General features: G+C 71.1%; 50 protein-coding genes, 9 tRNA genes, 2 pseudogenes and 1 riboswitch (2 of these 62 running past the window's edge). Of the genes and pseudogenes, 31 read left to right on the top strand and 30 right to left on the bottom strand.

The annotated features are described in order from the left end of the window. The 4 genes from AC07F0_RS33405 to AC07F0_RS33390 all read left to right on the top strand — a co-directional run. On the top strand, positions 1–1,214 hold the 3' portion of the coding sequence (locus AC07F0_RS33405; RefSeq protein WP_037667410.1) for an NsdA family TPR-like regulatory protein. It extends 208 nt beyond the left edge of the window; only the last 1,214 of its 1,422 coding nucleotides appear in the window; the start codon falls outside the window, past its left edge; it ends in the stop codon at positions 1,212–1,214. 32 nt (positions 1,215–1,246) lie between these two features. After that, positions 1,247–2,503 carry an L-2-hydroxyglutarate oxidase gene (gene lhgO / locus AC07F0_RS33400; RefSeq protein WP_436731559.1) on the top strand — a complete coding sequence of 419 codons (1,257 nt, stop codon included), beginning with the start codon at positions 1,247–1,249 and terminating at the stop codon, positions 2,501–2,503. A 647-nt stretch (positions 2,504–3,150) separates the two neighbouring features. Further along, entirely contained in the window at positions 3,151–3,984 is an 834-nt protein-coding gene (gene trmB / locus AC07F0_RS33395) for a tRNA (guanosine(46)-N7)-methyltransferase TrmB (RefSeq protein ID WP_478983683.1), read from the top strand. A gap of 70 nt (positions 3,985–4,054) precedes the next feature. Further along, positions 4,055–5,446, top strand: coding sequence for a PrsW family intramembrane metalloprotease (locus tag AC07F0_RS33390; protein WP_478983682.1), 1,392 nt, complete (start codon positions 4,055–4,057; stop codon positions 5,444–5,446). A gap of 33 nt (positions 5,447–5,479) precedes the next feature. On the opposite strand, the gene AC07F0_RS33385 is transcribed toward AC07F0_RS33390, so the two are convergent. The 4 genes from AC07F0_RS33385 to AC07F0_RS33370 form a co-directional block, all read right to left on the bottom strand. Beyond that, entirely contained in the window at positions 5,480–6,424 is a 945-nt protein-coding gene (locus AC07F0_RS33385) for an aldo/keto reductase (protein WP_478983680.1), read from the bottom strand. Between the two features lie 121 nt (positions 6,425–6,545). Then, on the bottom strand, positions 6,546–7,577 hold the full coding sequence (locus tag AC07F0_RS33380) for a M23 family metallopeptidase (protein WP_436731449.1): 1,032 nt from the start codon (positions 7,575–7,577) through the stop codon (positions 6,546–6,548). 11 nt (positions 7,578–7,588) lie between these two features. Beyond that, positions 7,589–7,745: riboswitch (cyclic di-AMP (ydaO/yuaA leader) on the bottom strand. Between the two features lie 288 nt (positions 7,746–8,033). Next, positions 8,034–8,107 (bottom strand) — tRNA-Met (locus AC07F0_RS33375). A 158-nt stretch (positions 8,108–8,265) separates the two neighbouring features. After that, positions 8,266–9,429 carry a dihydrofolate reductase family protein gene (locus AC07F0_RS33370; protein WP_478983679.1) on the bottom strand — a complete coding sequence of 388 codons (1,164 nt, stop codon included), beginning with the start codon at positions 9,427–9,429 and terminating at the stop codon, positions 8,266–8,268. A 111-nt stretch (positions 9,430–9,540) separates the two neighbouring features. Between AC07F0_RS33370 and AC07F0_RS33365 the strand changes: the two genes are divergently transcribed. The 3 genes and pseudogenes from AC07F0_RS33365 to AC07F0_RS33355 form a co-directional block, all read left to right on the top strand. Continuing rightward, positions 9,541–10,056: a MarR family winged helix-turn-helix transcriptional regulator gene (locus AC07F0_RS33365; RefSeq protein WP_478983678.1), complete on the top strand. Its 516-nt coding sequence runs from the start codon at positions 9,541–9,543 to the stop codon at positions 10,054–10,056. Between the two features lie 152 nt (positions 10,057–10,208). Beyond that, positions 10,209–10,850: a GTP cyclohydrolase II gene (locus AC07F0_RS33360; protein ID WP_306965690.1), complete on the top strand. Its 642-nt coding sequence runs from the start codon at positions 10,209–10,211 to the stop codon at positions 10,848–10,850. A gap of 117 nt (positions 10,851–10,967) precedes the next feature. Then, positions 10,968–11,456, top strand: a pseudogene (locus AC07F0_RS33355) (MarR family winged helix-turn-helix transcriptional regulator); the annotation flags it as partial. Positions 11,457–11,881: 425 nt separating this feature from the next. On the opposite strand, the gene AC07F0_RS33350 reads toward AC07F0_RS33355, so the two are convergent. From AC07F0_RS33350 to AC07F0_RS33330, 5 genes are all read right to left on the bottom strand, one after another. Next, a complete protein-coding gene (locus AC07F0_RS33350) occupies positions 11,882–12,958 on the bottom strand; it encodes a SpoIIE family protein phosphatase (protein WP_478983677.1) in 1,077 nt (358 codons plus the stop codon). Further along, positions 12,958–13,401 carry an anti-sigma regulatory factor gene (locus AC07F0_RS33345; RefSeq protein ID WP_478983697.1) on the bottom strand — a complete coding sequence of 148 codons (444 nt, stop codon included), beginning with the start codon at positions 13,399–13,401 and terminating at the stop codon, positions 12,958–12,960. The genes AC07F0_RS33350 and AC07F0_RS33345 overlap by 1 nt, the downstream gene beginning before the upstream one ends. Further along, positions 13,401–13,787: an STAS domain-containing protein gene (locus AC07F0_RS33340; protein ID WP_356928504.1), complete on the bottom strand. Its 387-nt coding sequence runs from the start codon at positions 13,785–13,787 to the stop codon at positions 13,401–13,403. Before AC07F0_RS33340 ends, AC07F0_RS33345 begins: the two co-directional genes overlap by 1 nt. Before the next feature lie 68 nt (positions 13,788–13,855). Then, entirely contained in the window at positions 13,856–14,761 is a 906-nt protein-coding gene (locus AC07F0_RS33335; RefSeq protein ID WP_478983676.1) for an STAS domain-containing protein, read from the bottom strand. Between the two features lie 104 nt (positions 14,762–14,865). Then, a complete protein-coding gene (locus tag AC07F0_RS33330) occupies positions 14,866–16,071 on the bottom strand; it encodes a PP2C family protein-serine/threonine phosphatase (protein WP_478983675.1) in 1,206 nt (401 codons plus the stop codon). 154 nt (positions 16,072–16,225) lie between these two features. Here AC07F0_RS33330 and AC07F0_RS33325 point away from each other — a divergent pair, with 154 nt between their 5' ends. Together AC07F0_RS33325 and AC07F0_RS33320 are read left to right on the top strand one after the other, a co-directional pair. Continuing rightward, positions 16,226–16,726, top strand: coding sequence for a MarR family transcriptional regulator (locus AC07F0_RS33325; protein WP_478983674.1), 501 nt, complete (start codon positions 16,226–16,228; stop codon positions 16,724–16,726). Positions 16,727–17,064: 338 nt separating this feature from the next. Continuing rightward, on the top strand, positions 17,065–17,916 hold the full coding sequence (locus AC07F0_RS33320; RefSeq protein WP_478983696.1) for an RNA polymerase sigma factor SigF: 852 nt from the start codon (positions 17,065–17,067) through the stop codon (positions 17,914–17,916). Positions 17,917–18,139: 223 nt separating this feature from the next. Here AC07F0_RS33320 and AC07F0_RS33315 read toward each other — a convergent pair whose 3' ends face one another. Beyond that, complete coding sequence (locus AC07F0_RS33315; RefSeq protein WP_478983673.1) at positions 18,140–18,598, bottom strand: MarR family winged helix-turn-helix transcriptional regulator; 459 nt, start codon at positions 18,596–18,598, stop codon at positions 18,140–18,142. A gap of 375 nt (positions 18,599–18,973) precedes the next feature. On the opposite strand from AC07F0_RS33315, the gene AC07F0_RS33310 reads away from it, so the two are divergent. The 5 genes from AC07F0_RS33310 (at position 18,974) to AC07F0_RS33290 (ending at position 20,816) form a co-directional block, all read left to right on the top strand. Then, complete coding sequence (locus tag AC07F0_RS33310) at positions 18,974–19,120, top strand: hypothetical protein (RefSeq protein WP_478983672.1); 147 nt, start codon at positions 18,974–18,976, stop codon at positions 19,118–19,120. Between the two features lie 56 nt (positions 19,121–19,176). Continuing rightward, complete coding sequence (locus tag AC07F0_RS33305; protein WP_478983671.1) at positions 19,177–19,521, top strand: phosphatase PAP2 family protein; 345 nt, start codon at positions 19,177–19,179, stop codon at positions 19,519–19,521. A gap of 145 nt (positions 19,522–19,666) precedes the next feature. After that, positions 19,667–20,086, top strand: a complete 420-nt coding sequence (locus AC07F0_RS33300; protein ID WP_478983670.1) for a phage holin family protein — start codon at positions 19,667–19,669, stop codon at positions 20,084–20,086. Next, positions 20,083–20,553: a DUF3618 domain-containing protein gene (locus tag AC07F0_RS33295; RefSeq protein ID WP_478983669.1), complete on the top strand. Its 471-nt coding sequence runs from the start codon at positions 20,083–20,085 to the stop codon at positions 20,551–20,553. The genes AC07F0_RS33300 and AC07F0_RS33295 overlap by 4 nt, the downstream gene beginning before the upstream one ends. Next, entirely contained in the window at positions 20,550–20,816 is a 267-nt protein-coding gene (locus AC07F0_RS33290; protein ID WP_478983668.1) for a DUF4235 domain-containing protein, read from the top strand. Before AC07F0_RS33295 ends, AC07F0_RS33290 begins: the two co-directional genes overlap by 4 nt. A gap of 144 nt (positions 20,817–20,960) precedes the next feature. Here AC07F0_RS33290 and AC07F0_RS33285 read toward each other — a convergent pair. From AC07F0_RS33285 to AC07F0_RS33270, 4 genes are all read right to left on the bottom strand, one after another. Then, positions 20,961–21,033 (bottom strand) — tRNA-Lys (locus tag AC07F0_RS33285). A 157-nt stretch (positions 21,034–21,190) separates the two neighbouring features. Continuing rightward, on the bottom strand, positions 21,191–23,287 hold the full coding sequence (locus tag AC07F0_RS33280) for a DEAD/DEAH box helicase (protein WP_478983666.1): 2,097 nt from the start codon (positions 23,285–23,287) through the stop codon (positions 21,191–21,193). A 321-nt stretch (positions 23,288–23,608) separates the two neighbouring features. Then, positions 23,609–24,148 (bottom strand): hypothetical protein, encoded by a 540-nt coding sequence (locus AC07F0_RS33275; RefSeq protein ID WP_478983665.1) that lies wholly within the window; start codon positions 24,146–24,148, stop codon positions 23,609–23,611. An 87-nt stretch (positions 24,149–24,235) separates the two neighbouring features. After that, positions 24,236–24,586, bottom strand: a complete 351-nt coding sequence (locus AC07F0_RS33270) for a metallopeptidase family protein (protein WP_059420586.1) — start codon at positions 24,584–24,586, stop codon at positions 24,236–24,238. Between the two features lie 83 nt (positions 24,587–24,669). Here AC07F0_RS33270 and AC07F0_RS33265 point away from each other — a divergent pair, with 83 nt between their 5' ends. The 7 genes from AC07F0_RS33265 (at position 24,670) to AC07F0_RS33235 (ending at position 31,345) form a co-directional block, all read left to right on the top strand. Beyond that, entirely contained in the window at positions 24,670–26,253 is a 1,584-nt protein-coding gene (locus tag AC07F0_RS33265; RefSeq protein WP_478983664.1) for a metallophosphoesterase family protein, read from the top strand. Between the two features lie 80 nt (positions 26,254–26,333). Beyond that, positions 26,334–26,406: transfer RNA gene (locus AC07F0_RS33260), tRNA-Glu, on the top strand. A 37-nt stretch (positions 26,407–26,443) separates the two neighbouring features. Then, a tRNA-Asp gene (locus AC07F0_RS33255) sits at positions 26,444–26,518 on the top strand. Positions 26,519–26,542: 24 nt separating this feature from the next. Further along, positions 26,543–26,616 (top strand) — tRNA-Phe (locus AC07F0_RS33250). 135 nt (positions 26,617–26,751) lie between these two features. Continuing rightward, positions 26,752–30,720 (top strand): ATP-dependent RNA helicase HrpA, encoded by a 3,969-nt coding sequence (gene hrpA / locus AC07F0_RS33245; protein ID WP_478983662.1) that lies wholly within the window; start codon positions 26,752–26,754, stop codon positions 30,718–30,720. Between the two features lie 126 nt (positions 30,721–30,846). After that, positions 30,847–30,921 (top strand) — tRNA-Asp (locus tag AC07F0_RS33240). A gap of 202 nt (positions 30,922–31,123) precedes the next feature. Next, complete coding sequence (locus AC07F0_RS33235; RefSeq protein WP_478983661.1) at positions 31,124–31,345, top strand: DUF6274 family protein; 222 nt, start codon at positions 31,124–31,126, stop codon at positions 31,343–31,345. Between the two features lie 461 nt (positions 31,346–31,806). Here AC07F0_RS33235 and bldC read toward each other — a convergent pair whose 3' ends face one another. After that, positions 31,807–32,013, bottom strand: a complete 207-nt coding sequence (gene bldC, locus AC07F0_RS33230; RefSeq protein ID WP_003949541.1) for a developmental transcriptional regulator BldC — start codon at positions 32,011–32,013, stop codon at positions 31,807–31,809. Positions 32,014–32,621: 608 nt separating this feature from the next. After that, a complete protein-coding gene (locus AC07F0_RS33225; RefSeq protein ID WP_478983660.1) occupies positions 32,622–33,467 on the bottom strand; it encodes a DUF8083 family protein in 846 nt (281 codons plus the stop codon). 223 nt (positions 33,468–33,690) lie between these two features. Between AC07F0_RS33225 and AC07F0_RS33220 the strand changes: the two genes are divergently transcribed. Beyond that, entirely contained in the window at positions 33,691–34,794 is a 1,104-nt protein-coding gene (locus tag AC07F0_RS33220; RefSeq protein WP_478983659.1) for a Leu/Phe/Val dehydrogenase, read from the top strand. Positions 34,795–35,093: 299 nt separating this feature from the next. Then, positions 35,094–35,345 carry a DUF3073 domain-containing protein gene (locus tag AC07F0_RS33215; RefSeq protein ID WP_020277200.1) on the top strand — a complete coding sequence of 84 codons (252 nt, stop codon included), beginning with the start codon at positions 35,094–35,096 and terminating at the stop codon, positions 35,343–35,345. Positions 35,346–35,437: 92 nt separating this feature from the next. Here AC07F0_RS33215 and purM read toward each other — a convergent pair whose 3' ends face one another. The 9 genes and pseudogenes from purM to purS form a co-directional block, all read right to left on the bottom strand. After that, complete coding sequence (purM, locus tag AC07F0_RS33210) at positions 35,438–36,505, bottom strand: phosphoribosylformylglycinamidine cyclo-ligase (RefSeq protein ID WP_478983658.1); 1,068 nt, start codon at positions 36,503–36,505, stop codon at positions 35,438–35,440. Between the two features lie 45 nt (positions 36,506–36,550). Then, on the bottom strand, positions 36,551–38,080 hold the full coding sequence (purF, locus tag AC07F0_RS33205; protein WP_391087967.1) for an amidophosphoribosyltransferase: 1,530 nt from the start codon (positions 38,078–38,080) through the stop codon (positions 36,551–36,553). A 63-nt stretch (positions 38,081–38,143) separates the two neighbouring features. Further along, positions 38,144–38,923, bottom strand: coding sequence for an META domain-containing protein (locus AC07F0_RS33200; RefSeq protein WP_478983657.1), 780 nt, complete (start codon positions 38,921–38,923; stop codon positions 38,144–38,146). 37 nt (positions 38,924–38,960) lie between these two features. Next, positions 38,961–39,758: a maleylpyruvate isomerase family mycothiol-dependent enzyme gene (locus AC07F0_RS33195; RefSeq protein WP_478983656.1), complete on the bottom strand. Its 798-nt coding sequence runs from the start codon at positions 39,756–39,758 to the stop codon at positions 38,961–38,963. A gap of 10 nt (positions 39,759–39,768) precedes the next feature. Further along, positions 39,769–40,602, bottom strand: a pseudogene (locus AC07F0_RS33190) (M23 family metallopeptidase). A 36-nt stretch (positions 40,603–40,638) separates the two neighbouring features. Continuing rightward, on the bottom strand, positions 40,639–41,139 hold the full coding sequence (locus AC07F0_RS33185; RefSeq protein ID WP_478983655.1) for an ArsR/SmtB family transcription factor: 501 nt from the start codon (positions 41,137–41,139) through the stop codon (positions 40,639–40,641). 102 nt (positions 41,140–41,241) lie between these two features. Next, positions 41,242–43,500 (bottom strand): phosphoribosylformylglycinamidine synthase subunit PurL, encoded by a 2,259-nt coding sequence (gene purL / locus AC07F0_RS33180; RefSeq protein ID WP_478983654.1) that lies wholly within the window; start codon positions 43,498–43,500, stop codon positions 41,242–41,244. Then, a complete protein-coding gene (gene purQ / locus AC07F0_RS33175; RefSeq protein ID WP_020277208.1) occupies positions 43,497–44,177 on the bottom strand; it encodes a phosphoribosylformylglycinamidine synthase subunit PurQ in 681 nt (226 codons plus the stop codon). The genes purL and purQ overlap by 4 nt, the downstream gene beginning before the upstream one ends. After that, on the bottom strand, positions 44,174–44,437 hold the full coding sequence (purS, locus tag AC07F0_RS33170; RefSeq protein ID WP_010045045.1) for a phosphoribosylformylglycinamidine synthase subunit PurS: 264 nt from the start codon (positions 44,435–44,437) through the stop codon (positions 44,174–44,176). The genes purQ and purS overlap by 4 nt, the downstream gene beginning before the upstream one ends. A 324-nt stretch (positions 44,438–44,761) precedes the next feature. Here purS and AC07F0_RS33165 point away from each other — a divergent pair, with 324 nt between their 5' ends. From AC07F0_RS33165 to AC07F0_RS33130, 8 genes are all read left to right on the top strand, one after another. Beyond that, positions 44,762–45,079: a histone-like nucleoid-structuring protein Lsr2 gene (locus tag AC07F0_RS33165; protein WP_478983653.1), complete on the top strand. Its 318-nt coding sequence runs from the start codon at positions 44,762–44,764 to the stop codon at positions 45,077–45,079. Between the two features lie 134 nt (positions 45,080–45,213). Next, positions 45,214–45,285 (top strand) — tRNA-Gly (locus AC07F0_RS33160). Positions 45,286–45,367: 82 nt separating this feature from the next. Next, positions 45,368–45,440 (top strand) — tRNA-Gly (locus tag AC07F0_RS33155). A gap of 130 nt (positions 45,441–45,570) precedes the next feature. Beyond that, a complete protein-coding gene (locus tag AC07F0_RS33150) occupies positions 45,571–46,542 on the top strand; it encodes an ABC transporter ATP-binding protein (protein WP_478983652.1) in 972 nt (323 codons plus the stop codon). Continuing rightward, on the top strand, positions 46,539–47,342 hold the full coding sequence (locus AC07F0_RS33145; protein ID WP_478983651.1) for an ABC transporter permease: 804 nt from the start codon (positions 46,539–46,541) through the stop codon (positions 47,340–47,342). Before AC07F0_RS33150 ends, AC07F0_RS33145 begins: the two co-directional genes overlap by 4 nt. 22 nt (positions 47,343–47,364) lie before the next feature. Beyond that, positions 47,365–48,633, top strand: coding sequence for a sensor histidine kinase (locus AC07F0_RS33140; RefSeq protein WP_478983650.1), 1,269 nt, complete (start codon positions 47,365–47,367; stop codon positions 48,631–48,633). Next, entirely contained in the window at positions 48,630–49,250 is a 621-nt protein-coding gene (locus AC07F0_RS33135) for a response regulator (RefSeq protein ID WP_436728972.1), read from the top strand. Before AC07F0_RS33140 ends, AC07F0_RS33135 begins: the two co-directional genes overlap by 4 nt. 22 nt (positions 49,251–49,272) lie before the next feature. Beyond that, a tRNA-Gly gene (locus AC07F0_RS33130) sits at positions 49,273–49,348 on the top strand. A gap of 63 nt (positions 49,349–49,411) precedes the next feature. Here AC07F0_RS33130 and AC07F0_RS33125 read toward each other — a convergent pair. The 5 genes from AC07F0_RS33125 to AC07F0_RS33105 form a co-directional block, all read right to left on the bottom strand. Beyond that, on the bottom strand, positions 49,412–50,311 hold the full coding sequence (locus tag AC07F0_RS33125) for a phosphoribosylaminoimidazolesuccinocarboxamide synthase (RefSeq protein WP_478983649.1): 900 nt from the start codon (positions 50,309–50,311) through the stop codon (positions 49,412–49,414). 120 nt (positions 50,312–50,431) lie between these two features. Further along, positions 50,432–51,907: a N,N-dimethylformamidase beta subunit family domain-containing protein gene (locus tag AC07F0_RS33120; protein ID WP_478983648.1), complete on the bottom strand. Its 1,476-nt coding sequence runs from the start codon at positions 51,905–51,907 to the stop codon at positions 50,432–50,434. A gap of 204 nt (positions 51,908–52,111) precedes the next feature. Then, complete coding sequence (locus tag AC07F0_RS33115) at positions 52,112–53,983, bottom strand: M48 family metalloprotease (RefSeq protein WP_478983695.1); 1,872 nt, start codon at positions 53,981–53,983, stop codon at positions 52,112–52,114. Between the two features lie 418 nt (positions 53,984–54,401). Then, positions 54,402–55,652 carry a phosphoribosylamine--glycine ligase gene (gene purD, locus AC07F0_RS33110; RefSeq protein ID WP_478983647.1) on the bottom strand — a complete coding sequence of 417 codons (1,251 nt, stop codon included), beginning with the start codon at positions 55,650–55,652 and terminating at the stop codon, positions 54,402–54,404. Positions 55,653–55,851: 199 nt separating this feature from the next. Further along, positions 55,852–56,138, bottom strand: the final stretch of a protein-coding gene (locus AC07F0_RS33105) for a DNA polymerase III subunit gamma and tau (RefSeq protein WP_478983646.1). Its footprint extends 2,206 nt past the window's final position; only the last 287 of its 2,493 coding nucleotides appear in the window; its start codon lies off the right edge, out of view — the gene reads right to left on this strand; the stop codon is at positions 55,852–55,854.

Here is a 56,138-nt window from a genome sequence, read left to right as displayed (position 1 = left end):
TCGGTCAGAAGCTCGGCCGCCCGGTGCCGCTCCACGAGATCGGCCTGGCGGACGCGGACCCCGCGCCCGAAGTCGGCCTCGCCTTCCCGCGGGACGTCGGACAGGCGGTGAAGTCCGCGACGGAGCTGTACCGTCTCGACCTCGCGGGCCGCCGCGCCGGGGGCGGCATCTGGCAGTCGCTGGCCGGATCGTTCGCGGTGAGCGCGTACGCGACGCCCGCCTCACGATGGCTGATAACCCCGGCCGACAGTTCGGTCGCGCGAGACGTGGGCCCCGGCGAGGGCTCCGGCGCACCGCTCAAAGTCGGCCACAGCGATGTGCAGAAGCTGCGGGAGGCCGCCGAGGACGCGCGGCGCTGGGACTCCAAGTACGGCGGCGGCGACTGGCGTTCGTCGATGGTCCCCGAGTGCTTAAGGGTGGAGGCGGCTCCGCTGCTGCTCGGCTCCTACTCCGACGAGGTCGGCCGGGCCCTCTTCGGCGCCTCCGCCGAACTCACCCGGCTCGCGGGCTGGATGGCCTTCGACACGGGCCAGCAGGAAGCGGCCCAGCGCTACTACATCCAGGCCCTGCGCCTGGCCCGCGCGGCGGCGGACGTCCCCCTCGGGGGCTACGTCCTGGCCTCCATGTCCCTCCAGGCCACCTACCGCGGCTTCGGCGACGAGGGCGTGGACCTCGCCCAGGCCGCCCTCGAACGCAACCGCGGCCTGGCCACGGCCCGCACGATGAGCTTCTTCCGCCTCGTCGAGGCCCGGGCACACGCGCGTGCGGGTGACGCCCAGGCGGCCGGCGGCGCCCTGAAGGCGGCCGAGAGCTGGCTGGAGCGCGCCCGCCCCGGCGACAACGACCCGAGCTGGCTCGGCTTCTACTCCTACGACCGCTTCTGCGCCGACGCGGCCGAGTGCTACCGCGACCTCAAGGCACCCCGCCAGGTCCGCCGCTTCACGGAACAGGCCCTGTCGAAGCCCACCGAGGAGTTCGTCCGCTCGCACGGCCTGCGTCTGGTCGTCTCGGCGGTCGCCGAACTGGAGTCGGGAAACCTGGACGCGGCGTGCGAGCAGGGCGTGCGGGCGGTGGAGGTCGCCGGACGCATCTCCTCGGCCCGCACCACCGAGTACGTCAAGGACCTCCTGCACCGGCTGGAGCCGTACGGCGACGAGCCACGGGTGGTCGAGCTGCGTGAACGCGCACGGCCGCTGCTGATGGCTCCGGCGTAACCGGTCAGGCATGCCGCCGTCCCCGCGTTTGAATGCATTGTCAGTGGCGCAGTGCACTATCGAAGCGGGAGGTGGTGCGGGTGACGCGGGTGCCGGAGATCGCGTACGACTGTGACGTGCTGGTGATCGGCGGGGGGATCGTGGGCCTGTCGACGGCGTACGCGATCACACGCGCCGCACCGGGCACACGTGTCACGGTCCTGGAGAAGGAACCGGGCCCCGCCCGGCACCAGACGGGCCGCAACAGCGGCGTCATCCACAGCGGCATCTACTACCGCCCCGGCTCCCTCAAGGCGCGCTACGCGGTGAGAGGCGCGGCGGAGATGGTCAAGTTCTGCGCCGAGTACGGCATCCCGCACGCGGTCACCGGCAAGCTGATCGTCGCGACCGACCGCGCGGAGCTGCCCCGTCTGCACGCACTCGTGCAGCGCGGCCGGGAGAACGGCATTCCGGTCCGTGAACTGGGCGGATCCCAGATCGCGGAGTACGAGCCGGAGGTGCGGGGCCTCGCCGCGATACACGTCGGCACGACCGGCATCTGCGACTTCGTCGCGGTCGCCCGCCAGCTGGCCCACGGCTCGGGCGCGGAGATCCGCTACGGCACGCGGGTCGTGCGCGTCGACCGCCGCCCCGAGCGGGGCGTCGCCGTGCTCACGGCCAACGGGGACGTCGTGCGCGGACGGGTGCTGGTGAACTGCGCGGGCCTCCACAGCGACGAGATCGCCCGCCTGACCGGGGACGACCCGGACGTCCGGATCGTGCCGTTCCGGGGCGAGTACTACGAGCTGGCCCGGCCGGAGCTGGTGCGGGGCCTGGTGTATCCGGTCCCCGACCCTGCGTTCCCGTTCCTCGGGGTGCATCTCACGCGCGGGATCGACGGGGGTGTCCACATCGGGCCCAACGCGGTGCCGGCGCTGGCCCGCGAGGGGTACGGGTGGGGGACGGTCCGTGCGCGGGAGCTGGGGGCGACGCTGGCCTGGCCGGGCTCCTGGCGGATCGCCCGGCGGCACTGGCGGTACGGGGCGGGGGAGCTGCGGCGGTCGCTGTCCAAGGGGGCGTTCACGGAGGCGGTGCGGCGGTTGCTGCCCGGGGTGTCCGAGGACGACCTGGTGCCGACGGCGGCGGGGGTCCGGGCGCAGGCGGTACTGCGTGACGGCACGCTGGTGGACGACTTCCTGTTCCGCGAGGGCCCTCGCACGGTGCACGTGCTGAACGCGCCGTCTCCCGCGGCTACGGCGTCCTTGCCGATCGGCAGGGAGGTGGCACGCCGGGCACTGAGCGCGCTGTGAGGGTTTCGAGGTGCTCGGCGTCACCGCCGGGCCGGTTGTGGATGCCCGGCGTTCTCGCTGAGCCCGGGGCGTTGCGCAGCTCGGCACGGCGAGGTGCCGCTGCGCCCACCCGTGCCGCCCTGGCGGCATCTCCCAGGCCCTTAAGGCACTGGGGGAGGCACGGCTGCCCGCAGCGACGGCCGGCGGCAGCTGAGCCCCAGGGGGCCACGCAGCCCGGCGCTGCACGGTGCCCGCCGCACACACCCCGCCCAGCGGCACGAGCGCCCGCAGCTCAGCGGGAGCGACTGCCCGCAGCACGGCGGGAGCGGCGGGCTGGCCGCAGCCCGGCGATCTGCGGCTCAGCGGCACCGGCGGCCCGCAGCGCGGCGGCCTGCGGCAGCCAAACCACCACCCGCCCGCACCCGCCAGCACCCGCCGACGGCGAGAAGGGGACCTGCCGCGGGGCGTCCGCCCGCAGCGGCTGGCACGTCAACACGAGTCAGTCGATGTGGGGCCCCATCGCGCCGTTCCGAGGACGGACACCCCCGGCGCTGCCCCGACCCACCAGCCGGCCGCAGGCGCTACACGCACCCCACCGAGCAGCCACAGGCCGCCGCAGGCACACCATCCACCGGCGACCCCAGCGCGGCCGTAAAATCGGTCTCACTGTGTCTGACTCCGTGAATACCCCCGAAGCCCCCCGGCCGCCCGCCCCCGGTGCCTCCATCCGGCACAGTCGGGGCAAGGGTGAGCCGCGTTTTCCCGATGGGCCGAAGGCCGATCCCGCCGGGTCGCACTTCGAGCGGCGGATCCGGAGTTTCCAGCCGCGGCGGAGCCGGGTCACAGCCGGCCAGGCGGACGCGCTTCAGCGGCTGTGGCCCAAGTGGGGCCTCGACATCGACGGCAGCCGCACCCTCGACCTGTCCGACCTGTTCGGCAACGACAACCCCGTCGTCCTGGAGATCGGTTTCGGGATGGGCGAGGCCACCGCCCAGATGGCCGCCGCCGACCCCACCACCAACATCCTCGCCGTCGACGTCCACACCCCCGGCCAGGGCAACCTGCTCAATCTCGCCGACCGGAACGGCCTGTCCAACATCCGGGTCGGCAACGGCGACGCGATCATCCTCCTGCGCGAGATGCTCACCCCGGACTCCCTCGACGGCCTGCGCGTCTACTTCCCCGACCCCTGGCCCAAGAAGCGGCACCACAAGCGCCGGCTCATCCAGCCCGACTTCCTGACCCTCGCCGCCACCCGCCTCAGGCCCGGCGCGATCGTGCACTGCGCCACCGACTGGGAACCGTACGCCGAACAGATGCTCGACGTACTCACGGCACACTCCGCCTTCGAGAACACGCAGGCGGACGGAGGTTTCGCGCCCCGTCCCGACTTCCGTCCCCTGACCCGTTTCGAGGGCCAGGGACTGGACAAGGGACATGTCGTGAACGACCTCCTCTTCCGTCGCGTACAGCACGTGGACCAACCCCCCGCCGGCGCCTGACCGCACTCGCACCCGAACCCGCATCCCTCCCGCCTGCGGACAGCGCCCATCCGTCGTTAGGGTCAATGCCGTGGCCACCTGCCCCCCACACACGTCGTATCCCAGCGTTCCCCCCAGCGGCCCCACCACCGGCGCGCCCTTCACCGGCGCACCCGCCGCCCCCCTGCGACACGCCCATTGGTGGCAGCGCACATGGGTGCGCTACGGCGCGCTGACCACGCTGCTCGCGATATCCGGCCTCGTCATCCTCGCCCTGGTCCGCGAAGAGACCGGCACGGAAGGGTTCCTGGTCGGGCTGGGGCTCGCCACGCTCCCGGTGCCCCTGCTCATAGCCTCGTTCCGCTGGCTGGACCGGGTCGAACCGGGCCCCTGGCGGAACCTGCTGTTCTGCTTCGCCTGGGGAGCCTGCGCGGCGGCGCTGATAGCGATCGTCGCCAACAGCTTCGCGACCCGATGGATAGCGACGGCCACGGCGGATCCCTCCAGCGCGGACACGCTCGGCGCGACCGTCATAGCGCCGGTGGTCGAGGAGATCGCCAAGGCGGCGGCCGTCTTACTGGTCTTCCTCTTCCGTCGCCGCGACTTCACCGGCATCCTCGACGGAGTCGTCACAGCCGGCGTCACCGCCACCGGCTTCGCGTTCACGGAGAACATCCTCTACCTGGGCACCGCCTTCGGCACCGACCAGCTCACCGGCGGCACCGGCATCGCCTCCGTCACGGCGGCGACCTTCTTCGTGCGCATCATCATGTCGCCGTTCGCGCACCCGCTCTTCACCGTCCTCACCGGCATCGGCTTCGGCGTCTCCGCCCTCGCGGCGGACCGCCAGCACATCCGCCGGGTCGCCTTCCCGCTCTCGGGGCTGCTGCTCGCGATGGGCCTGCACGCGATGTGGAACGGCTCGTCCTCGTTCGGCGAGTACGGGTTCTTCGCCGTGTACGCGGCGTTCATGGTGCCCCTCTTCGGGCTGCTGACGTGGCTGGTGATCTGGACACGGCAGCGGGAGCTGAAGACCGTACGGGCGGAGCTGCCCGCCTACGCCTCGGCCGGGTGGCTGTCCCCGGTCGAGCCGTATGCCCTCGGCTCCATGCGGGCCCGGCGGATCGCCCGCCAGTACGCCCGCCGCCACGCGGGCCGGGCGGCGGCACGGGACGTCGCGCGCTACGAGGCGTACGCGACGTCCCTGGCGTTCCTGCGGCACCGGGGCCGGCGCGGCCGCGCCGGTGCCGACTTCGTCGTACGGGAACGGGAACTGCTGGACGAACTGTGGCGCCGCCGCGAGACGGCCCGTCCCGCGCTGGACTACGCCGCGCGCATCACGGCCCCTCCGGTACCGGTGGCGGCCCCGCCCTGGCCGGTGCACGGGGCGTACGGGTACGGCCATCCGACGACACCGGCGCCGTACCCTGCCTACTCCGCGTACACGACTCCGTACGCCGCACACAACCCGTACCGGTCGTAGCCGACCCCCGAGTCCCCCGGTTGTCGGAACCGCTCAGGCCGAAGCCTCAGTGAGCCGCCCGACCTCCGCCTCGGTGAGCGTCAGCTCCCCGACCCCGATCAGCGCGGGCAGCTGCTCCACCGTCCGCGCGGAGGCGATCGGCGCCACCACCGTCGGCTGGGCCGCGAGCCAGGCGAGGGCGACCGTGGCGACGGGGACGTCGTGGGCCGCGGCGATCTCGTCGAGGGCGTCGAGGACCCGGCGACCACGCTCGGTCTGAAGGTGCTGGGCGGCACCGCCCGCCCGCGCGCTGTCGACGGTCGTACCGGGCCGGTACTTGCCGGTCAGGAAGCCGGACGCGAGCGCGTAGTACGGGACGGCCGCCAGGCCGGTCCGCGCGGCGAGGTCCTGGAGCTCGCCCTCGTAAGTGTCGCGGGAGACCAGGTTGTAGTGGGGCTGGAGGGCCACGTACCGGGCGAGCCCCTCACGGTCGGAGAACTCCAGGGAGGCCCGCAGCCGCTCCGGGGAGATGTTGGAGGCGGCGATGTACCGCACCTTCCCGGCCGTGACGAGTTCGTCGAGCGCGCCGATGATCTCCTCCACCGGCACGTCGGGCTTGTCGTAGTGGGTGTAGTACAGGTCGATGTAGTCGGTGCCGAGGCGCCGCAGGGAGGCGTCGGCGGCGGCCTTGATGTTGGCGGCGGACAGGCCCTGGAACTCGGGGTGCTGGCTGACCTTCGTGGCGACGACGACGTCCGCGCGGTTGCCGCGTGACGTCAGCCACTTGCCGAGCACGGTCTCGGACTCGCCGCCCTGGTTGCCGTCCGCCCACGCCGAGTAGACGTCGGCCGAGTCGACGAAGTTGCCGCCGGCGGCGGTGTACGCGTCGAGGACGGCGAACGACTGTGCCTCGTCCGCGGTCCAGCCGAAGACGTTGCCGCCGAGGGCGAGCGGGAAGACCTCGAGGTCGGAGGAGCCGAGCTTGCGAAGAGAAGTCATGTTCCGTGTCAACGGCCGTGCGGGGGAGGCTGATTCCACGGCTGACGCGAAACTCCCGTAAACGGCCTCGCACGAAACCCCCGCAAGGAACCCCGCACGAGACCGGAGACGCCGCCGTCGCTCAGACGTTCAGGCCCTTGCCCCGCAGCCACGCGAGCGGGTCGATGCCGTTGCTGGACCCACCGGTGTGGACCTCGAGGTGCAGATGCGCACCGGTGACGTTGCCGGTCGCGCCCACGCGGCCGATGACGTCGCCCGTGCTGACCTTCTGGCCGACGCTGACGCCGATGGACGACTGGTGCGCGTACCAGATCTCCGTGCCGTCATCGAGGGTCAGGACGGTCTTGTAGCCGTACGAGCCGTTCCAGCCCGCCTCGGTGATGGTGCCGCTGTGCACCGCCTTGATCGGCGTGCCCGTGGGGGCGGCGAAGTCGAGGCCGGTGTGGTAGCCGGAGGACCAGTAGGCGCCGGCCTGACCGAAGGTCGAGGTGATGGTGTACGCGGAGGTCGGCAGCGTGTACTGCTTGGCGAGGGCGGCGAGCCGCTCGGCCTCGGCCTTCTTCCGGGCCTCCTCCTCCGCCTTCTTCTTGGCTTCGGCGGCCTTGGCCTTGGCTTCCTGCTCGGCCTTGGCGGCGGCCTCCGCGGCCGCCTTCCGGGCGGCTTCGGCGGCGTCCTGCGCGGCCTTGGTCTCGATCTGCTCCTGCTGGTGCTCGACCTGCGCCATGATCCGGGCGCGCAGTGCCTCACCGGCGCCGGAGGTGCCCTGCTCGGTGTCGGTGGACGCCGTGGCGAGGTCGCTGAGCGGGGTGGCGGAGCCTTCGGGGGTGTCGTCGTCCGAGATGAGGGAACCCACCGAGGGAAGGTCCGCAACGGAGATCGACACGGGCGGCTTGCCGGTCTGGGCGCTGGCCATGCCGCCCGCGCCCACGGCGGCGATGACGCCGACGCCGAGGACGGTGGAGCTGCGCGCGAGGCCTCCGCCGCGCTGCTTGGTGACGCGATGCCGGCCACGGATGGGGCGGATGGACTCCGCGGTGGGGTTCCATTCCTGGAACGGGCCCTCGTCGGTGTGGTGACCGCCGTAGCCGAAAGTTTCGGTGTCGCGCTGGTTCGGCGCGGACGGGGCCGCGGGGGCAGGCCGGTTGGACGCCACGTGGGCGTACTCCTTTCCTTCCTTCTCGCCTACCGGGTTAGCTGACGGGTTCGGAGCAGGAAGGTCTCCTACGCGCGTATACCGGCCGTGCTTCCACGGCGGCATCCGCCCGATTCACCCCAAGTGGTGGTTCCCCGGTTCCTTTTCAGGATTCGGCGCGTGCGCACGGAGCCGCCTTCTGTGACGGCTGGGACGACCGCGCTGCGTTATCGAACGTTAATAGAAGCGCGGTGGGTATTCCAGCGATTCCGCTTGATCATTAACCTTTTTCACGCGGACCAACCTCCCACGACCGGCCCAAAACGGGCGAGTTGACCGCCACGCAAGTGACTCACGGGCTTTGACGGTGCGTCAGTTGTCATGCGGAGCGGCTTGATTCACTCACCGACAGTAATGAAGAACCCAGGAAAACACCGAGGGCCGGAACCCTTTCGGATTCCGGCCCTCGGCCTTCAGTAGCGGGGACAGGATTTGAACCTGCGACCTCTGGGTTATGAGCCCAGCGAGCTACCGAGCTGCTCCACCCCGCGTCGTTGTGACTCCAGTGTACGCCATCCGCGGGACCGCTCGCGCACACCCGGTGCTCAGCGGCCCGGGTCGCCCGTCCGCGCTGTCGTAGCGGCCCTGGAGGCAGCGCGACCCGCGAGGCGGCCAGGCCGCAGGATCCGTTGGGCCGATCGGCCCGAGCTCAGTGCGTCAGGTGGCGGTTCGGGGCCTTGGCGCGCTCCTCGTGCTCCGGGAGGACGAGGACCTCCACTCCCCCGGCCGCCAGCAGGCCACTGCCGTCGGCGTCCGCCACGAAGGTGTCCGGCTCGCGCCAGGCCGTGACCACGCGTCGTACGCCCGCGTCGAGGATCAGCCGGGCGCAGGGTGCGGGGCGGGAGGCCCGGCGGGCGCAGGGCTCCAGGCTGCTGTAGACCGTCGCGCCGGCGAGCCTGGGGTCGGCCGGGTCGAGCTTGGCCAGGGCCGCCTCCTCGGCGTGCACGAGCGGGTCGCCGCCCTCACGGGAGTGGCCGCGGGCCAGTTCGGTGCCGTCGGCCGCGACGACCACCGCGCCGACACTGAACGCCGTGTCCGACGGCGGGCACTGTGCGGCCAGTTCGCAGGCGAGGGCCAGCCAGTGGTGATCGGCGGCGGCGGGCAGGGGGCCGGTGCCGGGGGCGGTCGGCTCGTAGCGCATGAGGACCACGTCCTCGATCCGCCGGGTCTCCAGCAGCCGGAGCCGGCCGGACTGGTAGCCGCCGGGCCCGAAGAGGCGGGGTGCCCCGGGGTCGCCGACGAAGAGGGGGGCGAGGACCAGCTGGAGTTCGTCGGCCAGGCCCTGCGTGAGGAGCTGGGTGTGGATCAGGCCGCCACCCTCGACCATGAGGCGTCGTACACCCCGGACGTCGTGCAGGTGGGTGAGGAGGCGCCGCCAGTCGAGGTCGGCGCCGAGCGGGACGACGTCGGTGGCATCAGGAGCAGCGCCGTCGGTGGCATCGGTGGCGAGGCCGAGGGCACGGGCGCGTTCGGCGCCCTTGTCGGTGGTGTAGAGGACCTTCTGGCCGCCGGTGTGCCAGAACTGTGCCGCCGGGTCGAGGTCACCGGAGCCGCTGACCGTGACCTTGAGGGGGTACTCCGGCAGGCCGGCTGCCGTGCGGGCGGCTCGCCGCTCGGGTGAGTTGACCAGCAGGCGCGGGTTGTCGGCGCGGACGGTGCCGGCGCCGATCAGGATGGCGTCGACGGACGCCCGGACCTCGTCGACCCGGTCGAAGTCGGCCGGGCTGGACAGGAGCAGGCGTTCGGGGCCGGTGTCGTCCAGATAGCCGTCGAGGGAGACGGCGGCGGACAGCAGGACGTACGGGTGGGGCATCGACGCTCCCGGCTCGTGGAAACTCGTGGCGGACGGCGGACGGCGGACTGACGGAACGGCGGACTGACGGGCGGGCTTGGTTCAAGTTTGAAACAAACCTACACTGGGTGCATGACGACTCGCTGGCTCACCCCCGAGGAGCAACGCGCCTGGCGCGCGTACATCGCCGCCTCCTTGCTCCTGGAGGACGCGATCGACCGGCAGCTCCAGCAGGACGCCGGCATGCCGCACCTGTACTACTCCATCCTGTCGGTCCTGTCGGAGTCCCCGGAGCGGCGGCTGCGCATGACCGATCTCGCCGAGCGGCTGAAGATCACGCGCAGCCGGCTGACGTACGCGGTGACACGGCTGGAGAAGGACGGCATGGTGCGGCGCGAGGCCTGCCGGTCCGACAAGCGGGGCAGCATCGCGGCGCTGACGGACGACGGGTTCGCCGTACTGGACCGGGCGGCGCCCGGGCATGTCGAGACCGTACGGAGCTTCCTGTTCGACCGGCTCAGCGAGGAGCAGGTGGGGCAGCTGGAGGAGATCTCCACGGCGATCGTGCAGGGACTCCAGGAGGACGGGACGCGGCCGGCGTCGGACGACGTGCCGTGGCGAAGGAGGTCCTCCACGGCCTGTTCGTGACCCACATCACGACACACCCGCATACCGGCGCTTCTCGTTGCTTCAAATTTAAAGCAAGGGTAGGGTTCCGGACGTGGATCTGCTTCAAATCTGAAGCAGACTGCACGCCGACGGCTGTGCAGCCGAACAGGAACGGAACCCGGAGGCCCCGCATGCCCGACACCCCCGCTGTCCTCGCCACCCCGCGCTCCCGCGTCCGGGTCCCGCTGCGCTTCCACGACGGCTACGAGGTCGACGCCGAAGTCGTCACCTTCCACGGCCTGGCCGACGGCCAGGAGCACGTGGCCGTCGTCCTGGGCGAGCCCGGGCCGGTTCCGCTGGTGCGGCTGCACTCCGAGTGCCTGACCGGGGACGTGTTCGGCTCGGCCCGCTGCGACTGCGGCCCGCAGCTGCGCGAGGCCGTCGAGCGCATAGCCGAGCGCGGCGGCGTGCTCCTCTACCTCCGTCAGGAGGGCCGGGGCATCGGCCTCTACAACAAGCTCGACGCGTACGCCCTCCAGGACGAGGGCCTCGACACCTACGAGGCGAACGCGGCCCTGGGTCTGCCGGAGGACGCCCGCGACTACACGGCGGCGGCCCAGATGCTCCGGGCCCTGGGCGTCGGGGAACTGGACCTGCTCTCCAACAATCCCGACAAGGCCGCCCAGCTGCGCGACCTGGGCGTGGCCGTCCGCGACCGCGTCCCGACGGGCGTCTTCACCACCGCGCACAACGTCCGGTACCTGCGCGCGAAGGTCCTCCAGACCCAGCACACGCTGCCGCTCGCCGCGCTGACGGGGCTCAGCGCGGGCTGAGCCTCCCGGCCCGGCCGGGCGCGTGAACGGGGCGGCTTGCCCCTCGGCTCATCGGGTACAGCCTTTGAAAGAGGGCGACCTCTGCAGTACCCGGAGCTTATGGAAAGTGACCGTTTCGTGACCGATCTCGGCGGCCCCGGCGACCCCCGGGCGAGGAGACGGGGCGATGGCCCGGAGGCCGTGGCGGCACAGATCGCCGACGCCGTGGAGAGCTTGACGGCTCTGTGGTCGGTCGCCGCCCAGGACGCGTCCCTACGGCTGTCCCTGCACCAGTTGCGGGCACTGCGCACCCTGGAGGCGGCGCCCGGCCTGAACCTGACGGCCCTGGCGGACCGGCTCGATATCGGCCTCCCTACGGCCAGCCGCCTCTGCGACCGCCTGGCGGCGGCCGGCCTCCTGGAACGCGCCCCGCACCCGGACACCCGACGCGAGGTGCAGCTGTGGCTCACCGCGCACGGGCAGCACGTCCTGGGCGACGTCGCCGGCCGCCGGGCACGGGCCCTGACCACGGCACTGGCGGCGATGGAACCGGCGGAACGGGTGGCGCTGAGCCAGGGGTTGCGGGGGTTTCTGGCGGCACGGGGCGGCACGGGGATCCCGCGCGCCGACGGGGTCGAGCGGGGTGAGGGGAGCGAGCGGGACACCGGGACCGACCGGGATGACGGGACCGACCAGCACGCTGGAACCGACCGGGACACCGGGACCACCCGGGACACAGGAACCGACCGGGACACCCGAACCACCCGCGACACAGGAACCGACCGCGACACCCGAACCACCCGCGACACAGGAACCGACCGCGACACCGGGACCACCCGCGACACCGGGACCACCCGCGACACAGGGACCACCCGCGACACCGGGACCACCCGAGACACCGGGACCACCCGCGACACCGGGACCACCCGAGACACCGGGACCACCCGAGACACCGGAACCGACACGTCCGCCCCGACTCACCGGACCGACCCGGCCCCCACCACCGACCCGACCGGCGGACCGTAACGCCGTGACAACGGCAGGTCCGCCCCTCAACCCCCCGAGCCCTGACGGCTCCCGCCGCCCCCGCCCCCGCCCCCGCCCAGCACCGCCACACACGTGTCGTCCCGCACCGGGCGGGCCGCGCTGCCCGCGTCGCGGAGGACCACCGCGGCCACCACAGTCGGGTCGCAGCCGAGGAGCACGCCGTCGTCGGGGGGCGTCCAGCGGCCGGGCAGGCCGTCGCTGTGCAGGACGAGCAGGCTGTCGTCCTGCCACGGCACCCGCTGCACGGACACGGACGCCGGGGCCTGCGCGCCCACGATGCCGGGCTGGGACAGCATCGCCTTCCAGGTGCCGTCGGTGCGCAGCCGGGCGCCGACGTTGCCGATCCCGGCGAAGTGCAACCGCCCTGCCCCCAGATCCAGTTGGGCCACGGCGACGGCCGCGCCCCGGGTGCGGCGCAGGGACCGGCCCAGATGCCGCAGCATCTCGGCGGGCGGCCGGTCGGCCACGTCGCGCAACGCGGCCACGGCGGCGCCCGACGCCTCCGCGGCCTTGGGTCCGTGACCGAGCCCGTCGGCGAGCAGGAGGGTCAGGCGGTCGCCGGCGCAGGCCCGGCTCCAGGCGTCGCCGGAGTACTCGGCCCGGCCGAGGGGGACGTTGACGCCACCGGCGCGCGGCCCCCGCGGGGCCGTCCGGTACCGGCCGGCGGGGGGTTCGTGGTCGATACGGGCCATGGCCACGGTGCCCCGGCCGGGGGCGCTGTGCAGGTCGAAGTCGTTCGCTATGCGCCGGCACGTGCCAAGGCCGGCGCCCAGGGAGGCCGCGGTCGTGTAGCCGTCGCGCATCGCCGCCGCGACGTCCGGGATGCCCGGGCCGTGGTCGAGCGCGACGAGTTGCACGGACAGCCGCCGGCCGTCGGCGGGTGCGTTCTCGACGAGGTTGATGAGGACGTACCCGCCGTCCGCGTGCCGCACCAGGTTGGTCGCCAGCTCCGTCGCCACCAGCGCGGCGGTCGCGATGCGGTGCGGGCCGAGCCCGGCGCACGCGCCGGCCGCCTCGGCCGCGACCCGGACGTCCCGCACCCGGGTCGAGTCGTCGACCGGCACGTCCCACACCCTGCTCATCACGACCCCGGCCGGGCCGGCGGCACGACCGTGGCCCAGGCGGTGACGGTGACGGTGGTCCCCTCACCGGGCCGGCTGTCCACCTCGAACTCCTGGACCAGCCGCTTGGCCCCGCTCAGGCCGAGTCCGAGCCCGCCGCCGCTGGTGTAGCCGTCGGTCATCGCCCGGTCCAGGTCGCGGATACCGGGTCCGTTGTCCACGAAGGCCAGCCGCAGGCCGGGCGACGGTCCGCTGTCCAGCGGGGTGATCTCCACATGGCCACCCCCGCCGTGGACGAGGGTGTTGCGGGCCAGCTCACTGGCGGCGGTGACGAGCTTGGTCTGCTGCACCAGTCCGAAACCGAGCTCGGCGGCGGTCTGCCGGACCTGCTGCCGTACCCAGGCCAGGTCGGCGTCCGAGCCGATCGGCAGGCTGGCCGGGGCGGCATGGCGGGAGGCCCGCATCATGGACTCCCCTCGCCCTGCCGCTCACCCGCGGTGAGCAGCTCCATCGCGCGTTCGACATCCAGGGCCGTCCGCAGTCCGGGCAGGGTGAGCCCCAGCTCGACCAGCGTGATCGCCACCGCGGGGCGCATCCCGGCCAACACGGTACGGGCGGCCAGCAGTCCGGCTCCGGCGGCGATCTCGGCGAGGACCCGCCCCAGGAAGGAGTCGACGATGTCCACGCCGGAGATGTCGATGACCACGCCGGTCACCCGGGTGTGCGCGATGCGGTCGGTGATGTCCTGCTGGAGCTGCTCGGCCATCCCGTCGTGCAGTTCACCCTGGAGGGTGACCAGCAGGATGTCGCCCAGCCGGAGGACCGGAACCGTGAAGCCGTGCCCGCCGATGGGCCCGGCGACCGAGGACCCGGCGACCGGGGGCCCGGATCCGGCGGGCCCGTTCCCCGAGGGGCCGGTCACCGCGCGCCCGCGCTGTCCGCCCGCAGCGGCGCGATCTCGACGCCCTGCCGGCTGAGCGCGTAGGCCAGGGCGTCCGCCAGGCTCGCGCGGGTGAGCACCGTACCGAGGTCGATGCCCAGCTGGACGATGGTCTGCGCGATCGCGGGCCGGATGCCGGAGACGATGCACTCGGCGCCCATCAGCCGGGCCGCGGCCACCGTCTTCATCAGGTGCTGGGCGACCAGCGAGTCGACCGTGGGCACACCGGTGATGTCGAGGATGGCGAACCGGGCGCGCTCGGCGACGATCGCGTCCAGCAGGCTCTCCATGACCACCTGGCTGCGCGCGCTGTCCAGCGTGCCGATCAGCGGTACGGCGACGGTGCTCTCCCAGAGTTTGATCACCGGGGTGGCCACTTCGTGCAGCTGCTCGCGCTGCCGTGCGATCACCTCCTCGCCCGCGCTGACCGTCGTCTCCAGGACGACCAGGCGCAGCGTGCCCATCAGCACGGTGAGCGCCAGCACGCACTCCTGGGCCTCGGGGGCGTAGGGGTCGGGGAACTCGGCGCGCAGCAGCTCGGTCACCGGTTCGCGCAGGGCGGCCACCTCGTCGGCGAGCCCGTCCGTGTCGATGCCCATGCGGGCGCGGGAGGCCGCCATCCGCCCCAACTGGTCGCGCACCGCCGCGAATCCGGAGGCCCGGATGTCGTCCGGCCGCCCCGCCGCCGCCACCGCGGCCAGCGCCGCCGCCACGGACCTGCCCGCCTCCACGGCCTCGTCGCGGGACACGGTGAAGACGGTGCGGAACAGCGCTGCGTCCGCCCACCGTTGGGCGACCTGCTCCCGGCGCCGTTCGAGAAAGGCACTCACCCGCTGCGCGGCCGGCTCTCGTTCCGCGTTCTCTTCCGACACCGACACTTGCATCGCTCCCTTGCACGGGCCTGACCGAGGTCGCGTTGCGGCACCTCAGCCATTACTTGCTGTATGACAAACATTAGGGCCGGCGTACGGCTCCACCAAACAGTCGCTCACCCACACCCCTTGGCCTCCGCCTTCCCCGGCCCCTCGCGCCCACGCCAATCCAGGCACACCACCAGGGCGTCGTCGTCCGGGACGGACCTGCCGCGGTGGCCGGACAGTTCGCGCAGGACGGCCCGGGGTACCTCGGCGGCCGGGAGCAGCCGGGTCGACTGGATCGCCCGGGCCAGGGCCGCGTCCCCGTACGCCTCACCGCCCGGGGAGGCGACGTCGTACACCCCGTCGCTGACGAAGACCAGCCGGTCGCCGGGCTCGACCGCGAACTCCTGGGCCACGTAGTCGGTCTCCTCGAACATGCCGAGCGGCAGCTGGGCGTCGAAGGGCACCCGCTCCACCGCGCCCCGGCGCAGCCGCAGCAGCCGCGGGGAACCGGCGTCCACCGCCCGGACCCGCCCGGTGGCCAGCTCGATGTCCAGCATGAGCACGGACAGGTAGCAGCGGCCCCGGTAGTGGGCGTACACCGCCTGGTCGGCCAGCGCCGCCTGGTCGGCGAGGGGGAGACCGGCCCGGCGCGCGTTGCGCAGTGCGTTGATCGCCAGGTTCGTCAGCAGGGAGGCCTCTATGCCCTCGCCCATGCCGTTGGTGACGTAGAGACTGAGCCGGTCGGCCGTGGCGGACCAGTCGAAGTTGTCGCCGAAGACCGCGTACGCCGGTTCCAGCTGGGCGCCCAGCTCGTACTCGGGGCGGACGCAGGAGCGGCCCGGCAGCAACTGCCACTGCATCTCGGCGGCCAGCGTGAGCCGGTCCCTGCGGCGTGCCTGGAGGTACAGGTCGGTGTCCCGCTCGGCCACGACGATCTCGTGCCCGAGCACCTCGGCGATCTCGGCCAGTTCGCCGATGCGGCCGTCGGCGTGCTCGCCGCCCGGCAGGGTCACCGTCAGCACGCCGAGGCGGTCGCCGCGCACGGTGACCGGCAGATGCACGCGGACGAGGTCACCCGAGAGGGTTTCCGCGTACGGCTCCTGCGCGCCGAAGGCCCGGCCCGCCGGGCTGTTGGCGACGGACACCGGCTGCAGGGTGTGCGGCAGCACGGACACCGGCTGAAGCACCGTCAGTCCGTAGTCGGCCAGGTACAGCTCGACGGAGTCCGCCGCGTACTGATCGGTCAGTACACGACGGACCGCGTCCAGCAGTTGATGGGGCGCCGCCGTGCGCAGGGCGCGCTCGGCGGCGACGAGTCTGTTCACGATCGTCATCACGATGGTCGAAGCCCAATCCTTGATCCTCGTCGGACATCACTCCGGACATCTCCGGGGTCCTCGGACACGGCCCTCGGTCCGGGGGGCCGGTGACGGCCCCGGGTCGCGGCACGCCTAGTACGCTGACGGCCATCCCGGTGCCTGCGAGAGTGTGACTGTGACTTCCCTCCGACCCCGCCCTGAGCCAGCAGAGGTCGCACGTGTGACCTCCACGGCCGCGGAGTTGCTGGAAGTCCTCTGGGGCCGGGCCTCCACGGCACCCGCCTCGGCGTCCCAGCTGCGCGTGCTGCTCATCCTGGAGCACCACGAAGGCATCAACCTGCGCACGCTCGCCGACTCCCTCGCCTCCACCCCGCCCTCCACCAGCCGGCTGTGCGACCGGCTCCAGGCGGCCGGGTTCGTCGAACGCGTGGTGAGCGCGGCCGACCGGCGCGAGGTGCAGCTGCACCTCAGCGGACGGGGCCGCGCCTTCCTGGCCGACCTGCGCGTCCGCCGGGAGCAGACGCTGCGCGCGGTGCTCGACCAGATGCCCGCCGCCAAGCGGGTCGCGCTGCTGCAAGGGCTGGAGGCGTTCTGCGACGCGGCCGCGGCCCAGATACACGACGACACCGACGACGCCGGCTCCGCCGCGTCCGGTGCCCGCACTGCCTGAACCGCCCGTCGTGGCACCGGGACGAACATTCCGGATCCTCCCCCGCGCCCACACCTCACGGCTAGATTGTTGTCCCACGACTATAGTTGTCAAACGACAACTGTCCGCCCCACGTGTCCCGTCGCCAACTCGTCCGTGCCGCACCGCCCCGCCCTCCTGCCCGTACCGTGAGCCGACCGTGCGGGTACCCCGTCACCGCCCCGACCTGCACCGACTGTGGTCAACGTCTCGACAGGCAGAACACGGGGCATGAGCCGGGCGACCGCGGGTAGCGGCCTGGAGGTGGCCTGACGGGGGACGAGAGCGGGCCGGACGACGAGGGAGGGCCCGTGACGGCGATGACGCGCATCGGCACGACGACGGATTCCGGCACCGACACCGGTGAGGAGCTGCCGCAGATCGCCGAGCCCCAGAAGCTCGCCCCGCAGGACGCGCGCGAGCTGACCGGGCAGTTCCTCGACCGGCTCGCCGTGCTGGAGGAGGGCACCCCCGAACACCAGTACGCGCGCAACACGCTCATCGAGATGAACATGTCGCTGGTGCGGTTCGCGGCCCGCCGGTTCCGTGCGAGCGGCCAGTCCATGGAGGACGTCGTCCAGGTCGGCGTCATCGGACTGATCAAGGCCATCGACCGGTTCGAGGTCTCCCGCGAGGTGCAGTTCACCAGCTTCGCGGTGCCGTACATCATCGGCGAGATCAAGCGGTTCTTCCGCGACACGTCCTGGGCCGTGCACGTGCCGCGCCGCCTTCAGGAAGCCCGTACGGAGCTCGCCAAGGCCACCGAGGAACTGGCCTCCCGCCTCGGCCGCGCGCCCAAGGTCGCGGAGCTGGCGGCGCTGATGAACCTCACGGAGGAGGAGGTCGTCGAGGCCCAGGTCGCGGCCAACGGCTACCTCTCCTCGTCCCTGGACGCCGCGGTCACCGGCGACTCGGAGGACAGCGACAGCACGTTGTCCGAGTTCATCGGCGAGGAGGACCCGGCCCTCGAACTCGTCGAGGACTTCCACGCGCTGGCTCCCCTGGTCGCCGAACTCGACGAGCGCCAGCGCCTCATCCTCCACCTCCGCTTCGTCGAGGAACTCACCCAGGCGGACATCGGCAAGCGCCTCGGCATCTCCCAGATGCACGTCTCCCGCCTGATCTCCCGGACGGTGGCCCGCCTGCGGTCGGGGATGCTGGCGACGGGTTAGCCAGTGCCGGGGCAGGCAACGTTCGCCCGTCAAGGAGCGGCGTCCGGTGCGTGCTCTGGGGGTCCCCCGGCCGAGGGCTGGGGGAGTGCCGGCCGGAAGCCCTCGTACTGGACGTACTTGGGCTTTCGGGCGGTGCGGCGAATGGGGGCACCTCCCACGTCCTTAAGGCAGTGGGGGAGCGTGGCCGGGCGTCGCGACGGGGCGAACGTTGCCTGCCGCGGCACTAGTGGTGCCAGGCGCGGCCGCCGGTGTTGTGGATGAACCGCTGCAGCACCTTGAGCGTCGTCAGGTACTCCTCGTCGGAGATGCCGGCGTGCCGTTCCGCCCACAGCTCGTCCTGGAGTGCGGCGGCCTTGCCGTAGAACGCCCTGCCCTCCTCCGTGAGGGCCAGGCGCCCCTCGGAGTCCTCGGTGATCCAGCCCTGGGCGATGGTGATGTCGATCTCCCGCTCCATGGATTCCGAGCCCGTGTCGAGGTACTTCTCGAGGAGGCGGGACACCTCGTGCCGAGTTGTGACGGCGCGGGCTCGTGCGACCTGCGCGAGGACCCACCACTGCGGCTGCGTGGTACCGATCCCCGCGAGGGCGGCCCGGGTGCGGCTGACGACAGCCTCGTAGGCGGCCCAGCTCCAGTAGCCGATGGGCTGCTGGATCAGTTCGGCATCGCTGTGTGAGTACTCCATGGCAGGCTCTCCCGCTTGGTCCGAGCTACTTCGACACGACCGACCGTAGAAACTCAACCTCGCTTGAGGTCAAGGATCTTCAGCGGGCGACGGGCGCGACGGCGGCCGCGTCGGCACCTCACGGGAGAAAACAGCGGCGCCCTGCGGTACTCGAACCCACAACCAATGGATGGAACGTCCCATTGGCCGAGACCGCCAAGGCGGCACAGGCCGGGCCGAGCACGTGGAGCGGCATGCGCCGGAAAGCCGGCCGGCGAGGACCCGTACATCGAGCCGCGCGACACCCGGAAGTGGGACGAGGAGGACCGCCGCCGCCTTGGATCCTGAGGTCGCGGCTCAGGTGTGAGAGGGCTCCGGACGGGGAGTCGGCTGGTCATGGGGATGAAAGCAGACCTGCGCGACGGGGATTACCGGCTGACCAGGCGGGTGATCGCGTGGGGACCGCCGTGGGGGCGCCAGGTCGCGCCCGCAGTGGCGGAGGCTGCTGAACACACCAAGGTCTGGTGGCTGCGGCCGGGGTGATGGCCGCCGTCGGCGGGGGGCGAGGCCGGACGGCGGGCGCCGCTGGGGTCGCGGCCATGGCTACGGCTCAACTGCTCTCCAGCGCGGTCGTCAAGCAGGTATGCCGGCGACGCCGCCCGCCGCCGCAGTGGATCCCACCGGAAGATCTTCGAGGCCGCCCGGACAGTTCCTCCTTCCCCTCCGGGCACACGGCCGCCGCCCTCGCCTTCGTCGGCGCCGTCGCGCCCGTATGGCCGGCCGCCGGTGCCGTGTGCGGGGCATCAGCGGTGACGGTGGCGGCGGAGCGGGTGCACAGCGGTGCCCACTACCCCTCCGACGTGGCCGCCGGCGGCGTGCTCGGACTGGCCGCGGCCACCCTGATACGGGCCGCACCGCATCTGCTGCGGCGACGTCACCTCTGACGTGCGGTGATGCGTCGTGTGGGGTACTCGGGGACCCGATGAGCGCGTGAAAGGAGAGATCGCTGTGTGGTCGTCATCGATCGCCGGACCACTGGCGAAGCCGCCGCGGATCCCGGCAACGCCGACGAAGGACAGGTGAGCACTCATGACAGCAGACGGCTCTCCCCGCTCGGGCGGCGGAGCGCAGGAACCGGTAGGTGAGCTTGTCCAGCGTGCGTCGCAGCAGCTTTCGCAGCTTGTCCGCGACGAAATGCGCCTGGCGCAGGCGGAGATGACCGAGAAAGGCAAGAGGTTCGGCAAGGGCGGCGGCCTGTTCGGCGGCGCCGGCCTGGTGGGTGTCCTCACCCTGCAGGCACTCGTGGCCACCGTGATCGCCGCGCTGTCCCTGGCGATGGACGTGTGGGTGGCGGCACTGATCGTCACCGGTGTCCTGGCCGCCGTCACGGCGCTGATGGCGGCGCTGGGCAAGCAGCAGATCGGCAAGGCAACCCCGCCTACGCCGGAGCAGACGGTGGACAGCGTCAAGACCGATGTAGCCGAGATCAAGGAGAAGACACAGCGATGACCCAGGACAAGCCCCACGCGGGCGATGAGACAGCGCCTTCCCCGGAGGAACTGCGCGAACGGGCCGAGGCGACCCGCGAGGAACTCGGCGAGACCGTCGAGGCACTCGCGGCCAGGACCGACGTGAAGGCCCGGGCCCACGAGAAGACGACGGCCGTCAAGCAGCAGGTCGCCGAGAAGACCACACAGGTCAGGGCTCAGGTGCGGGACAGGGCGACGCACGCCGCCCACATGGTGCAGGACAGGACCCCGGAGCCGGTGCGCGCCAAGGCCGCCGCGGCCACTGGGCACGTCCGTGACAAGGCCGTGCACGTCGGAGAGCTGGCCCGGGAGAAGACCCCGGAGCCGGTGCGCCAGAAGGCCGGCCAAGGCATGCGGATGGCGCGGGCCAACCGAACGCCGCTGTTCGCCGTGGCCGGAGCGCTCATTGCGCTGATGGTCGTACGTCGTGCCAGGAGGCGGCGATGAAGGGCTCGAAGGTCGCCTACAAGCCGGTCGGTCTGGCTCTGGGAGCCATCAGTGGTGTGGTGGCCGGCGGGGTGTTCAAGCAGGTCTGGAAGAAGCTCGGTCACGACGAGGACGCCCCCGACGCCACCGACGAGCAGCGCACCTGGCGCGAGGTCATGTCGGCGGCGGTCCTCCAGGGCGCGATCTTCGCCGGCGTCAAAGCCGCCGTCGACCGCGGCGGCGCCGCCGCGACCCGCCGCCTGACCGGCACCTGGCCCGGCTGATCCCTCCCGTCGCTGTCCGTCGTCCGCGTCGCTCTGCTCGCACATCGCTCACGCGGACCCCGAAACATCACAGCGCCCGGGCCGACCGAAGCCGACCCGAGCGCTGCACCGCAGGTCAGAGGGGATACCCCCGCCCGCGAACCGTAGGCCCTGTGGGACTCGAACCCACAACCAATGGATTAAAAGTCCACTGCTCTGCCAATTGAGCTAAGGGCCCAGGCGATGTTGCCCCCACGAGCATAGCCGGACGAGGCCGAGTCTCCGATCGGGTATCGGTGACCCGGCCGTGCCGGAGGTGTGAAAACACCTGTCGGAACGGCGAAGCGCCGTGGCCCCGCGGGAGCGGGGACCACGGCGCTCGTCATGCCGGTGCGTCAGCTGTTGCGCTTCCAGCGCGGCTTGTCCTCGCGGCGCTGGAAGGAACCACCACCTCGGTGGTCGTCACGCCGACCCTGCGGGCGGTCGTGCCCGGGACGGTCATGCCCGCCGGCGCGGTAGCCCGGACGGTCGTCCCGGCGGTCGCGGTTGAAGGGACGGTCACTGCCACGGTGCCCCGTGCGCTCGTCCCGGCGGAAGCCGCCGCGGTCGTCACGACGCTCGAACGGACGCCCGCCGCGGTCGTCACGACGCTCGAACGAACGGTTGCCGCCACGGTCGTCGCGGCGCTCGAAGGAACGACCACCACGGTCGTCACGACGGAATCCGCCGCGCTCACCACGGTCGCCCCGGTCGTCCCGGCGGAAACCGCCACGGTCACGGTCGCGGTCGAAGGAACGACCACCACGGTCCCGGTCCCGGTCCCGGTTGAACCCACCGCGGTCGTCACGACGCTCGAACGAACGCCCGCCACGGTCGTCACGACGCTCGGAGGAACGGCCACCCCGGTCGCGGTCGAAGGACCGGTCCCGGTCGGCGTACCGGTCACGCCCGGCCCCGCCCCGCTCCTCGCGCCGCTCCCGACGCTCGTACGGCGCGGAGGAAACCTCGGCGCGCTCCACGTCCTGCGCGGTCCGCTGCTCCGGCACCGACACCTCGACGCCGGCCGGAACCTCCGCGGGCTCCCCGGACACCGCCGCCTGCGGCTCCTCGCCCCGCTCCCGGGCGACCCGCGCGAGCAGCCGGTCGGACTCCTCGCGCAGCTCGTTCGCACGGCGCTGCGCCCGCTCCAGCTCCTTGGTGAGCTGAGCGACCTCACGCTCGGCCTGCTGCGCGGCGTTGCCCACGGACTCGGCCTGGACCTCGGTCATCGACCGGGCGCCGGTGATCTCGGCGACCTCCGGGTCGAAGGCACCGGCGCCCTGGATGATGTGGCGCGTGGCGTCGACGCCCGCGTCCTCCATCAGCCGGAAGATCTGACGCCGCTGGTGCGGCAGGGAGAGCGACACGACCGTGCCCGTGCGGCCGGCCCGGGCCGTACGGCCGGCGCGGTGCAGGTAGTCCTTGTGGTCGCCGGCCGGGTCCACGTTCAGCACCAGGTCGATGCCGTCGACGTGGATGCCGCGCGCCGCGACGTCGGTCGCGACGAGCACGTTGACGTACCCGTCCTTGAAGTCGGCCAGGGTCCGCGTCCGCGCGCCCTGCGTCATGCCACCGTGCAGCGCGTCCGCCTTCACACCGGAGTCGCGCAGCTGCTCGGCGACGCGGTCGGCGCCCAGCTGGGTCCGGACGAAGATGATCGTGCGGCCCTTGCGGGAGGCGATGGCCGCGGTCACCGGCGCCTTGTCCTTGGGCTTCACGATGAGGATGTGGTGCGACATGGTCGTCACGGCGCCCTGGGCGGCGTCCACCTCGTGGCTGACCGGGTTGTTCAGGTACCGGTCGACGAGGGTCTTGATCTCGTTCTCCATGGTCGCGGAGAACAGCATCCGCTGACCGCCCGCGGGGACCTGGTCCAGCAGCTCCGTCACCTCGGGCATGAAGCCCAGGTCGGACATCTGGTCGGCCTCGTCGAGAACGGCGATCTGCACGTTCTCCAGCGAGCAGGCGCCGCGGTTGATGATGTCGCGCAGCCGGCCCGGCGTGGCGACCAGGACGTCGACGCCCCGCTCCAGGGCGTAGATCTGGTTGCCCATGGACGTACCGCCGCAGACGACCTTCATCTTGAGGCCGAGGACGTCGCCGTAGGGCTGGAGCGCGTCGGCGACCTGCATGGCGAGCTCACGCGTCGGCGTGAGGATGACGGCCCGCGGCTTGTGCTTCTCGGTGCGGCCGCCGGCCAGCGTGGCCAGGGCGGGCAGACCGAAGGAGAGGGTCTTGCCGGAGCCGGTGCGGCCCCGGCCGAGGATGTCCTTGCCGAGCAGGGCGTCCGGGATGGTCGCGGCCTGGATCGGGAAGGGGGTGGTCACGCCGTTCTGCGCGAGCTTGCGGACGACGCCCTCGGGGAGACCGAGGTCGGCGAAAGTGACCTCGGGGGCGTCCTCGGCTGCCTCGTTCTCGGGCACGACGACGTGATCAGTACTGGCGATGGACATGCGAATGCGAAACCTTCCGGAGTCTCGTCGGCACGCGCCCGTCAACTCCGTGATTCGCGATTCGCAATACGACCGCCTCAATGCGGTCCACCACGGCAAGGGAGAGAGTACGCGCCACACGGCGCGCTCTGCGGTGGCGCCGGGCAAGATGGGATCAAACGATCTGCCACCATACGCACTCCGGGGCCCATAAGGCAAACCGGACTCCGCAGGAGGCAGTTGGGACGCCCTCCGCCGGCCAGTGGCCCGGAGAACCTCCCGTGGTCTGCCAACCGACGGCCCCCCGGAATTGTTCCCGCCCGGCGGCACAAGCCGGCAGGGCTACGCCGGTGCCCCCGCCTCCGGTGCCGGCTCCCGCTGCGCCAGCTGCGGCCCCGGCGGTTCGTGCGCCGACGACGACGGCTCCGGCTTGTCCGACGGCTCCGGCGACGTCGTCACCTCGGTGGGCGTCGGCGTGGGCTCGGGTTCGGCCGTCCGGGTGGGCGTCGGCTGAGCCGGTGGCTTCGGCATGGGCCTGACCGGCTTCCCCGGCTTGTCGCGCCCGGGCGGGGACGCGCTCACCACGGCGGACGGCGACACGTCCGAAGAGTCCGGCTCCCCCGCCCCGCCGCCCTTGCCCTTCTTCCCCTTCTTGCCCTTGCCGTGCCCGCGCTCGCCGTCGGCCGCCGCCGAACCGAACCCGGTACCGCTGCCCGCCGCCGCGGACCCGCCGTCGGGCGCCTCCCCGCCGTGCCGCCCGGCGGAGTGCGACGGCCTGGCGCTCCCTCCCGCGCCGTCGTCGCCGACGCTCATACAGCCGGCGGCAGCGGCGACGGCCACGGCCGCGGCGGCCAGGCGGACGGGAACGTACAAGGGGCGCACGGGGCCACCTCCGGGAAGGGTGATGGAGTCAACACCTCCAACTCCCGCCGCCCACAAGAGGACACGCGCCCCGTATTCACAACCCGCTCAGCCGTAACCCAGGGCGTGAAGGCGCGCGTCGTCGATGCCGAAGTGGTGCGCGATCTCGTGCACCACCGTGATCTCCGTCTCGGCGACGACGTCCTCCCTCGACTCGCACATCCGCAGCGTCGGATTCCGGTAGATGGTGATCCGGTCCGGCAGCACACCGGCGTACCACTCGCCCCGGTCGGTCAGCGGAGTCCCCTCGTACAGCCCGAGCAGCTCGGGATCGTCCGAGGGCGGATCGTCCTCGACGAACACCGCGACGTTGTCCATCAGTCGCGTCAACTCCGGCGGGATCCGGTCGAGCGCCTCGGCGACCAGTTCCTCGAACTCCTCGCGCGTCATCTCCAGCACAGGCCCATTGTCGGCCACGACCGGGCGGTACGAGAGCCTTCCGGCGTCGCATATCCGGCCCGGGACTTGGGCATACGGGACCAATGGCCCGCGTCCCCGCCGCAGTCCTGAGTGTCCTGAACCCGATCCGCAAGGCCCCGCGCACCCTCGCCCGCCGCTACCGCTCCCGGCAGGCCCCGGCCACGATCGAACTCGTGCCGCAGCCGCACCCGTGGACCCGTGCGGTGGGGCTCGTGGCCGTCGTCCTCCTCGGCGCCTGGCTGGGCCTGCTGGTCGTGGGCAATGTCCGGGTCCCGGTCGGCCCCATGAACACCACCATGACGCTGCGGCCCTCCTTCACCGGCGGCACCAAGATCAACATCTCGCCTCTGGGCGCCCTCCAGCTGGACAGCCACATCGCCCCCGTCCGCCTGGACGTGAACGTCGACCAGCTCGACCCGGAGCGCTCCCAGGCCCTGGTCGACCACCCCGAGCGCCTCTCCGGCCTCCAGGACGAGGTCACCGAGGACGTCGGACGCGGCACCCTCGACCTGGCCCTCCGCTCGAGTGTCGCGGTCGTCGGCGGCGCCACCGCGCTCGGCCTCGCGGTCTACCGTCGCCCGCGCCGCGCCCTGGCGGCCGGCGGCCTCGCGCTCGCCCTCCTCGCCGCATCGGGCGGCACGGCATACGCCACCTGGCGCCCCGACTCCGTCCTGGAACCCAAGTTCTCCGGGCTGCTCACCTCGGCCCCCTCCCTGGTCGGCAACGCGCGCAGCATCGTCACGGAATTCGACGTCTACCAGAAGGAATTGGCCCGCCTGGTCACCAACGTGACCAAGCTCTACGACGCCACCTCGACCCTGCCGGCCTATGCGCCCGACCCCTCGACCATCCGGGTCCTGCACGTCTCCGACATCCACCTGAACCCTGCGAGCTGGAAGATCATCGCTTCGCTGGTGGAGCAGTACAAGGTGGACGTGATCGTCGACTCGGGCGACACGATGGACCACGGCACGGCCGCCGAGAACGGCTTCCTGGACCCCATCGAGGACCTCGGGGCGCCCTACGTCTGGGTCCGCGGCAACCACGACTCGATGATCACGCAGCGCTATCTGGAGGGCCTGAAGAACGTCCACGTCCTGGACGACGGCCGGGCCAAGACGATCAAGGGCCTGCGCTTCGCGGGCATCGGCGACCCTCAGTTCACCCCCGACCGCTCGAAGCAGCCAGGCAACGAGCAGTCCCAGGAGCTGGCGGGCGCCCGCCTGGCCACGGCCCTGCGCGACCAGCGCACGGCAGGCAGCCCGGTGGACATCGCCATCGCCCACGAACCGTCGGCGGCCCGCGAGGTCGACGGAGAGGTGCCGCTGGTGCTGGCCGGCCACGTCCACCACGACGAGATGGAAGTCCTGAAGTACGGCACCCGGCTCCGTATCGAGGGCTCCACGGGCGGCAGCGGCCTGCGGGCCATCGAGGGCAAGCACCCGGACCCCATCGAGGCGTCGATCCTGTACTTCGACCGGGAAACCCGTCATCTCCAGGCCTGGGACGAGATCGAACTGGGCGGCCTCGGCCTCACGACGGCCGAGGTCAGCCGCCACCTCCCGGAGGAGAACCAGCCCGGCGCCACCGAGTCCCCGACCCCTGCGACGCAGTCCCCGACGACCTCTCCGACGGCCTCCCCCTAAACCGTTTTGGCGATAGCTCCCGCCATCCCATATGCTTCTCACGTCCCCGACGCGCTGAGAAGCGCCCAGGCGGGCCGATAGCCCTCATCGTCTAGCGGCCTAGGACGCCGCCCTTTCAAGGCGGTAGCACGGGTTCGAATCCCGTTGGGGGCACGCACCACCCTGTGCGACACTGTCGTACGACACGCTTGGTCCTGTGGAGCAGTTTGGAGTGCTCGCCACCCTGTCAAGGTGGAGGCCGCGGGTTCAAATCCCGTCAGGACCGCTGAGGTTTCACGTGAAACCTCGTGGCTGGGTAGCTCAGTTGGTACGAGCGTCCGCCTGAAAAGCGGAAGGTCGCCGGTTCGACCCCGGCCCCAGCCACAACGGAAACCCCCGTCGAGTCCTCGACGGGGGTTTCGCTTTGCCGTCCTCCGGAAGGGGCCGCGGCCCCGGCCGAACCACCGGAGACAAAAGCGTTAGCCACAAAAATCCGCGGGATGAGATCCTGGACGGCGTATGTCTACGCAATCCGCCCCCGCCCTCGGCGCCCTCGCCTCCCGCCTGACCGAGCTCTCCCTGCGCGACGCGCACCGGCTCGGGCGCAGGCTCGAAGGTGCACGCAAGATCCGTAAGCCGGAGGCCCGCGCCGCCGTGCTGGCCGAGATCGAGGCGGAGATCGGCAAGGCCGAGGAGCGGATGGCCGGGCGCCGCGCCGGTGTACCCGAGATCACGTATCCCGAGCAGCTGCCGGTCAGTCAGAAGAAGGACGAGATCGCCGACGCCATCCGCGACCATCAGGTCGTGATCGTCGCCGGTGAGACCGGCTCCGGGAAGACCACGCAGATCCCGAAGATCTGCATGGAGCTCGGCCGCGGGGTCCGCGGCATGATCGGGCACACCCAGCCCCGCCGGATCGCCGCCCGCACCGTCGCCGAGCGCGTGGCGGAGGAGCTGGACACCCCGCTGGGCGGGGCCGTCGGCTGGAAGGTGCGCTTCACCGACCAGGTCGACCCGGACGCCACCTTCGTCAAGCTCATGACGGACGGCATCCTGCTCGCCGAGATCCAGACCGACCGCGAGCTGCGCGCCTACGACACGATCATCATCGACGAGGCCCACGAGCGGTCCCTCAACATCGACTTCCTGCTGGGCTACCTCGCCCAGCTGCTGCCGAAGCGCCCCGACCTCAAGGTCGTCATCACCTCGGCCACCATCGACCCCGAGCGCTTCTCCCGGCACTTCGGCGACGCCCCGATCGTCGAGGTCAGCGGCCGTACGTACCCCGTGGAGGTCCGCTACCGGCCGCTCCTGGAGGAGGACGGCGACGACGCCGACCGCGACCAGATCACCGCGATCACCGACGCGGTGGAGGAGCTCCAGAAGGAGGGCAAGGGCGACATCCTGGTCTTCCTCTCCGGCGAGCGGGAGATCCGCGACACGGCCGACGCCCTGACCAAGAAGAACTATCGCTTCACGGAGATCCTGCCCCTCTACGCCCGGCTCTCCCACGCCGAGCAGCACCGCGTCTTCCAGCCGCACACCGGACGCAGGATCGTTCTGGCCACGAACGTCGCCGAGACGTCCCTCACGGTCCCGGGCATCAAGTACGTCATCGACCCCGGCTTCGCCCGCATCTCGCGCTACAGCCACCGCACCAAGGTCCAGCGCCTCCCGATCGAGCCGGTGTCCCAGGCCAGCGCCAACCAGCGCAAGGGCCGCTGCGGCCGTACCAGCGACGGCATCTGCATCCGCCTCTACAGCGAGGACGACTTCAACGCCCGCCCGGAGTTCACGGACGCGGAGATCCTCCGGACGAACCTCGCCTCCGTCATCCTGCAGATGACCGCGGCCGGCCTCGGCGACATCGAGAAGTTCCCCTTCATCGACCCGCCGGACCACCGCAACATCCGCGACGGCGTGCAGCTCCTCCAGGAGCTGGGCGCCCTCGACCCCGCGCAGAAGGACCCTCGCAAGCGGCTCACGGACACCGGCCGCAAGCTCGCCCAGCTGCCCGTCGACCCGCGGCTGGCCCGCATGGTCCTGGAGGCGGACAAGAACGGCTGCGTGCGCGAGGTCATGGTCATAGCCGCCGCGCTGTCCATCCAGGACCCGCGCGAGCGCCCCGCCGACAAGCAGACCCAGGCCGACCAGCAGCACGCCCGCTTCAAGGACGAGACCAGCGACTTCCTGGCCTACCTCAACCTCTGGCGCTACATCCGCGAGCAGCAGAAGGAGCGCGGCTCGTCCTCCTTCCGCCGGATGTGCAAGCAGGAGTACCTCAACTTCCTTCGCATCCGCGAATGGCAGGACATCTACAGCCAGTTGCGCACGGTCGCGAAGCAGATGGGCATCCACCTCAACGAGGACGATGCCCCGGCCGACCGCATCCACGTCTCCCTCCTCGCCGGCCTGCTCTCCCACATCGGCATGAAGGACGTGAAGGACTCCGGGGCGGAGGGCGGGAGAAACACCGGGAAGAACGAGTACCTGGGCGCCCGCAACGCCAAGTTCGCGATCTTCCCCGGCTCGGCCCTCTTCAAGAAGCCCCCGCGCTTCGTGATGTCGGCGGAGCTCGTCGAGACGTCCCGCCTCTGGGCCCGCGTCAACGCCAAGATCGAGCCCGAGTGGGTCGAGCCCCTCGCCGGCCATCTCCTCAAACGCACCTACAGCGAACCGCACTGGGAGAAGGACCAGGCCGCGGTGATGGCGTACGAGAAGGTCACGCTCTACGGCGTGCCGATCGTGGCGCAGCGGAAGGTGAACTACGGCCGGATCGACCCGGAGGTCAGCCGCGAGCTGTTCATCCGGAACGCGCTCGTCGAGGGCGACTGGCGCACGCACCACAAGTTCTTCTCGGACAACCGCAGACTCCTCACCGAGGTCGAGGAGCTGGAGCACCGGGCCCGGCGCCGCGACATCCTGGTCGACGACGAGACGCTGTTCGACTTCTACGACCAGCGGATCCCCGAACACGTCGTCTCCGGAGCCCACTTCGACTCCTGGTGGAAGCACAAGCGGCACGAACAGCCCGACCTCCTCGACTTCGAGCGCGAGATGCTCATCAACGAGAAGGCGGGCGAGGTCACCAAGGACGACTATCCGGACACCTGGCGCCAGGGCAACCTCAAGTTCCGGGTGACGTACCAGTTCGAGCCGGGCGCGGACGCCGACGGCGTGACCGTCCACATCCCGCTCCAGGTCCTCAACCAGGTCACGGACGAGGGCTTCGACTGGCAGATCCCGGGCCTGCGGGAGGAGCTCGTCACGGAGCTCATCCGCTCCCTGCCCAAGCCGATCCGCCGCAACTACGTGCCCGCGCCGAACTACGCGAAGGCGTTCCTCGACCGCGCGGTCCCTCTGCAGGAGCCTCTCACCATCACCATGACCCGCGAACTGCGGCGCATGGTGGGCGTGCCCTTCGAGGCGGACGACTTCGACTGGTCCAAGGTCCCCGACCATCTCAAGGTCACGTTCCGGATCGTCGACGAGCGGCGCCGCAAGCTCGCCGAGGACAAGGACCTGGAGGCGCTGAAGCTCAGGCTCCGGCCGAAGGCCCGCAGGGCCCTCTCCCAGGCGGCAGCGGCCACCGCGGAGCGCCAGGGCGGCGAGTCCCTGGAGCGCAAGGGCCTCACGGACTGGACGATCGGTGCGCTCACCCGCGTCTTCGAGACCCGGCGGGCCGGCCAGCCGGTGAAGGCCTACCCCGCGCTGGTCGACGACGGCGACACAGTCTCCGTACGCCTCTTCGACACGGAGGCCGAGCAGCAGCAGGCCATGTGGAAGGGCACCCGCCGCCTGATCCTGCGCAACATCCCGGTGAACCCGGCGAAGTTCGCCTCCGAGAAGCTGACGAACCCGCAGAAGCTGGCACTGTCCGCGAATCCGCACGGCTCCATCCAGGCGCTGTTCGACGACTGCGCGATGGCGGCCGCCGACAAGCTGATCGCGGACTTCGGCGGGCCGGCGTGGGACGAGGAGTCGTACCGGAAGCTGTACGACAAGGTGCGCGCCGAGATCGTCGACACGACCGTCCGCACGGTGGGGCAGGTGCAGCAGGTGCTGGCCGCCTGGCAGGCCTGTGAACGCCGTCTGAAGGCCGTACGCAGCCCCGCGCTGCTGCCGAACCTCCAGGACGTGCGGAGGCAGCTGGACGCCCTCGTGAAGCCCGGCTTCGTGACCGAGGCGGGGCTGCGTCGCATGCCGGACCTGATGCGCTACCTGGTGGCCGCGGACCGGCGTCTGCAGCAGATGCCGACGAACGTCCAGCGGGACACCACACGGATGCAGAAGGTCCACGAGATGCAGGACGAGTACGCCTGGCTCCTGGAGCAGATGCCGCAGGGGCGGCCGGTGCCGTCGTCGGTCCTGGACATCCGCTGGATGATCGAGGAGCTTCGGGTCAGCTACTTCGCCCACGCGCTGGGCACGGCGTACCCCGTCTCCGACAAGCGGATCGTGAAGGCGATCGACGCGGCGGTGCCGTAACGAGACGCGCACGCAGGGTGAGTTCGACCAGGACCCCACCCTCCTGTAGAGTCTCTTCTCGCAGCGCAACGCACGAATCGCGCCGCGAAACTCCCCCAGTGCCTTAAGGGCCTGGGCGGGGCCCCAGGTCCTGTGGAGCAGTTTGGAGTGCTCGCCACCCTGTCAAGGTGGAGGCCGCGGGTTCAAATCCCGTCAGGACCGCAGTAAAAAGAGCCCGGATCTTCGGATCCGGGCTCTTTTGCTGCCCGAGCCGTGCCCGAACCCCCGCCGCTCCAGGTTCCTTTGTGCGCCCCTGACCTGCGCGATGCACCCTCGCGGGCTCTCACGCCGTCTTGACGGCCTCTCAATCCCTCGGTACCCAGAAACCAGGGCCGTTCCCCGTTCGGCCTTCCGGAGGTGGCGTATGGCGGCATCGGCGAGGCACGAGACGCGGGCCCTGCTCCGTGCGCACTTGGCGGCCGCGTCGTCGTACCGGCATCTCACTCGCCACTGTCCGATCTGCCATCACCTGCTGCGGCTGGCGATGGAGTCCACCCAGCCCGCCCAGTCCGCCCAGCCCGCCCCACGCACCACCGCCCAGGCCTCCCGGGGCGCCGCCGAGAACGAGAGCCCGGCGCGAGCCTGACCGGGGGCAGGCCTCAACACCCGTTCGTGCGCGGGTTGCTGGAGCCGTCGGCTCCACTACCGCACCCGGAGCGGAGCTAACAAGCCGCTCGGTATGTGACGGGTGTCACCGCATGAGTTTTGGAAAGTGCGGTACTTACCCCCCGCCTACAATGGGTCAATTTAATATGTGCAATTGCACCTCTTCGACGCTGACGCACACAGGGGATCCGACACCCCTCCCCAGACTCCGACAAGGCCGCTCACAGCCAGGCCACGAGTCCGACAGCCGGCGCACAAAAAAGATCGCGCTGGACCCGGCGGAGTCCAGCGCGATCGACGACGCACCCTGTTATATGCCTGGAGAACTCTGACTGGCGTGGGCGGGGGGCCTGTTGGGGCAGGACCCGCGTCGCTTGGAGCTGTGGTTCCGGACGTCACGGCTGATGGGGGACCAGCCGGTTTGCCCGGTTATTCAGTTGTTCAGGCCTCGCTGCGCTGCTGCGGAATGCCCGCGAGCAGAGCGCGGACCTCGGCCTCGCGGTAGCGGCGATGCCCGCCGAGCGTGCGGATCGACGTGAGCTTGCCGGCCTTCGCCCACCGCGTGACCGTCTTGGGGTCGACACGGAACATGGTGGCGACCTCAGCCGGGGTCAGCAGCGGCTCGGCATCAGGGGTGCGAGCGGTCATGAGCGGCCTCCTCGGGAGAACCGAACCTTCTCGGTTCTTTCCTCTAAATTCTGCACCTTGACCCGCGTTGCCCGAAATGGCGGACGCGAGTCGAGTCGGTTATAGGACGAACGGCTTGTCCTCGGCACTACAACTACACCATCTGTCCAGCCGCGTCGGCCAAACCGATGGAATTGCCCTCCCAGGTGTTCATCAGCGACGGAAGCCGATGGACCATGCCATAGCGGACAGTCACGCCACTGTGACGATCAGTCACAGGGCGATCAGGAGTCATCAGACCCCCCAAAGCGTGCAATGCTGAGATTCCGCCCACAATGCAGCACAACGGGACGGAAGGAGCCCCCCGGACTCCTTGTCCTATTTTGGCATGAGGAGGGGCAAGGGGCGCAAGGGCCATGTACGTGCGGTCCGTCACGTTTGGCCTACTTGAGCGGTACGCCCGGATCGAAACCTACGTCCGTTGTTGACAAGGCGTCAGCAGACGCAGAGCGCACTTCAGCAACGTCGGTGCGAGGACGTAACCCCAAAACGGGCGGTACGTCAAACGCCTGTTCGTGACCGGTCGCGAGCGGTCCGTAGGAACCGAAGGTCAGAGGTCGAGTCGGCGGTCAGTTCGCCGACCGAAGATCCCGTACGGAACGCCACCGCGCCACCAGCCGGGCGTACGCCTCCCCGGCGGCCGCCCCGTCGCCCCGGCGCAGCGCGGCGATCCCCTCGGCCACGTCCGCCGCCGAATGGTCGTCCTCCAGCGCCCCGGCCGGCACGGCGTGCACCAGGCCGCCGTAGTCCAGCTCCACGAGCGAGCGCGGGTGGAACTCCTCGAGCCAGCGCCCGACGTCCACCAGGCCGTCGATCAGCGGCCCCTCGTCCATGGCCTCCTTCAGGGCCCGCAGACCCCGGGCCACCCGCCGCCGGGCCTGGACCATGGGTGTGCGGTAGCGCAGCACCGGCGGGCTGTCGACGCTGTCGCCCTTGTCGTACTCGCGCTCCTCGTCGGTGACCAGCACGAACCAGCTGATCGGCACCTGCCAGGTCGCCGTACGGATCCACGGCCGGGCGTCCGGGTTCTCCGCCAGCCAGCGCTCGTAGTCCTGGGCCGCCTGGTGGCGCAGGAAGGGCGGCAGGACCGCGTCCAGGACGGGCGGCGGGAGTTCCTCGGAGAGCTCCTCCAGGGCCTGCCAGCCGCGCAGCCGGGTGCGCCAGGGGCAGACGCAGACGACACCGTCGACCTCCAGCACGAAGGCGTCCTCGCTCTCGTGCACCGGCACCAGGACCGGCGGGGTGGGAGCCAAGTCGGCCAGAGCGCGGCGGAGTTCGTCCTGGTACGAGGGACGGTCCGGACGGCGGGCGTAGCGGGCCCAGTGGCTGCGCTCCGGCTCCGCGAAGGCGGCCAGCGGTTCGTACACGCGCAGATAGGTCGCGTAGGGGACGATCACCGAGGACACCTTGGGCACGCCTGCTCCCTCCCCCGCCCATCGTCGCGAAAACCTGCGGAACCCACTGACAAACGCGCGGGAAATCTATGCAAATCGTCGCACGGGTGTACTCCGGTCGGAGGTGATCCTGAGCACTGTGCGGCTGGCGGGCCCGTCAGGCTCTAATCTCATGCTCAACAGCCCCCGCCACCCGCACGGGAGCTGGTCTCCACCCGCCGCAACTTACTCAGGAGTCACCACAGTGACCGACGTAACCGGCGCACCTGCTGATGTACTGCACACCCTGTTCCACTCGGACCAGGGGGGACATGAGCAAGTCGTGCTCTGCCAGGACCGCGCGAGCGGCCTCAAGGCCGTCATCGCCATCCACTCCACCGCACTGGGCCCCGCGCTCGGCGGCACGCGCTTCTATCCGTACGCGAACGAGGCCGAGGCCGTCGCCGACGCGCTGAACCTCGCCCGCGGGATGTCGTACAAGAACGCCATGGCCGGTCTCGACCACGGCGGCGGCAAGGCCGTGATCATCGGCGACCCGGAGCGGATCAAGACCGAGGAGCTGCTCGTCGCCTACGGCCGGTTCGTCGCCTCCCTCGGCGGCCGGTACGTCACCGCCTGCGACGTCGGCACGTACGTCGCCGACATGGACGTCGTGGCCCGCGAGTGCCGCTGGACGACCGGCCGATCCCCGGAGAACGGCGGCGCCGGGGACTCCTCCGTCCTTACCGCCTACGGCGTCTACCAGGGCATGCGGGCCTCCGCGCAGCACTTGTGGGGCGACCCCTCACTGCGCGCGAAGCGGGTCGGCATCGCCGGCGTCGGCAAGGTCGGCCACCACCTGGTGGAGCACCTGGTGAAGGAGGGCGCCGAGGTCTTCGTCACGGACGTGCGCGAGGACGCGGTACGGCGGATCACCGAGCGGCACCGGGACGTCATGGCCGTGAAGGACACCGACGAGCTGATCCGCATCGACGGTCTGGGCATCTACGCCCCCTGCGCGCTGGGCGGGGCGCTGGACGACGACACCGTGCCGGTGCTCACCGCCGAGGTGGTCTGCGGCGCCGCCAACAACCAGCTCGCCCACCCGGGCGTGGAGAAGGACCTCGCCGACCGCGGAATCCTCTACGCGCCGGACTACGTGGTGAACGCCGGCGGTGTCATCCAGGTGGCCGACGAGCTGCACGGCTTCGACTTCGAGCGGTGCAAGGAGAAGGCGGCGAAGATCTTCGACACCACGCTGGCCATATTCGCACGTGCGAAGGAAGACGGCATTCCGCCGGCTGCCGCGGCCGACCGGATCGCCGAGCAGCGCATGCACGACGCGGCCGCGGCCCGCCGGGCGCGCTGATTCGGGAGCGCCCTCGCACGTTTGGCCGGTACCCGTCGGTGGGCAGTTAGAGAGAACTCTCACTTCTACCGGCGGGTCGACCGTCGATAAGTGGTTAAAATCGCGGTTGACCAGCGAGGACGGGGCGCCTCGAAGGTCCTGGGCGCGGGCACGTCATGCGGGCGACGTACCGTATGGGCGCGGGCTCAGGTACCGTGGAAGCCCTACGGACCGGTCTCTCTGCGGAGGGGCCGTTCCGGACCATGAACGCGTGTCAAGACTCTGGGGCCGTCGAGCCCCGTCGTTGAGGGGGTCGAGCCATGGGGCGCGGCCGGGCCAAGGCCAAGCAGACGAAGGTCGCCCGCCAGCTGAAGTACAACAGCGGTGGGACTGACCTCTCACGCCTGGCCGAGGAGCTGGGTGCATCGCCTTCGAATCCGCAGCCGCCTAACGGCGGGCCGTTCGAGGACGATGATCAGGACGACGACCTGTACGCACGGTACGCCGACCTCTACGAGGACGACGACGAAGACGAGGACGACCAGTCCTCGCAACACCGTCGCGGCGCTTGACCTTGCACTGAGCATGTACCCGGTCGGTGACGGACGTCACCGACCGGGTTCTGTGCTGCTTGCAAGGTCCCGTGGGGTTCGCCCCCCGTGCCTCAGTTCGCGTAGTCACCGATCAGGGCGGCACCAGTGGTGTGCTCGCCCCGGTCCGTGATCTCTCCGGCCACCCAGGCGTCCACGCCACGGTCGGCCAGGGTCGCCAGGGCCACCTCCGTGGACTCCTGCGGCACGATCGCGATCATGCCGACGCCCATGTTCAGCGTCTTCTCCAGCTCCAGGCGCTCGACGTTCCCCGTCCTGCCGACCAGGTCGAAGACCGGGCCCGGGGTCCAGGTGGAGCGGTCGACGATGGCGTGCAGGTCGTCGGGGACGACCCGGGCGAGGTTGGCCGCGAGCCCGCCGCCGGTGACGTGGCTGAAGGCGTGCACCTCGGTGGTGCGCATCAGGGCCAGGCAGTCCAGCGAGTAGATCTTCGTCGGCTCCAGCAGCTCCTCGCCGAGGGTGCGGCCGAGCTCGTCGAGGTGGGTGTCCAGCGCGAGACCGGCCTGGTCCAGCAGGACGTGCCGGACGAGCGAGTACCCGTTCGAGTGAAGTCCGGAGGACGCCATGGCGATCACCGCGTCACCCGTCCGGATACGATCCGCGCCGAGCAGCCGGTCGGCCTCCACGACGCCCGTACCGGCGCCGGCGACGTCGAAGTCGTCCTCGCCCAGCAGGCCCGGATGCTCGGCCGTCTCGCCGCCGACCAGGGCGCAGCCGGCCAGCACACAGCCCTCGGCGATGCCCTTGACGATGGCGGCGACGCGCTCGGGGTGGACCTTGCCGACGCAGATGTAGTCGGTCATGAACAGCGGCTCGGCGCCGCACACCACGATGTCGTCCATGACCATGGCGACCAGGTCGTGGCCGATCGTGTCGTAGACGCCGAGCCGTCGGGCGATGTCGACCTTGGTGCCGACGCCGTCGGTGGCGGAGGCGAGCAGGGGCCGCTCGTACTTCTTCAGGGCGGAGGCGTCGAAGAGTCCGGCGAAGCCGCCGAGGCCGCCGAGGACCTCGGGGCGCTGGGCTTTCTTCACCCACTCCTTCATCAGCTCGACGGCGCGGTCGCCCGCTTCGATGTCGACGCCCGCGGCTGCGTAGCTGGCACCAGTTGTCTCAGACATGGCTAATGAGAACCTTCGTGTCGTACAGCAGGTAGTGCGGGCTGCCTACGGGCGGCGGATCGCGTCGGCGGCGGCCGTGGCGGCCGGGCCGGCGGCCAGCTCCGTCTCCAGGAGCTGCTTGCCGAGCAGCTCGGGGTCCGGGAGTTCCATCGGGTACTCGCCGTCGAAGCAGGCGCGGCACAGGTTCGGCTTGGCGATGGTGGTCGCCTCGATCATGCCGTCGATCGAGATGTAGGCCAGGGAGTCGGCGCCCAGGGACGTGCCGATCTCCTCGATCGTCATGCCGTTGGCGATGAGCTCGGCGCGGGTGGCGAAGTCGATGCCGAAGAAGCAGGGCCACTTCACGGGCGGCGAGGAGATCCGGATGTGGACCTCGGCGGCGCCCGCCTCACGGAGCATGCGGACCAGGGCGCGCTGGGTGTTGCCGCGCACGATCGAGTCGTCGACGACGACCAGGCGCTTGCCCTTGATGACTTCCTTCAGCGGGTTCAGCTTCAGGCGGATGCCCAGCTGGCGGATGGTCTGCGAGGGCTGGATGAACGTACGTCCGACGTAGGCGTTCTTCACCAGGCCGGCGCCGAAGGGGATGCCGGAGGCCTCGGCGTAGCCGATGGCCGCCGGGGTGCCGGACTCCGGGGTCGCTATCACCAGGTCGGCCTCGACCGGGGACTCCTTGGCCAGCTTGCGGCCCATCTCCACGCGGGAGAGGTAGACGTTCCGGCCGGCGATGTCGGTGTCGGGGCGGGCCAGGTACACGTACTCGAAGACACAGCCCTTGGGCTTCGCTTCCGCGAATCGGGACGTGCGCAGGCCGTTCTCGTCGATGGCGACGAACTCGCCCGGCTCGATCTCGCGGACGTAGGCGGCGCCGCAGATGTCGAGGGCCGCGGACTCCGAGGCCACGACCCAGCCGCGCTCCAGCCGGCCGAGGACCAGGGGGCGGATGCCCTGCGGGTCACGGGCGGCGTACAGGGTGTTCTCGTCCATGAAGACGAGGCTGAAGGCGCCGCGCACCTGGGGCAGGACCTCGCCGGCCGCCTCCTCGATGGTCAGCGGCTTGCCGTCCTCGTCGACCTGGGCCGCGAGGAGCGCGGTGAGCAGGTCGGTGTCGTTGGTGGCCGCCACGCGCGGCGTACGGCCGCCCTCCTGCTTGGGCAGGTCGGCGACCATCTCGGCGAGCTGGGCGGTGTTGACGAGGTTGCCGTTGTGACCGAGCGCGATGGAGCCGTGCGCGGTCGCGCGGAACGTCGGCTGGGCGTTCTCCCACACGGAGGCGCCGGTGGTCGAGTAGCGGGCGTGACCGACCGCGATGTGACCCTGGAGCGAACCGAGCGAGGTCTCGTCGAAGACCTGGGAAACGAGGCCCATGTCCTTGAAGACGAGGATCTGTGAGCCGTTGCTGACCGCGATTCCCGCGGATTCCTGGCCTCGATGCTGGAGGGCGTAGAGCCCGAAGTACGTGAGCTTGGCGACCTCTTCGCCCGGAGCCCAGACACCGAAGACGCCGCAAGCGTCCTGGGGGCCCTTCTCACCGGGGAGCAGGTCGTGGTTGAGTCGTCCGTCACCACGTGGCACGCCACCGAGTGTAGGCGAGGTCGTCCACTGGTCCGAATTGGGGATACCGGACTTTTCAGCGGATCACTGCTCGGCAACGGCTCGCACACGCGTGCCGTTTTCGCTGGTCAGCGTCAGAGTTTGGTGATCGACTCCGTACTTGAGCTTCCCGTCGAAAAGTCGCAGCAGCGCCTTCTCGCCGGACATGAGTGAGTCTTCGCACATCATTCGGGTCGTGGCCGGGCGGCCGAGGGTGATATGACCGTCGCGGACGGTGGCCTCGGCGTTGACCTTGTTGCAGCCGAGGCTGCCGGAGACCGTGCTCTTCTTCGCGTCGAAGGTGAGGTGGGCGCGGCCGTCGGTGTCCGGGGTCGTGACGGTCCACTTGGTACCGCTCAGCGGGGCGTCCTTCTCCTTGGTCAGGCGGACGGTGTCCCCCTGGCCGGTGGTGAGGGTGAGGCGGTCACCGTCCACGCGGGCCTCGAGCTCCCGGTCGGAGAGTGTGCTGGCGAGGGTCTCCTCGAAGTCCATGGGCTTGTTCTCGCAGGCCATCTCCGTGGACATGGTCTTGCTGAGCCGGATGCGGTCGCCGTCGACGGTGGCCTCGGCGCCGAACTTGTTGCATCCGAAGCTGCCCTCGGCCCGGCCCTTGTCGATGGTCACGTGGGCGCCGGTGGGGGCCTTCTGGGTCTTTCCGTCGGTGGTGACGCTGTCCACGCTCCACCGCACGCCCGTCACCGTCACCGGTTCCTCGGCACCGACCGAACCGCTGCCGCCGTCCGCCTTCTCGTTGCCGCAGGCCGCCATGAGCGGGACGAGCATGGCGGCGGCCGTCAGGGTCATGCGCTGCTTCTGCCTGTCCATGCCCCTTCGACGGGGGACCCGGGGGGATCGGTTCCCCTTACGCCATCAGCGGCAGGTGGGCCGAAAGGTCCGCCCGCTCGCCACTGGCGCTCACGCGGGCGTCCTGGAGGGCCTGTGCCCAGGCCAGCCGCCCGGTCGCGAGCCGGATCCAGGTCAGCGGGTCCGTCTCGACGACGCTGGGCGGGGTGCCCCGGGTGTGCCTCGGGCCCGCCACGCACTGCACCACCGCGTACGGCGGGACCCGCACCTCGGTGGAACCGCCGGGTGCCTTGGCGGCGAGGGCGTCGGCGAGGAGGCGGGTGCAGGCGGCGAGGGCCTGGCGGTCGTAGGGGATCTCGAGGCCTGGGACGGCGGCGTTGAGGTCGTCGGTGTGGACGACGAGTTCCACGGTGCGGGTGACCAGGTAGTCGGCGAGGGTGATGGCACCGGTGCGGGCAGCCAGGACGCGGTCACCGGGCGCGTCCGCCAGCTTCTGCCTGAGGCGCTCCTCGGTGCGCTCGTAGAGGGCGTCGAGGTCGGGGTTGCCGGCGGCCAGGTCGCGGGTGCCGTCGGCGATGTCGCCGGCGCGGGCGGCGGTGGCGAAGGGCCAGTCGACAAGGGCGAGCTCCGGTTTCGCCGGCTCCTCGCGCTCCAGGTTGCGGCTGACGGTCTCCACGGCCATGGACACGTGCGCGGCGAGCTCCCGTACCGTCCAGTCCCCCAGCCGGGTGGGCAGCGCGAGCTGGTCGGGAGTGAGGGTGCGCACCGCCTCACGGACGTTCCCGAACTGGGTGAGCACCGCGGTGCGGATCTTGGCGGGGTCGTACCTGCGGGCGCGCTTCTTGGCCGGGGGCATGGAGATCAGCCTATGCGGGCTGCGATGCCGCCGCGGGCGTCTCGAAGGTCTCGCCGTTGCGGGGGACGCCGATGCCGCGCCAGGTGAAGGGGACGCCGCGGGCGGTGTCCGGGTCGGGGGCGTCCATCAGCTGGAAGTGGAGGTGGGGCTCGGTGGAGTTGCCCGAGTTGCCGCAGCGCGCGAGCGGCTGTCCGGCGGTCACCCGGTCCCCCTCGCGGACGGTGAGCGAGCCGCGCTGGAGGTGGGCGTAGAGCGCGTAGGTGCCGTCGCCGAGGTCGAGGACGACATGGTTGCCGATGATGCGCCTGGCACCGGACAGGTCGCGCACGGACGCCTCCACGACCATCAGGTACAGCAGCACGAGCGGCGACGTACGGCTGAGGTGGTCGCGCTGACCGTCGGTGGCCCGGACGACGGTGCCGTCGGCGACCGCGAGGAGCGGGGCGCCGTAAGCGGGGAAGGCGCTGTTGCGACGGGCGAGCGGCCACAGCCAGCAAAAGCCCGGGCGGGCGCCCGGCTCGGGCTCGGCGACGACGTCGATGGCGTAGGTCTGGCCGTAGGCGTGCGTGCCGTGGCTGGGGGTGCGGTCGGCCGGGCTGTTCCGCGCGGTCCAGCGGCCGGTGACGGGCGGCTCGACCTAGACCGGCTCCCGGGCCGCGCGAGGGCTGTCCGGCGCGCCGCCCCACCTGTTCGCGACGCTGAGGATCACGTAGGACAAGGCGATCGGCAGGAAGTTCCACCACCACGGATAGCCCAGGTCCAGCGCGGCGTGGGCGACCACCAGGCCGAGAAACGCCAGTTGCAGGGCGCGGTAGGCGACTTTGGCGAGCTTGCGTACGGACATCGTTCCCCCGGTTCGGTCGGTGACGGGTTCAGTCGGTCACGGCCGTGCCGTCGCGACCGCCACCAGGAGCGGTACGACCCGCCCCGGCGGCACCTCGTAGCGGCCCCGGCCGGTCGTGTGCAGCCAGCCGGCTCCGGTCAGCTGGCGCAGGTGGTGGTAGATCTGGCCGGTCGTGCCGACCTCGTCCAGCTCGGCGAGCTCCGCCGCCGTGCGCCGGCCGCCGAGGACCTCGCGGAGCAGCCGGAGCCGGACCGGGTGGCCGAGCGCCGCCAGCGACTCGGCGACCGGTGCCCAGTCGTCCTTGAGCAGCTCCTCCGTGAGGGCCCCCGTCTGCCACGCGTACTGCTCACCCGTCGGCAGGCGCACGGAGCCGGTGTAGAGGACACCGCCGTCGGTGGCTCCCAGCTCGGACAGCTGCTCCTTCAGCCCGTTCAGGGCCCAGAAGTCGCCTGCGTCGAGGCGAGGTCCGGCGCGGTGGGCGCCTTCCAGGGCCGCCAGCCGTCGTTCGAGGTCGGCGACACGTTGTTCCAGTTCCATGCCGTCGATATTACGGAACTACGTAATTACGTGCAAGGGCGTCCGGACATGCGAAAGCCCCGCCCGTCGCCATGACAGGCGGGGCGGGGCCTTCGTGCGTGACTACGCCAGCAGGGCCGGGATCGTCCCCTCGTGGAGCTCGCGCAGCTCGGACAGCGGGAGCGTGAACTCGCCCTGGATCTCCACCGAGTCACCGTCCACGACACCGATACGGGTGGCCGGCAGGCCCCGCGCACCGCACATGTCGTTGAAGCGGACCTCCTCCGAACGCGGCACGGCCACGACCGCGCGGCCCGCCGACTCGGAGAAGAGGAAGGTGAAGGCGTCCAGACCGTCCGGGACGATCAGACGCGCGCCCTTGCCGCCCAGCAGCGCCGACTCGACGACCGCCTGGATCAGACCGCCGTCGGACAGGTCGTGCGCGGAGTCGATCATGCCGTCGCGGGAGGCGGCGATCAGGATCTCGGCGAGCAGCCGCTCACGCTCCAGGTCCACCTTGGGCGGCAGACCACCGAGGTGGTCGTGCACGACCTGCGACCAGGCCGAACCGCCGAACTCCTCACGCGTGTCGCCGAGGAGGTAGAGCAGCTGCCCCTCCTCCTGGAAGGCGACCGGCGTGCGCCGGGTGACGTCGTCGATGACGCCGAGGACCGCGACGACCGGGGTCGGGTGGATGGCGGCCTCGCCCGTCTGGTTGTAGAGCGAGACGTTGCCGCCGGTGACCGGGGTGCCCAGCTGCTGGCAGGCGTCCGCCAGACCGCGCACGGCCTCCGCGAACTGCCACATCACCGCCGGGTCCTCGGGCGAACCGAAGTTCAGGCAGTCGGAGACGGCGAGCGGCTTCGCACCGGTCGTGGCCACGTTCCGGTAGGCCTCCGCCAGCGCGAGCTGCGCGCCCGTGTACGGGTCGAGCTTGGCGTACCGGCCGTTGCCGTCCGTGGCGAGGGCCACGCCGAGGCCGGTCTCCTCGTCGATCCGGATCATGCCGGAGTCCTCGGGCTGGGCGAGGACCGTGTTGCCCTGCACGAAGTGGTCGTACTGCGAGGTGATCCAGGACTTGGACGCCTGGTTCGGGGAGCCGACCAGCTTCAGGACCTGGTCCTTCAGCTCCTCGCTCGTCGCCGGCCGAGGCAGCTTGTTCGCGTCGTCCGCCTGGAGGGCGTCCTGCCAGGCCGGGCGGGCGTACGGGCGCTCGTAGACCGGGCCCTCGTGGGCCACCGTGCGCGGGTCGACGTCGACGATCTTGCCGCCGTGCCAGTAGATCTCCAGGCGGTCGCCGTCGGTCACCTCACCGATGACGGTGGCGATGACGTCCCACTTCTCGCAGATCTCCAGGAAGCGGTCGACCTTCTCCGGCTCGACGACCGCGCACATGCGCTCCTGTGACTCGCTCATGAGGATTTCCTCGGGCGAGAGCGTCGAGTCGCGCAGGGGGACGTCGTCCAGCGTCACGCGCATGCCGCCGGAGCCGTTGGAGGCCAGCTCGCTGGTGGCGCAGGACAGACCGGCCGCGCCGAGGTCCTGGATGCCGACGACCAGCTTCTCCTTGAAGGCCTCCAGGGTGCACTCGATGAGGAGCTTCTCCTGGAAGGGGTCGCCGACCTGGACGGCCGGGCGCTTCGACGGCTTGGCGTCGTCGAAGGTCTCACTCGCCAGGATCGACGCGCCGCCGATGCCGTCACCACCCGTACGAGCCCCGTACAGGATGACCTTGTTGCCCGCGCCGGACGCCTTCGCCAGGTGGATGTCCTCGTGCCGCATCACGCCGATGCACCCGGCGTTGACCAGCGGGTTGCCCTGGTAGCAGGCGTCGAAGACGACCTCGCCGCCGATGTTGGGCAGGCCCAGGCAGTTGCCGTAGCCGCCGATGCCCGCGACGACGCCCGGCAGGACGCGCTTGGTGTCGGGGTGGTCGGCCGCGCCGAAGCGCAGCGGGTCGACGACCGCCACCGGGCGGGCGCCCATGGCGATGATGTCGCGGACGATGCCGCCGACACCCGTGGCCGCGCCCTGGTAGGGCTCGACGTACGACGGGTGGTTGTGCGACTCGACCTTGAAGGTGACCGCGTAACCCTGGCCGACGTCCACGACACCGGCGTTCTCGCCGATGCCGACGAGCATGGCGTCGTTCTCGGGTGCCTTCTCGCCGAACTGGCGCAGGTGCACCTTGCTGCTCTTGTACGAGCAGTGCTCCGACCACATCACCGAGTACATGGCGAGCTCGGCCCCCGTGGGCCGGCGGCCGAGGATCTCCACGACCCTCTCGTACTCGTCCTTCTTCAGGCCCAGTTCGGCCCAGGGCAGCTCGACGTCGGGGGTCGCGGCCGCGTGCTCGACCGTGTCCAGAGGCGTCCGGCTCATGCGTTGACCAGCTTCTTGAGGATCGAGGTGAAGAACGGGAGGCCGTCGGTACGACCGGTACCGATCAGCGGCTCGACGGCGTGCTCGGGGTGCGGCATCAGCCCTACGACGTTGCCGGCCTCGTTGGTGACACCCGCGATGTCGTTGTTCGAGCCGTTGGGGTTGACGTCCAGGTACCGGAAGGCGACCCGGCCCTCGGACTCCAGCGCGTCCAGCGTGCGCTGGTCGGCGACGTACTGCCCGTCGATGTTCTTCAGCGGGATGTGGATCTCCTGGCCGGCGGTGTAGTCGCTGGTCCAGGCCGTCTCGGCGTTCTCCACGCGCAGCTTCTGGTCACGGCAGATGAAGTGCAGGTGGTTGTTGCGCAGCATCGTGCCGGGCAGCAGATGGGCCTCGGTGAGGATCTGGAAGCCGTTGCAGATGCCGAGCACCGGCAGACCGGCCTTCGCCTGCTCCAGCAGGGGCTCCATCACCGGCGAGAAACGGGCGATGGCCCCGGCGCGCAGATAGTCGCCGTAGGAGAAACCACCGCACAGCACCACGGCGTCGACCTGCTTGAGGTCCTTGTCCTTGTGCCACAGGGCGACCGGCTCGGCGCCCGCGAGGCGGATCGCGCGCTGCGTGTCCCGGTCGTCCAGACTGCCGGGGAAAGTGACGACGCCAATACGAGCGGTCACTTCACGGCCTCCGCGACTTCCTCGACCCGGACGGTGAAGTCCTCGATCACGGTGTTCGCGAGGAAGGACTCCGCAAGATCGTGAATGCGGGCGAGGGCGGCCTCGTCGACCGGCCCGTCAACTTCCAGTTCGAAACGCTTTCCCTGGCGGACGTCCGAGATCCCTTCGAAACCCAGCCGCGGCAGTGCGCGCTGCACCGCCTGGCCCTGGGGGTCGAGGATCTCCGGCTTGAGCATGACGTCGACTACGACGCGTGCCACTGGCACTCCCGGTGTGTGGTGCTGAGCAGGTTCCTTCAGACTACCCGCACAAAAATTCTACGCGCGTTGACTTGTAGGAAACTACGTGACGGTCATCACGATCCTGCATCGACGGACCCACGCACGAAAATTTCCGGGAAAGATTCCGGGGTCGACACCCGAAACCTATTGCGCCCACCCGTCTCCCGCCACCACCCTTCCAACGAAGTCGCTCCGCTCCCCTCTTGATTTTGGACACGCGGAAGGATTTAGTCGGGTTTCACATTGCATTGTCAGGCACTGTAGAAATGAATTGGCAAGTGCCGCAGGAAGGGACCGATATTCGTGGCGCAGAAGGTCGTGGTCACTCTCTTTGACGACATCGACGGCTCGGAAGCGGCGGAAACGATCGCCTTCGGACTGGACGGCAAGTCGTACGAGATCGACCTGAACGAAGTCAATGCCGGCGAACTGCGGAAGGCGCTCGCGCCCTACGTGGAGGCCGGCCGCAAGCGGTCCCGCTCGGGCCGGGCGTACCGGCAGACGGAGGTCGCCCCCGACCCGTCGGCCGTGCGGGCCTGGGCCCAGGCCAACAAGATGGAGGTCCCCGCGCGCGGGCGCATCCCCAAGAGGGTCTACGAGGCGTTCACCGCCGCCCAGTGACGGCCCGGTGAGGCCCGGCGGACGGCCGGTCACCCGCCCCTCGCGGCAACCGACTTGCGCAGCACCCCGGCTGATCAGCTAGAGTCTGGAGCACGCCGAGGGGCGAGGCCGAAAGGCCCGGCTCACGGAAACATGCGGGTGTAGTTCAGTAGTAGAACATCCCCCTTCCAGGGGGAAGGCGCAGTGTGCGATTCCTGTCACCCGCTCTGCATCACCAGTACCGACCACTCTTGTGGATCAGGTAGGCTGGTGCTCGCACCGATCGGTGAGAGCCGATCGGGAGCACATGCGGACGTAGCTCAGTTGGTAGAGCGCAACCTTGCCAAGGTTGAGGTCGCGAGTTCGAGCCTCGTCGTCCGCTCGGGAATGAGACCCCGGTCCTGATGGACCGGGGTCTTCTTCGTGTTTCCTTCTCCGCTTCTGACATTTGTCATGTGGAGCGATGACAGCGTGCACTGCTTCCCCGGCCGCAGGGACGGGACGCTGACGGCATGGAAACGATCGGACACGAACACGTGATTGAGGTCACTGACCTGCGGCGTGTGTACGGGGGCGGGTTCGAGGCGGTAAGCGGAATCACCTTTTCCGTACGTCGCGGGGAGATCTTCGCCCTGCTGGGCACCAACGGCGCGGGCAAGACCTCTACCGTCGAACTGCTGGAGGGACTCGCGGCACCGGCGGACGGCCGGGTCCGGGTCCTCGGGCACGACCCGTACACCGACCGGGCCCTCGTACGGCCGCGCACCGGCGTGATGCTCCAGGAAGGCGGCTTCCCGTCCGAGCTGACCGTCGCCGAGACCGCGCGGATGTGGGCGGGGTGCGTGAGCGGGGCCCGGCCGCCGGCGGAGGTCCTGGCGCTGGTCGGACTGGAGTCGAAGGCCGGCATCCGGGTCAAGCAGTTGTCCGGCGGGCAGCGGCGCCGACTGGATCTTGCGCTCGCGCTGCTCGGCGACCCCGAGGTGCTCTTCCTGGACGAGCCGACCACCGGCCTGGACGCCGAAGGCCGCCACGACACCTGGGAGTTGGTGAGCGCGCTGCGCGACGGCGGTACGACGGTGCTGCTGACCACGCACTACCTGGAAGAGGCCGAGAACCTCGCCGACCGCCTGGCGATCATGCACGAGGGCCGCATCGCCACCACCGGAACCCCGGCCGAGGTGACAGCCGCGGAACCGTCGCGGATCTCCTTCGAACTGCCCGACGGCTACTTCGTCGGCGACCTCCCGCCGCTCGGCGAGCTGGGCGTGAGCGGGCACGAGAGCGACGGCCGGACCGTCCGGCTGCGCACCCACGAGCTGCAGCGGACGGCCACCGAACTGCTGACGTGGGCCGCGCGGGCCCGGGTGGAACTGCGCCGCCTGGACGTGCGGTCGGCCTCCCTGGAGGAGGCGTTCCTCCGCATCGCCAAGGACGTCTCCGCGGGCCGGACCACGGGGACGACGACGAAGGAGTACGCGGCATGAGCACCCTCGCCACGACACCCCGCCCGGCACCGGCGGCGACCACTCCGCTGAGCCGGATGACCGCTCTCGCCCGCGCCGAACTGACCCTGCTCGGGCGGACCAGGGGCGCGCTCGTCGCGGCGCTGTTCGTACCGCTGGTGATGCCGCTCAGCGTGCGGTCGGCGGCCGAGGAGATGGATCTCGCCGGAGCCGGGCTGAACACCGGCACCCTGGTGCTGCCCGCCGCGGTCGGCTTCTCCCTGCTGTTCGCCGTCTACTCGGTGCTCGTCGGCACGTACGTCGTCCGGCGTGAGGAACTCGTCCTCAAGCGGCTGCGCACCGGTGAGCTGCGGGACGTCGAGATCCTGGCCGGCTCCGCGCTGCCCGCCGCCCTCACCGGACTCGTGCAGTGCCTGCTGCTCGCGGCCGGCTGCACCGTGCTGCTGGACCTGTCCGCGCCGTCCGCACCCCATCTGGCCGTCGCCGGAGTGCTGTTGGGGCTCGTGATGTGCGCGGCCCTGGCCGCGGCCACCGCCGCCGTGACCCGCACCGGCGAGAGCGCACAGGCCACGCCCATGCCGCTGCTGCTCGTCTCGATGATGGGCTCCGGATTGTTCTTCCCGCTGGAGCTGATGCCCGACCGGCTGGCCTCCGTCTGCGCACTGCTGCCGCTGACACCCGTCGTCACCCTGGTGCGTGGCGGTTGGACCGGCGACCTGTCGGCGTACGAGGCGCTGGGCGCCCTCGCGACGGCGATGGCCTGGATCGTCATCGCGGTGTTTGCTGTACGGCGGTGGTTCCGCTGGGAACCGCGGCGCTGACCGAAGGGGGAGTGATGGGCTGATGCGCGGGCCGGGCAGGTGGTGGCGGCGGCAGAGCACACCGCAGAAGGTCGAGACCTACACACGGTGGTCGTTCTACTTCTTCGCGGTGATGGAGCTCGTCTCCGTCGGGTTCACGTCCGCGGTCCCGCTGGGGGCACGGCTGGGTGGTGCCGTCATGCTGGTGGTGGCCGTGCACGCCACCCTCGCCTTCGTGACCGTGTCGCGGGCGGTGGACTGGACGCGGGGCCGCAGGCCTCAGCCCATCGGGCTGATGTGGACACTGGGCGCCGTCACCGCCGCGGTCGCCGTCACCGCGATCGGGATCGCCGAGCACGGACCCGTCGGCGAAAGCGTCGACACCGCCGCCGGTGGGGTCTTCGGAGTGATCCTGATCTTCGGGCCCGGCATCATCGCGCTCGGCGTCCGCGACCGGCGGCGCGCCTTCGCCATCGCGGGCGGCTTCGCGGCCGGCACCTGGGTCGTGACGTTCGCACTCGGCGCCTCCGCCCGCACGGCGCTGTTCACCGCGTTGATCGTGCTGGTCGGCGGCGTGTTCCTCGCCTTTACGGCCGTCTTCTCCGTATGGCTGCTCAACGCCGTCTACGAACTCGACGAGGCCCGTGAGACCCGGGCCCGGCTCGCCGTCGCCGAGGAGCGGCTCAGGTTCGGGCGGGATCTGCACGACGTCATGGGGCGGAACCTCGCCGTGATCGCGCTCAAGAGCGAGCTGGCCGTGCAGCTCGCCCAGCGGGGCCGGCCGGAGGCCGTGGCGCAGATGGTCGAGGTGCAGCGGCTCGCGCACGAGTCGCAGCGGGAGGTCCGCGAGGTCGTGCGTGGCTACCGGAAGGCCGATCTCGCCTCCGAACTGGCCGGTGCGCAAGGGGTGCTGACCGCGGCCGGTATCGACTGCACGGTGAGTGGACGGACTCCGGCGGGGCTGCCGGCCGGGGTGCAGTCCGCCTTGGGGTGGGTCATGCGGGAGGCCGCGACGAATGTCCTGCGGCACGGGGACGCGCGGTGGTGTGCGGTGCGGCTCGGGGTTCTGGAGGGGCGAGTGGTGTTATCGGTGGAGAACGACGGGGTCACGGAGGCCGCGGATGGGGCGGGGACCTCCGGCTCCGGGCTCGCCGGGCTGCGGGAGCGGCTGGCGCAGATCGACGGGACGCTGGAGGCCGGGCCGACGGGCAAGGGGCTGTTCCGGCTGACCGCGGAGATCCCGCTGCCGTCGGAGGCCGCCCCTCGCGAGCCCATCGCCGCTGTGCCTGCTGTGAGTGAGGTCATGCCATGACGGCCGTGGAGCCGGTGCGGCTGCTGCTCGCCGATGACGAGCACCTCATTCGCGGGGCGCTCGCCGCGCTGCTGTCGCTGGAGGACGACCTCACAGTCGTCGCCGAGGCGGCCACCGGGCCGGAGGCACTGGCGATGGCCCGGGCGCACCAGCCCGACGTCGCCGTCCTGGATCTCCAGATGCCCGGCGCCGACGGTGTGAAGGTCGCCACATCCCTGCGCACCGAACTGCCCGGCTGCAAGGTGCTCATCGTCACCAGCCACGGGCTGCCCGGGCATCTGAAGCGGGCGCTGGAGGCCGGGGTGCGGGGGTTCGTGCCGAAAACCGTGAGTGCGCAGCGGCTCGCGGAGCTCATTCGCACGGTGCACGCCGGGAACCGTTACGTCGACCCGGAGTTGGCCGCCGACGCGATCGCCGCCGGGGACTCGCCGCTGACCGCCCGGGAGGCCGAGGTGCTGGAACTCGCGGCGGACGGTGCGCCCGTGGCGGAGATCGCCGAGCGGGCCGCGCTGTCACAGGGGACCGTGCGGAACTACCTGTCGTCGGCCGTGTCGAAGCTCGGGGCGGAGAACCGGCATGCGGCGGTGCGGCTCGCGCGGGAGCGAGGTTGGGTATAGTGGTTCCCGCGCCACGGCGCAGGCGAACGTAGCTCAGTTGGTAGAGCGCAACCTTGCCAAGGTTGAGGTCGCGAGTTCGAACCTCGTCGTTCGCTCCAGTGAGAAGCCCCCCGGCTCCGGCCGGGGGGCTTCTCCGTTTCTCCGTGTTCTGCGTGCGAGTCCTACGCCCAGCTCGTGCCGGTCAGGCGCTCGTACGCCTCCACGTACTTGGCGCGGGTGGCGTCGACGACCTGCTGCGGCAGCGCGGGCGGCGGCTGCTCGCTCTTGCGGTCCCAGCCGGACTCCGCCGAGGTCAGCCAGTCGCGGACGTACTGCTTGTCGTACGAGGGCTGCGCCCGGCCCGGCTGCCACTCGTCGGCCGGCCAGAAGCGGGAGGAGTCCGCGGTCAGGACCTCGTCCGCGAGGACCAGGGAGTCGCCGTCGAAGCCGAACTCGAACTTCGTGTCCGCGAGGATGATGCCCCGCTCGCGGGCGATGTCCCGGCCCCGCGAGTAGACGGCGAGGGTCGCCTGGCGCAGCCGGGCCGCGGTGTCGGCGCCGACCTGGCGGGCGACCTCCTCATAGGAGACGTTCTCGTCGTGCTCGCCGACGGCGGCCTTGGTCGCCGGGGTGAAGATCGGGGCGGGCAGCTCACTGCCGTCGACCAGGCCCTCCGGGAGGGCGAGGCCGCAGACCGTACGGGACTCGTTGTACTCGACCAGGCCCGAGCCGGTCAGATAGCCGCGGGCCACGCACTCCACGGGGACCATCTGGAGCGACTTGCAGACGAGTGTGCGGCCCTCCCAGTCGGCGGGGGCGCCCGCGGGCAGTTCCGTGCTGAGGACGTGGTTCGGGATCAGGTCGGCGAGCTGGTCGAACCACCACAGGGAGAGCTGGGTGAGAATCCGGCCCTTGTCGGGGATCTCGGTCGGCAGCACCCAGTCGTATGCGGAGATGCGGTCGCTGGCGACCATCACGAGGTCGCCCGCCTCGTTCTGGTACAGCTCGCGCACCTTGCCGGTGTGCAGATGCACCAGTCCCGGAACCTGGATCGGCTCAGGCTTCTCTACGAATCCGGACACGGTTCCTCCCCGTGGTTGAACAAGAGGTGCGCCCGCAGGGCTCCCCTGGGGTGGTGGCGGGAGACGGGCGGGCCAAGTGGCTCGATTCTCCCGTATGCGAGCTTGATCGCGGACAGTGGGTCAGTCGCGTTTGCAGATGCGGTCCAGGAGGTTTGCGGTGGCCCGCTGGACGCGGGCGTCGACGTGGCCGGGGCGGTCCAGGGCCGGAGTCCAGGCGAACGTTCCGGAAGCGAAGACCCAGGCGCCGGAGGGGGCGCGGTACAGGGACGTCTCCTGGTGGCGGGCCGTGCCCTCCTTGTCCGTGTACGGCGAATGGGCGAGCAGCACGCGCTCCTCGTGCTCGGGCAACGGGGTGCGCGGGAAGTAGCGGTCGGCCTCGCCCGCCACCAGGCCCTCGATCTCGTCCCCCTCGTGCGCCCCGGTCGCCTCCCACAGCCAGTGGCCCGCGTTGCGCACGATCAGGGGATGGGGCACGGGGACGTGCCCGGCGTACTGGATGCCGATGAGCTGCTGCTCCGCCCGGTCGATCTCGCGCCACAGCACCGGTTTGCCGGGGCCCCTGCGCTTGCGGCAGGTCAGCAGGCGGTCGGGGACGCCGGAGGGGGACGGCCCCAGTTCCACCTGCCAGTACATCGAGTTGGCGGAGAGGAAGACGAGGGAGGTGCCGGCGTCGCGGGCGCGCTCCACGGCGCCGCGCATCGCGGCCGACCAGTACTCGTCGTGGCCCGGGAAGACCAGGCCGCGGTAGCGAGTGGGGTCGACGTGGCCCGCGTGCAGGTCACCGGCCGTGGCGTAGGCGACGTCGTAGCCGTAGCGCTCGGCCCAGCGGATGAAGTCGTAGGCGTGCCCGACGTGCAGCGGGAGGCCCGCGCCCGCGTACGGGCGGTCGAAGGAGACCGTGGTGGCGGCCTCGGACTCGCCCAGCAGACGGCCCTTCTCGTCCCAGGCGTGGTAGAGGCTGGCGCCGGTGCGGCCGTCCTCCGGGTAGAGGTTGTACGCCTGCCAGGTGATGTCGGGCAGGACGAGGAGCAGGTCGGCGGGCTGGTCGTCGCGGACCGTGAACGGAACGTGGGAGCGGTAGCCGTCTGCGGTCGTGAGGACGGCGACGTACGCGCCGATGTTCCAGTACGACGGGATCTGGAGCCGCCAGGACAGCCACCAGTGGTGGCAGGAGACCGTACGGTCCGCCGTGAGCGGCGGGGGCTGGACGATGCCGGACAGGCGCGGGCTGGTGGTGATCTTCGCGGCGCCGTCACCGCCGTAGTGGCCGATGCGGTAGATGTCGACGCCGAACTCCTGGGGCGGGTCGACGGTGATGTGGAAGTCGATGGCCTCGCCGGGCGCGACCGCGCTGGTGGAGGTGAAGCCCTTGATCTGGCAGTGGACGTCGTCGGCCGCGCGGGGGCCGCTTGAGCGGCTGCCCTTCCTCGGGGCCTGGGCTGGGTCCTGGTCCACGTACCAGGGGACGACCTGGCCGCTGTCGTCGAAGTACGTCACGTTTCCGCGCAGCCACGGAACGGGGCCCTGCCCGAAGGGATCCGTCACGGCGTGCGCCAGCGCTCCCGACTCCCAGCGGCGGATCTGCTCCGAGCCCATGGTTGCTTCCCCTCCCCTTGGCCCCCGTGGCGGTGCGTGCTGTGTGGTGGGCTGCGACCCCTGCGGTTCCTTCGTGCTTATGTGTTTGTCGTATGTCGCAAGCCCTTGCCATGTGCGCGAACGATCCAAGCACATCACATAATGCGCGCACTTCGTTACTGTTCGTTTCGAATTGGCCAGAAGCGGAGGCCGGTGCTCCGGCGGTCAGCCGAGCCGGACCGGCTTCTCGGGCCGTATCCCCAGCTCGGCCAGCCAGGCCCGCAGGGGCGTGGAGTCGCCGTCCTCGATCAGGGTGAGGACCTTGGGCGCCAGGTCGGCGGTGCGCTCGCCGTTGTGGAGGAGGGTCGGGCCGTCCAGCCAGTCCAGGCCCGGTGTCGCGCCCGCGGTGTCCATGGCGGCGCAGCAGATCATCGCCGTGAGGTGGTCGGCGAGCAGTTCACGGGCCGTGCGCGGGGGCTGGAGGGGGAAGAGGGGGAAGGCCCGGTCGTCCCAGAGGGCTGCGGGGGCCGGGGCGGCCGGGGGCCCGGTGGGCGGTACGGCCCCGCTCGCGGGGGCGGTGGCCGCGGTGGTCGCCGGGTTGGTGGTGGTCGACGTGGCGGCAGCCGAGGCGGTGGTGGCCGAGGTGGCTGTGGTCGAGGTGACGGCGGTCGGCGGGCCCGGCGTCGCGGGGGCTTCCTCGCGGGACAGTTCGGCGCTGAGCCGGGCGGCGAGGGTGGCGCTGCGAGGGGTCGCGCCCGCGAGGTCCTCTTCGTCGTCCGGGGGTGGTTCGGGGCTCCGGGTGGCGAAGGAGGGCTCTCCGGCCAGGGCCGTCAGGTGGTCGAGGACGCGGGACAGCGTCGGGCCGCCGGTGTTCGGGGCCGTGCTTCCCGAGGCCGGGCGGACGCCCATGTCGTCCAGGACCCGGTGGAGCCGGGCCGCGTCGACGCGCCACTTGCGGTCCACGACCTCCTCCGGATACTCGCTCCAGCCCACCGGCGACCAGTCGGGACCGGGCCCCGCCGGGCCACCGTGGAAGAGGCGGGCGGCGAGGAGGGAGGCGGCCTCGTCGACCACGCCCGGCTCCTCCAGCAGATCGCAGGCGGGCCGCTCACCGAGCCGGGACGCGAAGCCCTCGGCCAGGCGGTCGCGCCGGGACAGCTCCGTGAGCGCCGCCACCACACCGGCGTCCAGCCGGGACGGCCAGCGGCCCATCCGCCAGGCGGGCAGCGCGACCCGGGTCAGCAGCCGGTCCCAGCCCGCGTACGCCAGGCCCACCTGTTCCTGGGCGACGATCCGCAGGCCGTAATCCACAGCCTGTGCACGCTCCGCGGCCGCGGCCGCCACGCCCCGCTCCATCTCGGCGGCGTGCACACGGCAACTGCGCAGCAGCAGCCGGGCCACCCAGCCGACGCCGGCCAGCACGGCCCGCGACACCGGCCGGCGATCCGGCGCCGAGGCCACGGCCACCGCGGCGTCCAGGCCTCGGACGAAGCGCCGGGCGGCGGCTATGTCGGGGTGCGCCGAGGGGCCCGTACCGGCGACGACCGGGGCGAGGACCGCACGCAGCTCGCCGACCCGCATCCACCACAGGAAGGGGGAGCCGATGACGAGGACCGGCGCGACAGGGTGCCGGCGGTGCGGGTGTCTGCCGCCGCCCGCTATGTCGTCGTGCTCCTCGGCGGGGGGCGGGCCGTGGGCCCGGTGGGTGCGGTCCTCGAGCCAGCTGTCGCAGTCCGGCGTGAGCGCTATGGCGGAGGGCGCTGGGACGTCGAGGCGGTCGGCGAGGTCGCGCACCATCCGGTACAGGTCCGGGGCCGACTCCTCGGCGATCGGGATGGTCGGGCTCATGGCGGGCCGGGCCCGGGCGACGACCAGGGCGACACCGGCGGCGGCGAGCAGCACGAGGACCGCGACCGGCGTCAGGATCCAGCGGACGGAATCCCAGCCGGGGCCGGTGAGATGGCCGGTGACGGCGCCCGCGAGCAGGATCACGGCGACGGCGGCGGGTAGCACGGCGACGGCCAGCGCGCGGCTGCGGATGCGCAGCACGGCCAGTGCTCGTGCCCGCGCGACCTGCGCGCCTGCCTCCACACCCATTCCGGTCACGACCGACCTCACCCCCTCCCCGTTGACCTGACGCTTTCCTTGCTCACTCCCCCACTGTGGCACCCGCCACTGACATCGCAATGCCGGTGGGCCAAGTGCCGGAACGCTTGCGCCGCACCCTAGTTGGGGCTCCACCCCCCGTCAGCCGGATAGGACATCGGTCACCCGATGGAATGGCTTTGGGGAAAGGTGGATGACGGACGGCGAGGATCAGGCCCCGCATACCGAAAACTTCAGGCCCCGGATCCTGAGACGGATCCGGGGCCTGCGGGGTTCATCGAGCGGGACGGTTTCCCACGTTGGTGTGACGCGGGGTTCCCGGGTTGACGCGTGGTGGTGACGCCGGGTGGTGAGCCGGGTGCCGATTCCCGGGCGCCGGGTGCCGGTTCCCGGATGCCGGGATGGCCGGTTACGCGCCTGCCGCCTTCGCGGCGATGTCCGTGCGGTGCTGGGAACCGTCGAGGCGGATGCGGCCGACGGCCGTGTAGGCGCGGTCACGGGCCTCGGTGAGGTCCTTGCCGGTGGCCGTGACGGACAGGACGCGGCCGCCCGCGCTGACGATCGCGTCACCGGCGCGCTTGGTGCCGGCGTGCAGTACGTACGCGTGCGGGGCGTCCTGGGCGGCGACCTCGTCGAGACCGGCGATCGGGTCGCCGGTGCGCGGGGTGCCGGGGTAGTTGTGCGAGGCGACGACCACGGTCACGGCCGCTTCGTCGCTCCAGCGCAGCGGCTCCAGGTGGGCGAGGTTGCCGGTGGCCGCGGCCATCAGGAGACCGGCCAGCGGCGTCTTCAGCCGGGCCAGGACGACCTGGGTCTCGGGGTCGCCGAAGCGGGCGTTGAACTCGATCACGCGCACGCCGCGGGAAGTGATCGCGAGACCGGCGTACAGCAGCCCGGAGAACGGCGTGCCGCGGCGCTTCATCTCGTCCACGGTCGGCTGGAGGACGGTCTGCATCACCTCGTCGACCAGCTTCGGGTCGGCCCAGGGCAGCGGGGAGTACGCCCCCATGCCGCCGGTGTTCGGACCCTCGTCGCCGTCCAGCGCGCGCTTGAAGTCCTGGGCGGGCTGGAGCGGCACGACCGTCTCGCCGTCGGTGACGGCGAACAGGGAGACCTCGGGGCCGTCGAGGTACTCCTCGATGACCACGCGCTCGCAGCCTGCGGCATGAGCCTTGGCGGCCTCGATGTCGTCGGTGACGACGACGCCCTTGCCGGCGGCGAGCCCGTCGTCCTTGACGACGTACGGAGCGCCGAAGGCGTCGAGGGCGGTGGCGACCTCCTCGGGGGTCGTGCAGACGTACGACCGTGCCGTGGGCACCTCGGCCGCCGCCATGACGTCCTTCGCGAAGGCCTTGGAACCCTCGAGCTGAGCGGCCTGGCCGGACGGGCCGAAGACCGGGATGCCGGCCTCGCGGACGGCATCGGCGACACCGGCGACCAGCGGCGCCTCCGGGCCGACGACCACCAGGTCCGCGCCGAGCCGTGTGGCCAGAGCGGTGACGGCCGTGCCGTCCAGGGCGTCGACCTGGTGCAGCTCGGCGACCTCGGCGATGCCGGCGTTGCCGGGGGCGCAGTGCAGCGCGGTGACGTCGGGGTCGTGGGACAGGGAGTGGCACAGGGCGTGTTCGCGGGCGCCGCTGCCGATGACGAGGACCTTCACGGGGGTCAGCCTAACGGGAGGTGGCGGGTTCCCTTTGTGCGGGCTTCCGAGGGGGGTGGGGATGTCGGGTTGGAGGTTCCTACAAGACGGGGTTCCTGGCTGGTCGCAAGGGGTCCGCTCGTCGGTGGGCTCGGTCGGGCGCCTGGGGGTCGGTCAGGTGCCGAGGGATCGGTCGGGTGCCAAGGGATCGTTCGGGCGCCTAGGGCTCGTTCGAGAACTCCTCCACCACCGTCGCCCCCAGCTCCCGGACGATCAGCTCCTGGCCGGAGAGGGCCGACTCGTCGAGGTCGGGATCGTCGTCCTCGGGAATGTCGTCCTCGACGGAGACGGACCGGGGCGCCGGGGCGGAGGGCTGCGGTGCGGGGGCGGTGGACGCGGGGGCCGGGGTGGAACCTCGGGTGGCCGTGCTCGGCTGCTGGGCGGGGGTGGAGGGGGCCGTCGACTGGGACGGGGCTGGGCGCTGGGCCGTCGCCGTACCGCCGCCGG

It is taken from the genome of Streptomyces sp. NPDC045955, from assembly GCF_056430805.1.
Note: the sequence above shows the minus strand (reverse complement) of the source record. Positions and strands in the feature narration are given on the sequence as shown.

Bases quoted from the DNA above. Each gene is read 5' to 3' on its own strand.
- lhgO (WP_436731559.1), top strand. From the start codon at position 1,247: ATGCATTGTCAGTGGCGCAGTGCACTATCGAAGCGGGAGGTGGTGCGG.
- AC07F0_RS33385 (WP_478983680.1), bottom strand. From the start codon at position 6,424: ATGACTTCTCTTCGCAAGCTCGGCTCCTCCGACCTCGAGGTCTTCCCG.
- AC07F0_RS33370 (WP_478983679.1), bottom strand. From the start codon at position 9,429: ATGCCCCACCCGTACGTCCTGCTGTCCGCCGCCGTCTCCCTCGACGGC.
- AC07F0_RS33365 (WP_478983678.1), top strand. From the start codon at position 9,541: ATGACGACTCGCTGGCTCACCCCCGAGGAGCAACGCGCCTGGCGCGCG.
- AC07F0_RS33360 (WP_306965690.1), top strand. From the start codon at position 10,209: ATGCCCGACACCCCCGCTGTCCTCGCCACCCCGCGCTCCCGCGTCCGG.
- AC07F0_RS33350 (WP_478983677.1), bottom strand. From the start codon at position 12,958: ATGAGCAGGGTGTGGGACGTGCCGGTCGACGACTCGACCCGGGTGCGG.
- AC07F0_RS33345 (WP_478983697.1), bottom strand. From the start codon at position 13,401: ATGCGGGCCTCCCGCCATGCCGCCCCGGCCAGCCTGCCGATCGGCTCG.
- AC07F0_RS33335 (WP_478983676.1), bottom strand. From the start codon at position 14,761: ATGCAAGTGTCGGTGTCGGAAGAGAACGCGGAACGAGAGCCGGCCGCG.
- AC07F0_RS33330 (WP_478983675.1), bottom strand. From the start codon at position 16,071: ATGACGATCGTGAACAGACTCGTCGCCGCCGAGCGCGCCCTGCGCACG.
- AC07F0_RS33320 (WP_478983696.1), top strand. From the start codon at position 17,065: ATGACGCGCATCGGCACGACGACGGATTCCGGCACCGACACCGGTGAG.
- AC07F0_RS33315 (WP_478983673.1), bottom strand. From the start codon at position 18,598: ATGGAGTACTCACACAGCGATGCCGAACTGATCCAGCAGCCCATCGGC.
- AC07F0_RS33310 (WP_478983672.1), top strand. From the start codon at position 18,974: ATGGGGATGAAAGCAGACCTGCGCGACGGGGATTACCGGCTGACCAGG.
- AC07F0_RS33305 (WP_478983671.1), top strand. From the start codon at position 19,177: ATGGCTACGGCTCAACTGCTCTCCAGCGCGGTCGTCAAGCAGGTATGC.
- AC07F0_RS33300 (WP_478983670.1), top strand. From the start codon at position 19,667: ATGACAGCAGACGGCTCTCCCCGCTCGGGCGGCGGAGCGCAGGAACCG.
- AC07F0_RS33295 (WP_478983669.1), top strand. From the start codon at position 20,083: ATGACCCAGGACAAGCCCCACGCGGGCGATGAGACAGCGCCTTCCCCG.
- AC07F0_RS33290 (WP_478983668.1), top strand. From the start codon at position 20,550: ATGAAGGGCTCGAAGGTCGCCTACAAGCCGGTCGGTCTGGCTCTGGGA.
- AC07F0_RS33280 (WP_478983666.1), bottom strand. From the start codon at position 23,287: ATGTCCATCGCCAGTACTGATCACGTCGTCGTGCCCGAGAACGAGGCA.
- AC07F0_RS33265 (WP_478983664.1), top strand. From the start codon at position 24,670: ATGGCCCGCGTCCCCGCCGCAGTCCTGAGTGTCCTGAACCCGATCCGC.
- hrpA (WP_478983662.1), top strand. From the start codon at position 26,752: ATGTCTACGCAATCCGCCCCCGCCCTCGGCGCCCTCGCCTCCCGCCTG.
- AC07F0_RS33235 (WP_478983661.1), top strand. From the start codon at position 31,124: ATGGCGGCATCGGCGAGGCACGAGACGCGGGCCCTGCTCCGTGCGCAC.
- bldC (WP_003949541.1), bottom strand. From the start codon at position 32,013: ATGACCGCTCGCACCCCTGATGCCGAGCCGCTGCTGACCCCGGCTGAG.
- AC07F0_RS33215 (WP_020277200.1), top strand. From the start codon at position 35,094: ATGGGGCGCGGCCGGGCCAAGGCCAAGCAGACGAAGGTCGCCCGCCAG.
- purM (WP_478983658.1), bottom strand. From the start codon at position 36,505: ATGTCTGAGACAACTGGTGCCAGCTACGCAGCCGCGGGCGTCGACATC.
- AC07F0_RS33200 (WP_478983657.1), bottom strand. From the start codon at position 38,923: ATGGACAGGCAGAAGCAGCGCATGACCCTGACGGCCGCCGCCATGCTC.
- AC07F0_RS33195 (WP_478983656.1), bottom strand. From the start codon at position 39,758: ATGCCCCCGGCCAAGAAGCGCGCCCGCAGGTACGACCCCGCCAAGATC.
- AC07F0_RS33185 (WP_478983655.1), bottom strand. From the start codon at position 41,139: ATGGAACTGGAACAACGTGTCGCCGACCTCGAACGACGGCTGGCGGCC.
- purL (WP_478983654.1), bottom strand. From the start codon at position 43,500: ATGAGCCGGACGCCTCTGGACACGGTCGAGCACGCGGCCGCGACCCCC.
- AC07F0_RS33150 (WP_478983652.1), top strand. From the start codon at position 45,571: ATGGAAACGATCGGACACGAACACGTGATTGAGGTCACTGACCTGCGG.
- AC07F0_RS33145 (WP_478983651.1), top strand. From the start codon at position 46,539: ATGAGCACCCTCGCCACGACACCCCGCCCGGCACCGGCGGCGACCACT.
- AC07F0_RS33140 (WP_478983650.1), top strand. From the start codon at position 47,365: ATGCGCGGGCCGGGCAGGTGGTGGCGGCGGCAGAGCACACCGCAGAAG.
- AC07F0_RS33135 (WP_436728972.1), top strand. From the start codon at position 48,630: ATGACGGCCGTGGAGCCGGTGCGGCTGCTGCTCGCCGATGACGAGCAC.
- AC07F0_RS33120 (WP_478983648.1), bottom strand. From the start codon at position 51,907: ATGGGCTCGGAGCAGATCCGCCGCTGGGAGTCGGGAGCGCTGGCGCAC.
- AC07F0_RS33115 (WP_478983695.1), bottom strand. From the start codon at position 53,983: ATGGGTGTGGAGGCAGGCGCGCAGGTCGCGCGGGCACGAGCACTGGCC.